The 57,386-nt window shown below is 61.2% G+C and carries 53 protein-coding genes; 33 read left to right on the forward strand and 20 right to left on the reverse strand.

The window, feature by feature from the left end:
* Positions 1–297 precede the first annotated feature (297 nt).
* From HT585_RS06380 to HT585_RS06490, 23 genes are all read left to right on the forward strand, one after another.
* Entirely contained in the window at positions 298–663 is a 366-nt protein-coding gene (locus HT585_RS06380) for an NADH-quinone oxidoreductase subunit A (protein WP_112809915.1), read from the forward strand.
* Positions 654–1,232, forward strand: a complete 579-nt coding sequence (locus HT585_RS06385; protein ID WP_077498495.1) for a NuoB/complex I 20 kDa subunit family protein — start codon at positions 654–656, stop codon at positions 1,230–1,232. The genes HT585_RS06380 and HT585_RS06385 overlap by 10 nt, the downstream gene beginning before the upstream one ends.
* Positions 1,233–1,250: 18 nt before the next feature.
* A complete protein-coding gene (locus tag HT585_RS06390; RefSeq protein WP_176352083.1) occupies positions 1,251–1,856 on the forward strand; it encodes an NADH-quinone oxidoreductase subunit C in 606 nt (201 codons plus the stop codon).
* Between the two features lie 57 nt (positions 1,857–1,913).
* On the forward strand, positions 1,914–3,104 hold the full coding sequence (locus tag HT585_RS06395; RefSeq protein ID WP_176352084.1) for an NADH-quinone oxidoreductase subunit D: 1,191 nt from the start codon (positions 1,914–1,916) through the stop codon (positions 3,102–3,104).
* Positions 3,104–3,358, forward strand: a complete 255-nt coding sequence (locus tag HT585_RS06400; protein ID WP_176352085.1) for a hypothetical protein — start codon at positions 3,104–3,106, stop codon at positions 3,356–3,358. Before HT585_RS06395 ends, HT585_RS06400 begins: the two co-directional genes overlap by 1 nt.
* Before the next feature lie 16 nt (positions 3,359–3,374).
* The gene (locus HT585_RS06405) at positions 3,375–4,502 is read left to right on the forward strand and encodes an NADH-quinone oxidoreductase subunit E (protein WP_176352086.1); all 1,128 of its coding nucleotides are present in this window, start codon (positions 3,375–3,377) and stop codon (positions 4,500–4,502) included.
* 11 nt (positions 4,503–4,513) lie between these two features.
* Positions 4,514–5,818, forward strand: coding sequence for an NADH-quinone oxidoreductase subunit NuoF (gene nuoF / locus HT585_RS06410; protein ID WP_176352087.1), 1,305 nt, complete (start codon positions 4,514–4,516; stop codon positions 5,816–5,818).
* 6 nt (positions 5,819–5,824) lie between these two features.
* On the forward strand, positions 5,825–6,499 hold the full coding sequence (locus tag HT585_RS06415) for an NADH:ubiquinone oxidoreductase (RefSeq protein ID WP_176352088.1): 675 nt from the start codon (positions 5,825–5,827) through the stop codon (positions 6,497–6,499).
* A 104-nt stretch (positions 6,500–6,603) separates the two neighbouring features.
* On the forward strand, positions 6,604–8,685 hold the full coding sequence (gene nuoG, locus HT585_RS06420; RefSeq protein WP_176352205.1) for an NADH-quinone oxidoreductase subunit NuoG: 2,082 nt from the start codon (positions 6,604–6,606) through the stop codon (positions 8,683–8,685).
* Between the two features lie 20 nt (positions 8,686–8,705).
* Positions 8,706–9,749, forward strand: a complete 1,044-nt coding sequence (gene nuoH, locus HT585_RS06425; RefSeq protein ID WP_077498487.1) for an NADH-quinone oxidoreductase subunit NuoH — start codon at positions 8,706–8,708, stop codon at positions 9,747–9,749.
* A 64-nt stretch (positions 9,750–9,813) separates the two neighbouring features.
* Positions 9,814–10,305 (forward strand): NADH-quinone oxidoreductase subunit NuoI, encoded by a 492-nt coding sequence (nuoI, locus tag HT585_RS06430; protein ID WP_112809906.1) that lies wholly within the window; start codon positions 9,814–9,816, stop codon positions 10,303–10,305.
* A 137-nt stretch (positions 10,306–10,442) separates the two neighbouring features.
* Entirely contained in the window at positions 10,443–11,057 is a 615-nt protein-coding gene (locus HT585_RS06435) for an NADH-quinone oxidoreductase subunit J (RefSeq protein WP_173419679.1), read from the forward strand.
* A 28-nt stretch (positions 11,058–11,085) separates the two neighbouring features.
* Positions 11,086–11,394, forward strand: a complete 309-nt coding sequence (gene nuoK / locus HT585_RS06440; RefSeq protein WP_025426592.1) for an NADH-quinone oxidoreductase subunit NuoK — start codon at positions 11,086–11,088, stop codon at positions 11,392–11,394.
* Positions 11,395–11,401: 7 nt separating this feature from the next.
* A complete protein-coding gene (nuoL, locus tag HT585_RS06445; protein WP_176352089.1) occupies positions 11,402–13,396 on the forward strand; it encodes an NADH-quinone oxidoreductase subunit L in 1,995 nt (664 codons plus the stop codon).
* On the forward strand, positions 13,396–14,907 hold the full coding sequence (locus HT585_RS06450; RefSeq protein ID WP_077498483.1) for an NADH-quinone oxidoreductase subunit M: 1,512 nt from the start codon (positions 13,396–13,398) through the stop codon (positions 14,905–14,907). The genes nuoL and HT585_RS06450 overlap by 1 nt, the downstream gene beginning before the upstream one ends.
* Positions 14,908–14,926: 19 nt before the next feature.
* On the forward strand, positions 14,927–16,372 hold the full coding sequence (gene nuoN, locus HT585_RS06455; RefSeq protein WP_173419682.1) for an NADH-quinone oxidoreductase subunit NuoN: 1,446 nt from the start codon (positions 14,927–14,929) through the stop codon (positions 16,370–16,372).
* Entirely contained in the window at positions 16,372–17,136 is a 765-nt protein-coding gene (locus HT585_RS06460; protein WP_176352206.1) for a biotin--[acetyl-CoA-carboxylase] ligase, read from the forward strand. Before nuoN ends, HT585_RS06460 begins: the two co-directional genes overlap by 1 nt.
* A 23-nt stretch (positions 17,137–17,159) precedes the next feature.
* Positions 17,160–18,827, forward strand: a complete 1,668-nt coding sequence (locus HT585_RS06465) for a ribonuclease J (protein ID WP_176352090.1) — start codon at positions 17,160–17,162, stop codon at positions 18,825–18,827.
* A gap of 66 nt (positions 18,828–18,893) precedes the next feature.
* Entirely contained in the window at positions 18,894–19,298 is a 405-nt protein-coding gene (gene mce, locus HT585_RS06470; RefSeq protein WP_176352091.1) for a methylmalonyl-CoA epimerase, read from the forward strand.
* Positions 19,299–19,426: 128 nt separating this feature from the next.
* Positions 19,427–19,696 carry a DUF1467 family protein gene (locus tag HT585_RS06475; protein WP_025426599.1) on the forward strand — a complete coding sequence of 90 codons (270 nt, stop codon included), beginning with the start codon at positions 19,427–19,429 and terminating at the stop codon, positions 19,694–19,696.
* A gap of 779 nt (positions 19,697–20,475) precedes the next feature.
* Positions 20,476–21,804, forward strand: coding sequence for a proline--tRNA ligase (gene proS / locus HT585_RS06480; protein ID WP_176352092.1), 1,329 nt, complete (start codon positions 20,476–20,478; stop codon positions 21,802–21,804).
* A 20-nt stretch (positions 21,805–21,824) separates the two neighbouring features.
* Positions 21,825–23,135, forward strand: coding sequence for a lipoprotein-releasing ABC transporter permease subunit (locus HT585_RS06485; RefSeq protein WP_173419686.1), 1,311 nt, complete (start codon positions 21,825–21,827; stop codon positions 23,133–23,135).
* A gap of 16 nt (positions 23,136–23,151) precedes the next feature.
* Complete coding sequence (locus HT585_RS06490; protein WP_077498476.1) at positions 23,152–23,838, forward strand: ABC transporter ATP-binding protein; 687 nt, start codon at positions 23,152–23,154, stop codon at positions 23,836–23,838.
* 265 nt (positions 23,839–24,103) lie between these two features.
* On the opposite strand, the gene HT585_RS06495 is transcribed toward HT585_RS06490, so the two are convergent.
* On the reverse strand, positions 24,104–24,571 hold the full coding sequence (locus HT585_RS06495) for a DUF5680 domain-containing protein (protein ID WP_176352093.1): 468 nt from the start codon (positions 24,569–24,571) through the stop codon (positions 24,104–24,106).
* Positions 24,572–24,651: 80 nt separating this feature from the next.
* Complete coding sequence (locus HT585_RS06500) at positions 24,652–25,224, reverse strand: hypothetical protein (protein ID WP_176352094.1); 573 nt, start codon at positions 25,222–25,224, stop codon at positions 24,652–24,654.
* A 447-nt stretch (positions 25,225–25,671) separates the two neighbouring features.
* Between HT585_RS06500 and dnaE the strand changes: the two genes are divergently transcribed.
* Entirely contained in the window at positions 25,672–29,169 is a 3,498-nt protein-coding gene (dnaE, locus tag HT585_RS06505) for a DNA polymerase III subunit alpha (RefSeq protein ID WP_176352095.1), read from the forward strand.
* A gap of 195 nt (positions 29,170–29,364) precedes the next feature.
* Here dnaE and HT585_RS06510 read toward each other — a convergent pair whose 3' ends face one another.
* The 4 genes from HT585_RS06510 to HT585_RS06525 form a co-directional block, all read right to left on the reverse strand.
* The gene (locus HT585_RS06510; protein WP_176352096.1) at positions 29,365–30,603 is read right to left on the reverse strand and encodes a L,D-transpeptidase family protein; all 1,239 of its coding nucleotides are present in this window, start codon (positions 30,601–30,603) and stop codon (positions 29,365–29,367) included.
* Between the two features lie 205 nt (positions 30,604–30,808).
* The gene (locus HT585_RS06515) at positions 30,809–32,101 is read right to left on the reverse strand and encodes a DNA polymerase IV (RefSeq protein WP_176352097.1); all 1,293 of its coding nucleotides are present in this window, start codon (positions 32,099–32,101) and stop codon (positions 30,809–30,811) included.
* 162 nt (positions 32,102–32,263) lie between these two features.
* Positions 32,264–32,905: a hypothetical protein gene (locus HT585_RS06520; protein WP_176352098.1), complete on the reverse strand. Its 642-nt coding sequence runs from the start codon at positions 32,903–32,905 to the stop codon at positions 32,264–32,266.
* Positions 32,906–32,907: 2 nt separating this feature from the next.
* Positions 32,908–33,180: a DUF3572 domain-containing protein gene (locus tag HT585_RS06525; RefSeq protein WP_176352099.1), complete on the reverse strand. Its 273-nt coding sequence runs from the start codon at positions 33,178–33,180 to the stop codon at positions 32,908–32,910.
* A 156-nt stretch (positions 33,181–33,336) separates the two neighbouring features.
* Here HT585_RS06525 and HT585_RS06530 point away from each other — a divergent pair, with 156 nt between their 5' ends.
* Both HT585_RS06530 and HT585_RS06535 read left to right on the forward strand, forming a co-directional pair.
* Entirely contained in the window at positions 33,337–33,708 is a 372-nt protein-coding gene (locus HT585_RS06530; RefSeq protein WP_025426610.1) for a response regulator, read from the forward strand.
* A 17-nt stretch (positions 33,709–33,725) separates the two neighbouring features.
* Positions 33,726–35,093 (forward strand): PleD family two-component system response regulator, encoded by a 1,368-nt coding sequence (locus HT585_RS06535; RefSeq protein WP_176352100.1) that lies wholly within the window; start codon positions 33,726–33,728, stop codon positions 35,091–35,093.
* A 548-nt stretch (positions 35,094–35,641) separates the two neighbouring features.
* Here HT585_RS06535 and rpmG read toward each other — a convergent pair.
* The 10 genes from rpmG to HT585_RS06585 form a co-directional block, all read right to left on the reverse strand.
* Positions 35,642–35,809: a 50S ribosomal protein L33 gene (gene rpmG, locus HT585_RS06540; protein WP_007626161.1), complete on the reverse strand. Its 168-nt coding sequence runs from the start codon at positions 35,807–35,809 to the stop codon at positions 35,642–35,644.
* A gap of 93 nt (positions 35,810–35,902) precedes the next feature.
* The gene (locus HT585_RS06545) at positions 35,903–37,087 is read right to left on the reverse strand and encodes an MFS transporter (RefSeq protein ID WP_173419695.1); all 1,185 of its coding nucleotides are present in this window, start codon (positions 37,085–37,087) and stop codon (positions 35,903–35,905) included.
* A 13-nt stretch (positions 37,088–37,100) separates the two neighbouring features.
* Positions 37,101–37,805, reverse strand: a complete 705-nt coding sequence (locus tag HT585_RS06550; protein WP_176352101.1) for an NUDIX hydrolase — start codon at positions 37,803–37,805, stop codon at positions 37,101–37,103.
* The gene (locus HT585_RS06555; protein ID WP_425513719.1) at positions 37,802–38,257 is read right to left on the reverse strand and encodes a DUF983 domain-containing protein; all 456 of its coding nucleotides are present in this window, start codon (positions 38,255–38,257) and stop codon (positions 37,802–37,804) included. Before HT585_RS06555 ends, HT585_RS06550 begins: the two co-directional genes overlap by 4 nt.
* Before the next feature lie 38 nt (positions 38,258–38,295).
* The gene (gene rnr, locus HT585_RS06560; protein ID WP_176352103.1) at positions 38,296–40,665 is read right to left on the reverse strand and encodes a ribonuclease R; all 2,370 of its coding nucleotides are present in this window, start codon (positions 40,663–40,665) and stop codon (positions 38,296–38,298) included.
* Positions 40,666–40,667: 2 nt separating this feature from the next.
* Complete coding sequence (gene topA, locus HT585_RS06565; RefSeq protein WP_176352104.1) at positions 40,668–43,334, reverse strand: type I DNA topoisomerase; 2,667 nt, start codon at positions 43,332–43,334, stop codon at positions 40,668–40,670.
* A 266-nt stretch (positions 43,335–43,600) separates the two neighbouring features.
* Positions 43,601–44,752: a DNA-processing protein DprA gene (dprA, locus tag HT585_RS06570; RefSeq protein ID WP_176352105.1), complete on the reverse strand. Its 1,152-nt coding sequence runs from the start codon at positions 44,750–44,752 to the stop codon at positions 43,601–43,603.
* Positions 44,752–45,363 carry a glycerol-3-phosphate 1-O-acyltransferase PlsY gene (plsY, locus tag HT585_RS06575; RefSeq protein ID WP_176352106.1) on the reverse strand — a complete coding sequence of 204 codons (612 nt, stop codon included), beginning with the start codon at positions 45,361–45,363 and terminating at the stop codon, positions 44,752–44,754. The genes dprA and plsY overlap by 1 nt, the downstream gene beginning before the upstream one ends.
* Positions 45,364–45,390: 27 nt before the next feature.
* Positions 45,391–46,680, reverse strand: a complete 1,290-nt coding sequence (locus HT585_RS06580) for a dihydroorotase (RefSeq protein ID WP_176352107.1) — start codon at positions 46,678–46,680, stop codon at positions 45,391–45,393.
* Positions 46,677–47,618 carry an aspartate carbamoyltransferase catalytic subunit gene (locus HT585_RS06585; RefSeq protein WP_065787107.1) on the reverse strand — a complete coding sequence of 314 codons (942 nt, stop codon included), beginning with the start codon at positions 47,616–47,618 and terminating at the stop codon, positions 46,677–46,679. Before HT585_RS06585 ends, HT585_RS06580 begins: the two co-directional genes overlap by 4 nt.
* 157 nt (positions 47,619–47,775) lie before the next feature.
* Between HT585_RS06585 and HT585_RS06590 the strand changes: the two genes are divergently transcribed.
* On the forward strand, positions 47,776–49,428 hold the full coding sequence (locus tag HT585_RS06590; RefSeq protein ID WP_173419704.1) for an acyl-CoA dehydrogenase family protein: 1,653 nt from the start codon (positions 47,776–47,778) through the stop codon (positions 49,426–49,428).
* Here the strand turns inward: HT585_RS06590 and HT585_RS06595 are convergent.
* A complete protein-coding gene (locus HT585_RS06595; RefSeq protein ID WP_176352108.1) occupies positions 49,410–50,345 on the reverse strand; it encodes an AEC family transporter in 936 nt (311 codons plus the stop codon). The two genes, HT585_RS06590 and HT585_RS06595, sit on opposite strands and share 19 nt — an antisense overlap.
* A 374-nt stretch (positions 50,346–50,719) precedes the next feature.
* Between HT585_RS06595 and HT585_RS06600 the strand changes: the two genes are divergently transcribed.
* Entirely contained in the window at positions 50,720–51,058 is a 339-nt protein-coding gene (locus HT585_RS06600; protein WP_176352109.1) for a DUF6105 family protein, read from the forward strand.
* On the opposite strand, the gene ruvX is transcribed toward HT585_RS06600, so the two are convergent.
* Entirely contained in the window at positions 51,001–51,489 is a 489-nt protein-coding gene (gene ruvX / locus HT585_RS06605; protein ID WP_176352110.1) for a Holliday junction resolvase RuvX, read from the reverse strand. The two genes, HT585_RS06600 and ruvX, sit on opposite strands and share 58 nt — an antisense overlap.
* 82 nt (positions 51,490–51,571) lie before the next feature.
* Between ruvX and HT585_RS06610 the strand changes: the two genes are divergently transcribed.
* From HT585_RS06610 to HT585_RS06630, 5 genes are all read left to right on the forward strand, one after another.
* The gene (locus HT585_RS06610; RefSeq protein ID WP_176352111.1) at positions 51,572–52,276 is read left to right on the forward strand and encodes a metal-dependent hydrolase; all 705 of its coding nucleotides are present in this window, start codon (positions 51,572–51,574) and stop codon (positions 52,274–52,276) included.
* Positions 52,277–52,385: 109 nt separating this feature from the next.
* Entirely contained in the window at positions 52,386–52,673 is a 288-nt protein-coding gene (gene gatC / locus HT585_RS06615; protein WP_176352112.1) for an Asp-tRNA(Asn)/Glu-tRNA(Gln) amidotransferase subunit GatC, read from the forward strand.
* 52 nt (positions 52,674–52,725) lie between these two features.
* Positions 52,726–54,207, forward strand: a complete 1,482-nt coding sequence (gene gatA, locus HT585_RS06620) for an Asp-tRNA(Asn)/Glu-tRNA(Gln) amidotransferase subunit GatA (RefSeq protein ID WP_176352113.1) — start codon at positions 52,726–52,728, stop codon at positions 54,205–54,207.
* A 102-nt stretch (positions 54,208–54,309) separates the two neighbouring features.
* Positions 54,310–54,813 carry a GNAT family N-acetyltransferase gene (locus HT585_RS06625; RefSeq protein ID WP_176352114.1) on the forward strand — a complete coding sequence of 168 codons (504 nt, stop codon included), beginning with the start codon at positions 54,310–54,312 and terminating at the stop codon, positions 54,811–54,813.
* 130 nt (positions 54,814–54,943) lie between these two features.
* Positions 54,944–56,407 carry a GGDEF domain-containing protein gene (locus HT585_RS06630; protein WP_176352115.1) on the forward strand — a complete coding sequence of 488 codons (1,464 nt, stop codon included), beginning with the start codon at positions 54,944–54,946 and terminating at the stop codon, positions 56,405–56,407.
* A gap of 93 nt (positions 56,408–56,500) precedes the next feature.
* Here HT585_RS06630 and HT585_RS06635 read toward each other — a convergent pair whose 3' ends face one another.
* On the reverse strand, positions 56,501–56,755 hold the full coding sequence (locus HT585_RS06635) for a YjhX family toxin (RefSeq protein ID WP_176352116.1): 255 nt from the start codon (positions 56,753–56,755) through the stop codon (positions 56,501–56,503).
* 174 nt (positions 56,756–56,929) lie between these two features.
* On the reverse strand, positions 56,930–57,241 hold the full coding sequence (locus HT585_RS06640) for a DUF1294 domain-containing protein (protein WP_176352117.1): 312 nt from the start codon (positions 57,239–57,241) through the stop codon (positions 56,930–56,932).
* Positions 57,242–57,386: the final 145 nt, after the last annotated feature.

The following is a 57,386-nucleotide window of genomic DNA, read 5'->3' on the forward strand; positions in this document are numbered from 1 at the left end:
GATTTACCCCTTGATCCCTCCGATATAACATGACTGCAAATAGCCTCTTTTGCAGTGCGGCAATCTGTCCTTCGAGCTTCGATTTTACCGTAAAGTCTGCCCATCCCTGCAAATCGGCGCTTTGTCGCGGCACGTCGTCCAATCCTGTGTCGCGAACCGGTTTAAATGCCCCTCGAAGGCTTGCGCGCAGGCGCGGGCTGCGCTAACCACTCTGGCGTTGCAACATATTTTTCGGCCTGCGAGATTTGTTGTTTGGCGCTCTCCCATGCGCCCTCCCGCAGGCAGGGACGGATAACAATGACTGAACTTCTCGGTTCCTATGTTCCGATCGCGATTTTCATTGGAATCGCACTTGTGATCGGTGTGGCACTTTTGATTGCCCCTTTCGCCGTGGCGTTCAAGGCGCCTGATTCGGAAAAGCTGTCGGCCTACGAATGCGGTTTCAATGCGTTCGACGACGCGCGCATGAAGTTCGACATTCGTTTCTATCTTGTGTCGATCCTCTTCATCATCTTCGACCTGGAAGTCGCCTTCCTCTTCCCGTGGGCCGTTTCGTTCCACCAGCTGGGCTGGTTCGGGTTCTGGTCCATGATGGTCTTCCTCGGTGTGCTGACGATCGGCTTTATTTATGAATGGAAGAAGGGAGCGCTGGAATGGAACTAGCATCCGGCACCACGCTCGTTGCGCCCAAGCCGAAGGGGATCATCGATCCCTCGACCGGCAAGCCGATCGGCAGCAATGATGCATTCTTCGGCGAGATCAACAATGAGCTCGCCGACAAGGGTTTTCTGGTCACCTCGACCGACGAGCTCATCACCTGGGCGCGCACCGGTTCGCTGATGTGGATGACGTTCGGCTTGGCTTGCTGCGCCGTCGAGATGATGCAGATGTCGATGCCGCGTTACGACGCCGAGCGCTTCGGCTTTGCGCCGCGCGCGTCGCCGCGCCAGTCCGACGTGATGATCGTCGCGGGCACGCTGACCAACAAGATGGCGCCTGCGCTGCGCAAGGTCTATGACCAGATGCCGGAGCCGCGTTACGTGATCTCGATGGGCTCGTGCGCCAATGGCGGCGGCTACTATCACTATTCCTATTCCGTCGTGCGTGGCTGCGACCGTGTCGTGCCCGTTGATATCTATGTGCCAGGCTGTCCTCCCACGGCAGAAGCGCTGCTTTACGGCGTGCTTCTGCTGCAGAAGAAGATCCGCCGGACCGGCACGATCGAACGCTAAGGGTAGGGGGTTCTGAACATGAGTGAAGCCCTGAACGAGCTTGCCTCCTATCTGCGCGAGACGCGCAGTCAGCTGATTTCGGACGCTGCAATCAATTACGGCGAACTGACGCTGACCACGACGGCTGCAAATCTGATCGAGCTGTTGACGTTCCTGCGTGATGACGTGCAGTGCGCCTTCATCAACTTTGTCGATGTTTGCGGCGTAGACTGGCCGCAGCGGCCGGATCGTTTCGACGTCGTCTACCATCTGCTGTCGCCGCGCCAGAATCTGCGTGTGCGTATCAAGGTTGCGACCGGTGAAGGTGAACCTGTGCCGTCGGCCACCAGCGTCTTTCCGGGCGCCGACTGGTTCGAGCGCGAAGCCTACGACATGTACGGCATCCTGTTCACCGGCCATCCGGATCTGCGTCGCATTCTGACCGACTACGGTTTCGAAGGGCATCCGCTGCGCAAGGACTTCCCGGTTACCGGGTTTGTCGAGGTTCGTTATGATGACGAAGCCAAGCGCGTCGTCTATGAGCCCGTCGAACTGAAGCAGGAATTCCGGAACTTCGACTTCCTCTCCCCGTGGGAAGGGACGGAATACGTCCTGCCCGGCGACGAGAAGGCGAAAGCACGGTGAGACTAAGGCGGCCCGCGGCGACCCCTTGAGGGTGCCGTCCGGCCTGGAGCAATCGGTATGACCGAACATAACGTCCGCAATTTCAACATCAACTTTGGTCCGCAGCATCCGGCGGCGCACGGCGTTCTGCGTCTGGTGCTCGAGCTTGATGGCGAAATCGTCGAACGAGTCGACCCGCATATCGGCCTGCTGCATCGCGGCACCGAAAAGCTGATCGAAACCAAGACCTATCTGCAGGCCATTCCCTATTTCGATCGGCTCGACTACGTCGCGCCGATGAACCAGGAACACGCTTTCGCGCTTGCCGTTGAAAAGCTGACCGGCACTGAAGTTCCGATCCGCGGCCAGCTGATCCGCGTTCTCTATTCGGAAATCGGCCGTATCCTGTCGCATCTTCTGAACGTGACGACGCAGGCCATGGACGTCGGCGCGTTGACGCCGCCGCTCTGGGGCTTCGAAGAGCGTGAAAAGCTGATGGTCTTCTACGAGCGAGCCTGCGGCGCGCGCATGCACTCGGCCTATTTCCGCCCCGGCGGCGTTCATCAGGATCTGCCACATGAGCTGGTCGAAGACATCGGCAAGTGGATCGACCCGTTCCTGAAGACCGTCGACGATATCGACGAGCTGCTGACCGGCAACCGCATCTTCAAGCAGCGCAACGTCGACATCGGCGTGGTCAAGCTGGACGACGCTTGGGCCTGGGGCTTCTCGGGTGTGATGGTTCGCGGGTCCGGCGCTGCCTGGGACCTGCGCCGTTCGCAGCCATACGAATGCTATTCGGATATGGAATTCGACATTCCCATCGGCAAGAACGGCGACTGCTTCGATCGTTACCTCATCCGCATGATCGAAATGCGCGAGTCGGCCAAGATTATGCGCCAGTGCGTCAATCGCCTTCTCGGCGATGCCAAGGTCGGCCCGGTCTCGTCGATGGACGGCAAGATCGTTCCGCCGAAGCGTGGCGAGATGAAGCGCTCGATGGAAGCGCTGATCCATCACTTCAAGCTCTACACCGAAGGCTACCACGTGCCGGCCGGAGAAGTTTACGCGGCCGTTGAAGCGCCCAAGGGCGAATTCGGCGTCTACCTCGTCTCCGATGGCAGCAACAAGCCCTATCGCTGCAAAATCCGTGCCCCGGGCTACGCGCATCTGCAGGCGATGGACTTCCTCTGTCGCGGACACCAGCTTGCCGACGTTTCGGCCGTGCTGGGCTCCCTCGATATCGTGTTCGGTGAGGTGGATCGCTGATGCGTTTCGCGCCCCTGGCAACGGCTGGACTTCTTTTGCTCGCACCGGCGGCATCCGCGCAGGATTCCGCCAACAGCGAGGCGTCTGCCGGAATGCGTGGGGGCTCGATGGCCGAGCTCGTGGCCAACGGCTACGAGATCAAGGCAGCCGTGGCCAATGGCACGCGCTACATCGTATTTTTACAAAAAGACCAGTCGGCCTATGCCTGCGAGTTCGTTTCGGTGACGAAGTCGCGGTGTGGATCGATTAACTGATAAGGTGTCGTGAAGAATGTCTGTTCGTCGACTAGCCGAAGACAATGTCCAGCCGGCCGCATTCGCGTTCAATCGCGAGAATGCCGCCTGGGCACAAAAGACAATCCAGAAGTATCCGAAAGGCCGCGAGCAGTCCGCGGTCATTCCGCTGTTGATGCGGGCGCAGGAGCAGGACGGCTGGGTAACGAAGGCCGCGATCGAATCGATCGCCGACATGCTCGGCATGGCCTATATCCGCGTGCTCGAAGTCGCGACCTTCTATACCCAGTTCCAGCTGAAGCCGGTCGGCACGCGCGCTCACGTTCAGGTCTGCGGCACGACGCCGTGCATGCTGCGTGGCGCTGAAGACCTCATCCGCGTCTGCAAGAGCAAGATCGCGCACGACCCCTTCACTCTCAACGAGAGCGGCACGCTGTCCTGGGAAGAAGTGGAATGTCAGGGCGCCTGCGTGAATGCGCCGATGGTCATGATCTTCAAGGACACCTATGAAGACCTGACGCCCGAGCAACTCGAGCAGATTATCGACCGCTTCGAAGCAGGCAAGGGCGCTGAAGTCGCCACCGGTCCGCAGATCGACCGCGTGTTCTCCGCGCCGGAAGGTGGCCCGACGACGCTGACGACGCCGGACGCACCGGTGAAGAGGGCTCCCGCGAGTGACAAGAAGGCCAGTGACGCGCCTGCTGTCAGTGTTCCGCCGGCGAATGCCGCGCGCGTCAAGACCGATGCCAGCGAAACCAACGCCGCCGTGAAGACGCCGGCGACGGCAAAGGCGGCAGCGGCCGAAAACGCCAAGGTCGAAGGCGACACCATCGACAAGTCGAAGCCCACCAAGGCGGCTGAGGTTTCCGGCAAGCCATCGCTCGAAGACAAGAACCGCCCGGCAGGCATCGCCAGGCCGGTTTCTGTCGACGATCTCAAGCTGATCTCCGGCGTTGGCCCGAAGATCGAGGGCACGCTGCACGAACTCGGCATTTACACTTTCGCGCAAGTCGCGTCGTGGAAGAAGGCCGAACGCGAGTGGGTCGACGGCTATCTGAATTTCAAGGGCCGGATCGAACGTGACGATTGGGTCAAGCAGGCCAAGGCGCTCGCCAAGGGTGGCGAAGCCGAATACATCAAAGTTTTCGGCAAGAAGCCGCGGTAAAGAGGTGAACCATGCTCAGAGATGAAGATCGCATCTTTACCAATATCTATGGCCTCAAGGACAAGTCTCTCAAGGGCGCGATGAGTCGCGGCCATTGGGACGGCACCAAGCAGATCCTTGAAAAGGGTCGTGACTGGATCGTCAACGAGATGAAGGCCTCGGGCCTTCGTGGACGTGGCGGCGCAGGCTTCCCGACCGGTCTCAAGTGGTCCTTCATGCCGAAGGAAAGCGACGGACGTCCGCACTACCTGGTCGTCAACGCCGACGAATCCGAGCCGGGCACCTGCAAGGACCGTGACATCATGCGTCACGATCCGCACACCCTGATCGAAGGCTGCGTCATCGCCAGCTTCGCCATGGGTGCGCACGCCGCCTACATCTACGTGCGCGGCGAATATATCCGCGAGCGCGAGGCGCTGCAGGCCGCGATCGACGAGTGCTATGATGCCGGCCTGCTCGGCAAGAACAACAAGCTCGGCTGGGACATGGACATTTACGTCCATCATGGTGCGGGTGCCTACATCTGCGGTGAAGAAACAGCACTTCTCGAAAGCCTTGAGGGCAAGAAGGGCCAGCCGCGCCTGAAGCCGCCGTTCCCGGCGAACATGGGCCTTTATGGCTGCCCGACGACCGTCAACAACGTCGAGTCGATCGCCGTTGCGCCGACGATCCTGCGCCGCGGCGCCGGCTGGTTCTCGGCGATCGGTCGCCCGAACAACGTTGGCACCAAGCTGTTCATGCTGTCTGGCCACGTCAACAAGCCGTGCACGGTCGAAGAGGCGATGGGCATCACCTTCCGTGAGCTCGTCGACAAGCATGCCGGCGGTATTCGCGGCGGCTGGGACAACCTGCTCGCCGTCATCCCCGGCGGCGCATCGTGCCCGGTGGTCAAGGCGGAAGACATCATTGATTGCCCGATGGATTTCGACGGGCTTCGCGAAGTCAAGTCGTCCTTCGGTACGGCTGCGGCCATCGTCATGGATCGCTCCACCGACATCATCAAGGCAATTGCCCGTATCTCGGCTTTCTTCAAGCACGAGAGCTGCGGCCAGTGCACGCCGTGCCGCGAAGGCACCGGCTGGATGTGGCGCGTGATGGAACGCATGGTCCAGGGTCGCGCCCAGAAGCGCGAGATCGACATGTTGTTCGACGTGACCAAGCAGATCGAAGGTCACACGATCTGTGCCCTGGGTGATGCGGCCGCCTGGCCGATCCAGGGCCTGATCCGCAATTTCCGTCCGGAGATCGAAAAGCGCATCGACGAATACACTCGCAACGCCACGTCGCATGGCGCGGTGCTGGAAGCGGCGGAGTAACGGGCCATGGCCGGCGCGCGCAAGGATGGACAGGTGAGGGGAGAAGCCGACAGCGGCATTTCTTCGGCTCGTCCGCTTGGCGGCGATCCGGCCGATCCGTTCGGCATGGCCGAATGGATGAAGGGCATGCCGCAGGTTCCGTTGCACCCGCTGATGGCACATCCGGCAGGGGCCATTGCTGCTGCAACCGCACTCGGCTTCGGTCTGTCGAGCCACATCGCAGGCGTCATGCTCGGCGCGATGCAGGGTGCTGTCGAGGTGTTGCAGAAGGGGTCGGCTGTGGCGGTCCAGCCGCATACGGGCGCTCCGGCTGATGCCATTTTGAGCAAAGTCGCTCCGGTTCGTGCAGAAGCAGAGCCGCAAGTGGCCGTGAAGCCAGTTGCGGCGAAGAAGAGCCCGGTATCCAAGCCTCAGGTTGAGAAGACATCGGCCGAGCCTGCAAAGGCGAAGGCCGCTTCCAAGCCCAAGACCCGTGCCAACGACGACCTCAAGCGGATCTCCGGCGTCGGGCCGAAGCTCGAGCAGGTCTTGAACGGCAAGGGTATTCGCCGGTTCGCCGATATTGCAGCGTGGAGCGAAGCCGATGTTGCCCGCTTCGACGACGAACTGGGCTTCGGCGGACGCATTCTGCGCGACGACTGGGTAAAGCAGGCAAAGGCGCTGAAAGGCGCGAAAGAATAAGAGGCGGTGACCTCAAGAGGTCACCACCGGCAAGCAGCGTGGCTGTGTTGGAATTGTCCGTCGCCTGGAAGGTGGACGGATGGAAGACAGGATTGAGTACGAAGATGGCAAAGCTGAAAGTCGACGGAAAAGAGATCGAGGTCCCGGATCATTTCACGCTGCTTCAGGCGTGCGAAGAGGCCGGCGCCGAGGTTCCGCGCTTCTGTTTCCATGAGCGGCTGTCGGTCGCCGGTAACTGCCGCATGTGTCTGATCGAGGTGAAGGGAGGGCCGCCTAAGCCTGCCGCCTCCTGCGCCATGGGCGTGCGCGACCTTCGCCCCGGCCCGAACGGCGAGACGCCGGAAGTCTTCACGACCACGCCGATGGTCAAGAAGGCGCGCGAAGGCGTCATGGAATTCCTGCTGATCAACCATCCGCTCGACTGCCCGATCTGCGACCAGGGCGGCGAATGCGACCTGCAGGACCAGGCGATGGCCTTTGGTATCGACAGTTCGCGCTACCAGGAAAACAAGCGCGCGGTCGAAGACAAGTATATCGGCCCGCTGGTCAAGACGGTGATGAACCGCTGCATCCATTGCACGCGCTGCGTCCGCTTCACCACGGAAGTCGCCGGCATTGCCGAGCTTGGCCTCATCGGCCGCGGCGAAGATGCCGAGATCACCACCTATCTCGAACAGGCGATGACCTCCGAGCTGCAGGGCAACGTCGTTGACCTCTGCCCGGTCGGCGCGCTGACCTCCAAGCCCTTCGCCTTCACGGCGCGTCCGTGGGAACTGAACAAGACCGAATCCATCGACGTGATGGACGCGCTCGGTTCTGCCATCCGCGTCGATACCCGTGGTCGCGAAGTGATGCGCATCATGCCGCGCGTCAACGAGGACATCAACGAAGAGTGGATCTCCGACAAGAGCCGCTTCATCTGGGACGGCCTGAAGACCCAGCGTCTCGACCGTCCTTACGTCAAGAAGGATGGCCGCCTGCAGGCAGCCAGCTGGAGTGAGGCGTTCGAAGCGATCAAGGCCGCCGTTGCCGCGAGCTCCGGCGACAAGATCGGCGCCATTGCCGGCGACCTTGCTTCCGTCGAAGAAATGTATGCGCTGAAAGAGCTGCTCACCTCGCTCGGTTCCGAAAACGTCGACTGCCGCCAGGATGGCGCCGCACTCGATCCGTCGCTCGGCCGCGCCAGCTACATCTTCAATCCGACGATCCAGGGCATCGAAAGCGCCGACGCGCTGTTGGTCATCGGGTCGAACCCGCGCTTCGAAGCATCCGTTCTCAACGCTCGCATCCGCAAGCGCTACCGGATGGGCAACTTCCCGATCGCCGTCATCGGCGAGCCGGGCGAACTGCGCTACGAATACGAATACCTCGGCGCAGGCACCGACACGTTGGCCGAACTCCTGTCCGGCAAGGGCAAGTTCGCAGCGACCCTGAAGGCGGCGCAGCGCCCGATGATCATCATCGGCCAGGGCGCAGTGGCAGGGGAGGGCGGTCAAGCCGTTCTCGCTGCAGCCGCCAAGCTCGCAGCCGCAGTTGGCGCAGTCACCGCGGACTGGAACGGCTTTGCCGTTCTGCACACCGCAGCGTCGCGCGTTGGTGGTCTCGACCTCGGTTTCGTACCCGGCAAGAATGGCAGGACGGCGGCCGAAATGGTGTCCGCCTCCGACGTTCTCTTCCTGCTCGGCGCAGATGAAATCGATCTGGCGAACCGCAAGGCCGGCTTCACCGTTTATATCGGTTCGCATGGCGACAACGGCGCCCATGCTGCCGACGTTATCCTGCCGGCTGCCACCTACACCGAAAAGTCCGGCACCTGGGTCAACACCGAGGGCCGTGTCCAGATCGGCAACCGTGCCGGCTTCGCCCCGGGCGACGCGCGTGAAGACTGGGCGATCATCCGTGCGCTTTCCGACGTTCTCGGCAAGAAGCTGCCCTTTGATTCGCTTGGCGAATTGCGCTCGAAGCTCTATGCCGCACACCCGCATTTCGCCGATGTCGACGCGATTGCCGTCGGCAGTGGCGACGAAATTGCCGCACTTGCTCAAAAAGCCGGTGAGATGGGCAAATCCGTGTTTGCGTCTCCGGTCAAAGACTTCTATTTGACGAACCCGATAGCGCGCGCATCCGCCGTCATGGCCGAATGCTCGGCATTGGCACGCAACAACTTCAAAGCTGCGGCGGAATGAGCGCGAGGGAATAGAGTATCATGGACGCTTTCATTTCGACCTATGTCTGGCCTGCGATCATCATGGTCGCCCAGTCGCTGCTGCTGCTGGTCGCGCTGCTGCTTTTCATCGCCTACATTCTGCTCGCTGATCGCAAGATCTGGGCGGCAGTACAGCTTCGTCGTGGACCGAATGTGGTGGGCCCCTGGGGTCTTTTCCAGTCCTTCGCCGATCTTTTGAAGTTCGTCTTCAAGGAACCGGTCATTCCGGCTGGCGCCAACAAGGCGATCTTCCTGCTGGCACCACTCGTCTCCGTGACGCTGGCGCTGGCCGCCTGGGCGGTTATCCCGCTCAATGCCGGCTGGGTGATTGCGAACATCAACGTCGGCATCCTCTTCGTGTTCGCCATATCTTCTCTTGAGGTTTATGGCATCATCATGGGCGGCTGGGCGTCGAATTCGAAATATCCCTTCCTCGGTGCACTTCGCTCCGCGGCACAGATGGTTTCCTACGAAGTCTCGATCGGCTTCGTCATCGTCACCGTTCTGCTGTGCGTCGGTTCGCTGAATCTGACGGATATCGTCAATGCACAGAGCAACGGTATCGGCACGAACCTGGGTCTGCCCGCATCGTTCCTCGACTGGCACTGGCTGGCGCTGTTCCCGATGTTCGTCGTGTTCTTCATTTCGGCGCTCGCTGAAACGAACCGTCCGCCCTTCGATCTGCCGGAAGCGGAATCCGAACTCGTCGCCGGCTTCATGGTCGAGTACGGCTCCACGCCCTACATGATGTTCATGCTCGGCGAATATGCCGCCATCTGCCTGATGTGCGCGCTGACGACCATTCTCTTCCTTGGCGGCTGGTTGCCCCCGGTTGACGTCTGGTTCCTGAATTGGGTCCCCGGGATCATCTGGTTCGTTCTCAAGGCATCCTTCGTGTTCTTCATGTTCGCGATGGTGAAGGCTTTCGTTCCGCGTTACCGCTACGACCAGCTGATGCGTCTCGGCTGGAAGGTCTTCCTGCCGATCTCGCTCGCAATGGTCGTGATCACTGCATTCGTTCTCAAGCTGACGGGAGCCGCATGATGCTGGCTTTCGCTTGGTTGCATACCGCTGGCCGCTCTGAGGCCAGCAAGTCTGGAGGTAAATGATGGCCGGTCTTTCGCACGCCGTCAGCTCGCTGTTCCTCAAGGAATTCGTCGGCGCGTTCTTTCTGTCGATGCGCTACTTCTTCAAGCCGAAGGCGACGTTGAACTATCCCTTTGAAAAGGGTCCGGTCAGCCCACGCTTCCGCGGCGAACACGCTCTGCGCCGTTATCCCAACGGCGAAGAGCGCTGCATCGCCTGCAAGCTCTGCGAGGCGATCTGTCCTGCCCAGGCGATCACCATCGAGGCCGGCCCGCGCCGCAACGACGGCACGCGCCGCACGGTGCGCTACGACATCGACATGGTGAAGTGCATCTATTGCGGTTTCTGCCAGGAAGCCTGTCCGGTAGACGCCATCGTCGAGGGTCCGAACTTCGAATTCGCCACCGAGACGCGTGAAGAGCTGTACTACGACAAGGACAAGCTCCTCGCCAATGGCGACCGTTGGGAACGGGAAATCGCACGCAACATCGCAATGGACTCGCCTTATCGCTGAGGCCGCTGCGTGGTGCCGCCCCTGAACGGCGGCACATGTGAAACAGTTTGGGGCAAAGGCCGGACACGCGTCCGGCTTTGCCAGTGGAGTGGGGTTGCAAGAGCCTCACGCCGTGCAAGACGAAGAAGGCACCGATCATGGGTCTGCAGGTTCTTTTTTTCTATCTCTTTGCCTTCATCGCGGTGGCATCGGCATTTATGGTCATTGCGGCCAGGAACCCCGTTTATTCGGTACTGTTCCTGATCCTGACCTTCTTCAATTCGGCGGGCCTGTTCCTGCTGGCCGGCGCCGAGTTCCTGGCGATGATCCTGCTCGTGGTCTATGTCGGCGCGGTTGCGGTTCTCTTCCTGTTCGTCGTCATGATGCTCGACATCGACTTCGCGGAGTTGCGCGCCGGTGTGCTTGAGTATGCCCCGGTCGGTGCGCTGATCGGTCTGATCCTCGCTGCCGAACTGATCATTGTCGTCGGCGGCGCGACCTTCTCTCCGGAGATCGCCAAGGGGATCTCGATGCCAATCCCGGCGATTGCCGATCGCACGAACACGGCCGCCCTCGGCGACGTGCTCTACACCCACTATGTCTACTTCTTCCAGATCGCGGGCCTCGTGCTGCTGGTCGCCATGATCGGCGCCATCGTTCTCACGCTGCGCCACCGCACGAACATCAAGCGCCAGAGCATTCCGCAGCAGGTTGCCCGCACGCCCGAGACCGCCGTTGAGGTGGTCACGGTCAAGCCCGGGCAGGGCATTTAATTCGGACGCGAGGTCGAGGAACTAAAAAATGGAAATCGGAATTTCCCACTATCTCACCGTCAGCGCCATCCTGTTCACGCTCGGTGTCTTCGGCATCTTCCTGAACCGGAAGAACGTCATCGTCATCCTGATGTCGGTCGAACTGATCCTGCTTGCGGTCAACATCAACATGGTCGCCTTCTCGTCGTTCCTGAACGACATCACCGGCCAGGTGTTTGCCCTGTTCATTCTGACCGTCGCGGCCGCGGAAGCTGCGATCGGGCTTGCAATTCTCGTCGTCTTCTATCGCAACCGCGGCTCGATCGCAGTTGAAGACGTCAACATGATGAAGGGCTGATTGGGCTATGGATACCATCATCAAGGCTATCGTCTTCCTGCCTTTGATCGGCTTTCTGATCGCCGGCCTTTTCGGTAATTCGATCGGCGCCAAGGCTTCCGAATTTGTCACTAGCGGATTGATGATCATCACCGCCGCATTGTCGTGGTTCGTCTTCTTCGACGTCGCGCTCGGCGAGCAGGAGCTGATCAAGGTTTCGGTGCTGCGCTGGATCCAGTCCGGCAGCTTCGACGTCGATTGGGCTTTCCGCGTTGACACGCTGACATCGGTCATGTTCGTGGTCGTCAATACGGTGTCGACGCTCGTGCATGTCTACTCGATCGGCTACATGCACCACGATCCGCATCGTCCGCGCTTCTTCGCCTACCTGTCGCTCTTCACCTTCGCGATGTTGATGCTGATCACGTCGGACAACCTCGTGCAGATGTTCTTCGGCTGGGAAGGCGTGGGTCTCGCATCCTACCTGCTGATCGGCTTCTGGTATAAGAAGCCGTCGGCGAACGCTGCCGCGATGAAGGCGTTCATCGTCAACCGCGTCGGCGACTTCGGGTTCGCACTCGGCATCTTCCTTGTCTTCGTGCTGTTCGGCTCGGTCAGTTTCGAGACGATCTTCGCTGCTGCCCAGACCTACTTGCCGGCCGAAGGTGCCGCAGCAGGGGAGGCGGTCATCACGCTGTTCGGCATGCACCTCGACAAGGCCGATGCGATCACCGCTGCCTGCCTGCTGCTCTTCATGGGCGCGATGGGCAAGTCGGCCCAGTTCCTGCTGCACACCTGGCTGCCGGACGCGATGGAAGGCCCGACCCCGGTTTCGGCGCTCATTCATGCGGCAACCATGGTCACTGCCGGCGTCTTCCTGGTCGCCCGCATGTCGCCGCTGTTCGAACTGTCTCCGGATGCGCTCACCGTCGTTACGCTGATCGGCGCGATCACGGCGTTCTTTGCCGCGACCGTCGGTCTGGTCCAGAACGACATCAAGCGCGTCATTGCCTATTCGACCTGCTCGCAGCTCGGCTACATGTTCGTGGCACTCGGCGTGGGCGCCTATGGCGCGGCCATCTTCCACCTGTTCACGCACGCTTTCTTCAAGGCGCTGCTGTTCTTGGGCGCAGGCTCGGTTATCCACGCAGTCGATGGCGAACAGGACATGCGTTACATGGGCGGCCTACGGAAGCATATTCCGGTCACCTATTGGATGATGTTCATCGGTACCATCGCGCTCACCGGCGTCGGCATTCCCGGTACCGTCATCGGTACGGCCGGCTTCTTCTCCAAGGACGCGATCATCGAATCGGCGTTCGCGGCTCATAGCGCGGTTTCCGGCTTCGCCTTCGCGATGCTGGTCATTGCGGCTCTCTTCACCAGCTTCTATTCTTGGCGTCTGACCTTCATGACCTTCCACGGCAAACCGCGCGCTTCCTCGGATGTCATGCACCACGTCCATGAATCGCCGCAGGTCATGCTGGTACCGCTCTACATCCTGGCCATCGGTGCCCTGGTGGCAGGCTTCCTGTTCCATGACTACTTCTTCGGTCACCACTATGCCGAGTTCTGGCAGGGTGCCTTGTTCACCTCGGCCGAGAACGAGATTCTCGAGGAATACCACCATGTTCCGACGTGGGTTAAGTGGAGCCCGTTCTGCGCCATGGCGCTCGGTCTGCTGACGGCCTGGTACATGTATATCCGCCGTCCTGACGTGCCGAAGTATCTGGCAGAGCAGCATCGCGGCCTCTACCAGTTCCTGCTCAACAAGTGGTACTTCGACGAGCTGTACGACTTCCTGTTCGTCCGTTCGGCCAAGCGCCTTGGCGTCTTCCTGTGGAAGGAAGGCGACGGCCGGGTCATCGACGGCCTCGGCCCGAACGGGATTGCGGCACGCGTGCTTGATGTCACCGATCGTGTTGTCCGGCTGCAGACCGGTTACCTCTATCACTACGCGTTCGCCATGCTCATCGGCATCGCTGCGCTCGTTACATGGATGATGCTCGGGAGTTCCTTCTGATGACCGATTGGCCCGTACTTTCCGCGGTCACCTTCATGCCGCTCGTCGGCGTCCTGCTTCTCTTGCTGACAAGAGAAGACAGCGCCTACGGCCGCCGCAACATCCTGAACGTATCGCTGCTGACGACGCTCTTCACCTTCGCCGTCTCGGTCTATATCTGGTACCAGTTCGACAGCTCGAACCCGGGCTTCCAGATGACGGAGAAGCACGGCTGGCTCGGTACCGGGATTTCCTATCATCTCGGCGTCGACGGCATCTCGGTGCTGTTCGTCGTCCTCTCCGCCTTCCTGATGCCATTCTGCGTGCTGGCCAGCTGGTTCTCGGTTGAAAAGCGCCTGAAGGAATACATGATCGCGTTCCTGATCCTGGAAACGTTCATGATCGGCGTGTTCGTGTCGCTCGACATCGTGCTGTTCTACGTGTTCTTCGAAGCGGGCCTCATTCCCATGTTCATCATCATCGGTGTGTGGGGCGGCAAGGATCGCGTTTACGCCAGCTACAAGTTCTTCCTCTACACGCTGCTCGGCTCGGTGCTGATGCTGCTCGCCATCATGGCGATGTACTGGCAGGCCGGCACGACCGACATCACCGAACTTCTCGCCTATAACTTCCCGCGCGAAATGCAGACGTGGTTATGGCTGGCCTTCTTCGCCTCCTTCGCGGTGAAGATGCCGATGTGGCCGGTACACACCTGGCTTCCCGACGCACACGTTCAGGCGCCGACGGCAGGCTCGGTCATCCTGGCCGGCATCCTTCTGAAGCTCGGTGGCTACGGCTTCCTGCGCTTCTCGCTGCCGATGTTCCCGCTGGCCTCAGACTACTTTGCGCCGTTCGTCTTCACGCTGTCGGTTATCGCCATCGTCTACACCTCGCTGGTGGCGCTGATGCAGACCGACATCAAGAAGCTGATCGCCTATTCGTCGGTCGCGCACATGGGCTATGTCACCATGGGCATCTTCGCGGCCAACACGCAGGGCGTTCAGGGCGCGATCTTCCAGATGCTGTCGCACGGTATCGTTTCGGGTGCGCTCTTCCTTTGCGTCGGCGTCGTCTATGACCGTCTGCACACCCGCGAGATCTCGGCCTATGGCGGCCTCGTCAACAACATGCCGAAGTATGCCGTCGCCTTCATGGTCTTCACCATGGCGAACGTCGGTCTTCCTGGTACGTCCGGATTCGTCGGTGAAGTTCTGACCCTCGTCGGTGCTTTCCGCGCCAACACCTGGGTCGCGTTCTTTGCTACAAGCGGCGTGATCCTGTCGGCGGCCTATGCGCTCTGGCTCTACCGCCGTGTCGTGTTCGGTGCCCTGGAAAAGGAAAGCCTGAAGGCTCTGCTCGATCTGTCGGGCCGCGAGAAGGCGATCCTTTATCCGCTGGTGATCCTGACGATATTCTTCGGTGTCTATCCGGCGCCGGTCTTCGATGCGACGGCAGCCTCCGTGGATCTGCTCGTCAACAACTACACCGCAGCCCTGCAGGCAGCGCAAAACGTTGCGCTTTCGGTGCAATGACCACAGGACGTGATTGGACATGACTGCTGAAACCCTCCTCGCTAGCCTGCAGCTCTCGATCCCCGAGTTGATCCTCGCGGTCGGCGCGATGGCGCTCTTGATGATCGGCGTGTTTGCCGGTGAAAAGTCGACCTCGACCGTCACCGGCCTTGCGGTTGCCCTTCTCATCATCGCCGGCCTTTGGCTCGTCCTGAAGACCGGCGAGGGCGAAGCTTACGGCGGCGCCTTCCTGTCCGATCCGTTCGCCAAGTTCATGAAGGTGCTGGCGCTGATCGGCTCCATTACCGCCATGGTGATGACGGTCGGCCATGCCCGTTCGTCGCAGATTGACCGTTTCGAGTTCCCGGTGCTCCTGGTGCTCGCCACCCTCGGCATGCTGCTGATGATCTCGGCCAACGACCTGATGTCGCTGTACCTGTCGCTGGAACTGCAGTCGCTGGCGCTCTATGTCGTCGCCGCCATCAACCGCGACAGCATCCGCTCGACGGAAGCCGGCCTGAAGTACTTCGTCCTCGGCGCGCTGTCCTCGGGCATGCTGCTCTACGGTATGTCGCTGGTCTACGGCTTCACCGGCCACACCGGCTTTGACGAGATTGCGGCCGCCCTGACGTCGACCGGCACGCCGTCGCTTGGCCTTATCTTCGGCCTGGTCTTCATCCTGGCGGGCCTCGCTTTCAAGATTTCGGCCGTGCCGTTCCACATGTGGACGCCGGACGTCTATGAAGGCGCACCGACGCCGGTGACCGCGTTCTTTGCCGCTGCTCCGAAGGTTGCCGCCATGGCCATCTTCGTTCGCATCGTCATCAACGCCTTCGAACCTGTCGTCGTGCAGTGGCAGCAGATTGTCGTCTTCATCTCGATCGCTTCGATGCTGCTCGGCGCCTTCGCGGCGATCGGCCAGAAGAACATCAAGCGCCTGATGGCGTATTCATCGATTGGCCACATGGGCTACGCGCTCGTCGGTCTTGCTGCCGGCTCAATGGCAGGTGTCCGCGGCGTTCTGCTCTACATGCTCATCTACATGGTCATGACGCTCGGCACCTTTGCCTGCATCCTCGCCATGCGCCGCAAGGACGGCGAGAATGTCGAAAGCGTCGACGATCTCGCGGGCCTGTCGCAGACCAATCCTTTCATGGCCACGGTGCTCACCGTCCTGATGTTCTCGCTCGCCGGCATTCCGCCGATGGCAGGCTTCTTCGGGAAGTACTTCGTGTTCATGGCAGCGATCGAAGCGCATCTCTACGCGCTCGCCATCATCGGCGTGCTCGCCTCTGTTGTCGGCGCCTACTACTACCTGCGCGTCATCAAGGTGATGTGGTTCGACGATGCCAAGGGCGAGTTTGCCCGCACGGCCGGCGAGCTTCGCCTGGTCTTCGGTCTCTCGGGCCTGTTCGTGCTCGGATACGTCCTCATCGGCGGTCCGCTCGGCGAAGCCGCTGAAGTCGCGGCTCGGACCTTCTTTTGATCGGCCTTGAAGGCGGCGGCCGGGGTTCGCTCGACGATTTCCGGCACGTCGCGCTCAATGAAGTCGGTTCCACCAACAGCGAATGCCTGGCGCGGGCGCGAGAGGGAGACAGGGGAAACCTCTGGATCACCGCCGCACGCCAGACAGGCGGACGTGGCCGACGCGGCCGGGCCTGGTTTTCAGAGCCCGGCAATCTCTATGCCTCGCTCCTCTTGATTGAACCGGCGCCCATCGAGCTGCTGCACTCGCTACCGCTGGCCGTGGCGGTGGCGGTTCACAGGGCTATCCGCAAGGTGATGCCGCTTGCCGGCGCGCCGGTCGAGATCAAATGGCCGAACGATATTCTCATCGACGGCAAGAAGACCTGCGGCATCCTGCTTGAAGGCGAGAGCCTGGCAGACGGCCGTCGCGCGCTGGTCATCGGCTGCGGCATCAATATTGCCGTCATGCCGGATGAAGCGCTCTACCCGGTGACGTCCCTTCGCAACGAGGGCGCGTCGGTATCGCCGGACGAATTGTTTGCCCACCTGTTCCTGACTATGGCCGAGACGCTTTCCGTTTGGGACCAGGGCCGGGGTGTGGCACACATCATAGACCAATGGCGGGCGGCAGCGCGCGGCATCGGCGAGACCATTAAGGTGAACCTGCCGGATCGGTCGCTTTCCGGCCGCTTTGCCGGTATTGATCAGGACGGCCGGTTGATGCTCGATACGGGCTCGGACACGATGCAGACGATCGCCGCCGGCGACGTATTTTTCGGATAATCAAAACAAGGGCGCATCAAAACATGGCGCAAGAAGAAGAACTGGTGTTCTTGCCGCTCGGCGGCGTCGGCGAAATCGGGATGAACCTTGGCCTTTACGGCTATGGCAAGCCCGGGAACCGGCAGTGGATAATGGTCGATTGCGGCGTCACTTTTCCGGGTCCTGAGCTTCCGGGCGTCGATCTGGTGCTGGCCGATATCAGCTTCCTGGCGGAAGAGCGCCGCAATCTCAAGGGCATCATCATCACCCACGCCCACGAGGATCACTATGGTGGCCTCAACGATCTCTGGCCGGGGCTGAACGTTCCGGTCTATGCCTCGCCGTTTACGGCCGGCATGCTGGAAGCCAAGCGCGACTTCGAAAGGAGCCGCGGTGAAATCCCGATCACGATCTTCAAGCAGGGCGACCGCATCAATGTCGGCCCGTTCGAGATCGAGGCCGTCGGCGTCAACCACTCGATCCCCGAGCCGATGTCGCTGATCATCCGCACGCCGCTCGGCGCCGTCGTGCACACCGGTGACTGGAAGATCGACCTTCAGCCGTCGCTCGGTCCGCTTACCGACGAGCAGCGCTTCCGCAAGATCGGCGACGAGGGCGTGCTGGCGCTGGTCTGCGATTCAACCAATGCGCTTCGCGACGGCGTCTCGCCGTCGGAACAGGAAGTTTCCGCCAGTCTGACCGAGATCATCTCGAAAGCCGAAGGGCGCGTGGCGATAACCACTTTCTCCTCGAATGTGGGACGTATCCGCTCGATCGCCGAAGCGGCGGAAGAGGCCGGTCGTGACGTGCTTCTTCTCGGCAGTTCGATGAAGCGTGTCGTCGCCGTCGCCCGAGATCTCGGCCTGATGGAAGGGATCAAGCCGTTCCTCGCCGAAGACGAGTTCGGCTACGTGCCGCGCGACAAGGTCGTCGTTATCCTGACGGGCAGCCAGGGCGAACCGCGTGCGGCGCTCGCCAAGATCGCTCGCGACGAGATGCGAAACGTCGCCTTCTCCGCTGGAGATACGGTTGTGTTTTCGTCGCGCACCATTCCCGGCAACGAGAAGGCGATCAACGATATCAAGAACGGCCTGATCGAGCAGGGCATCCACATCATTACCGACAGTGAAGCGCTGGTGCATGTGTCGGGTCACCCGCGCCGCAGCGAACTGCAGCAGATGTACCAGTGGGTCCGTCCGCAGATCCTCGTTCCGGTGCATGGGGAAGCGGCACATCTGACGGCGCACGGTGAACTTGGACGTCAGTCGGGTATCGCCAGCGTCCCGCGTCTTCGCAACGGCGAGATGCTGCGCCTGGCACCCGGCCCGGCTGAGGTCATCGACACCGTGCCGCATGGCCGGATCTACAAGGATGGCTCGCTGATCGGCGACTTCGAGGAAATGGGTATCGGCGAGCGGCGCAAGCTCTCCTTTGCCGGACATGTCTCCGTCAACGTTGTGCTCGACAATCGCTACGACTTTCTCGGCGATCCGGACCTTGTTGCCATCGGCCTGCCCGAGTTTGACGACGAGGGCGAGGACATGGAAGACACGCTCTATGACGCCGTTCTCGGCGCTGTAGAGAGCATCCCGCGTGCCAAGCGCAAGGATCTGGCCATGCTGCAGGAGGCGGTGCGCCGCGCCGTGCGCAGCACGACCAACCAGATCTGGGGCAAGAAGCCTGTGGTCACAGTGTTCGTCACCAAGGTCTGATTTTCTTCAAGCCCCCGGCGTTGTAGATCGGGGGCTTGAAACCGGCACGAAGGTGGGAGGATCGCAATGCTCGGACGGGTGAACCACGTGGCAATCGCCGTGCCGGATCTCGCATCCGCTACCACGAGCTATCGCACGACGCTCGGCGCGACGGTGACAGAGCCGCAGGCCTTGCCCGAGCACGGGGTTACCGTCGTCTTCGTGACACTACCGAACACCAAGGTCGAACTGCTGGAGCCGCTTGGCGATGCCTCGCCGATTGCAGCATTCCTGGCCAAAAACCCGTCCGGCGGCATGCACCATATCTGCTACGAGGTCGAGGACATCATTGCTGCCCGTGACACGCTGAAAGCGTCCGGCGCACGCGTTCTCGGTGACGGCGAGCCGAAGATCGGTGCCCATGGCAAGCCGGTGCTCTTTCTGCACCCCAAGGATTTTCAAGGCACCTTGATCGAACTTGAACAGGTGTGACAGTTGATCGCGCGATGCCGGTTTGTGTGATCGCATCCATGGCGTTATAAGCAGGCCAGAATGTCGAGAGGATTGTTCCGGAGAGAGCCAGTGTGCACTTCGGGCGAGGTCCTCACCAGGAGCCGGAAATGCCGCTTTTTTCCACCTTTGCCATCTACTTCATTATCTGGTGGCTGACTCTGTTTGCCGTGCTGCCGCTTGGCGTGCGCACCCAGGCGGAGGAAAACGAGGTGGTTCCCGGCACCGTCGAAAGTGCACCGGCGCGGTTCCGTGCCAAGCGCGTTATTCTGTTGACGACGGCGATCGCCGCGGTCATCCAGCTCGCCTGGTACATCGTATCGGTGCGGCTCGGCTACGGCATCGACAGCATTCCGCGCTTCTATCCGAAGTTCTACTGAGGCGATCACCGGGATGGGCGCGGACGCTTAACGTCTGTGTTTTTCGGTCGATACTGACCGCTTGCCAACAATCCCCAGTTAAGTGTTTTCATTTTTCGACTGCACGGGTCCAAGGAAGTCGCTCGGGCGGCCCGTGGCGTGAAACCCGGGCAATCCTACGATTGACTGCCCAGAAATTGACACAGTTCAAGAAAGTGTTGCTGCTTCGCGGCAGTCTCGCTTGGCGAAAGGCAAAAAAAAACAAGGCTGAAAGCCTTGTTTTTCAAGTATCGCGTGATCTTTAATCCGTTTCCGGCGGCAGCGACGAAGCGCGCCTAAGATCTTATCCTCCCAAGACTTGACCGCGAAAGTCGGCAAGAATTTAGACTTCATGCCTGTTTTGTGAGCCGAAATTAGCCCAAACATTGGGCGATGTCACCCTGTTTTTTTGCATTTTTGCTACAGTTGGATAAAATTTCTCCGTTGACAAGCATCGTCGCAATCCTGTTACTAGCGTGCTCTTTTGACGCAGCTTTTGGCCTGCGGTTTCTCCTTCAGATCTCTCCATCTGCTCTGTGCTATTCCCACAGCAAGCAGGGTTTTCATCCGGGCGCGAAGCGGCTATGAACGCAGGGCTCGGATAGGTTCCAGCCGATTTGTCGGTTAAGGAAATTTGAGAGCCGACCCCAAGAAGCAATGGTCGCCTTTGCCTGTTTTGCTGAGACCGGCGTGCCTGAGCTCAACGTCATTTCGCCCGAATCCGTCGATAGTGCGACGTTCATCAAGTTTTGGAACCCGTCATGCGCCTGTCCCGCTTTTTCATGCCCATCTTGAAGGAAAATCCGAAGGAAGCGGAAATCGTTTCCCACCGTCTTATGCTCCGGACGGGCATGATTCGGCAGCAGTCCTCGGGTATTTACACCTGGCTGCCACTCGGAAAGCGGGTTCTCGACAAGGTCAATGCGATCGTCCGCGAGGAGCAGAACCGCACCGGCGCGAACGAACTTTTGATGCCGACGCTGCAGTCCGCCGAGCTTTGGCAGGAAAGCGGCCGCTATGACGCCTACGGCAAGGAAATGCTGCGCATCAAGGATCGCCAGGACCGACCGATGCTCTATGGCCCGACCAACGAGGAAATGATCACGGACGTCTTCCGTTCCTACGTGAAGTCCTATCGCAGCCTGCCGCTCAATCTCTACCATATTCAGCTGAAATTCCGCGACGAGATCCGCCCACGTTTCGGCACCATGCGCTCGCGCGAATTCCTGATGAAGGATGCCTATTCCTTCGATCTCGACCGCGAAGGCGCCGAGCACGCCTATAACAAGATGTTTGCCGCCTACCTGCGCACCTTCTCGCGCATGGGGTTGCGCGCCATTCCGATGCGCGCCGACACCGGCCCGATCGGCGGCAATCTCAGCCACGAATTCATCATTCTCGCCGAAACCGGTGAGTCCGAAGTGTTCTGCCACAAGGACTTCCTCGGCTTCGACATTCCCGGTGAAGACACCAATTTCGACGATGTCGCCGGCCTGAAGACGATCTTCGACAAGTGGACGTCGCGTTACGCCGCCACCTCGGAGATGCATGACGAGGCTGCGTTCAACGAAGTCGCCGAAGGCGACCGCGTGTCGGCACGCGGCATCGAAGTCGGCCATATCTTCTACTTCGGCACAAAGTATTCCGAGGCGATGGGCGCCAAGGTTCTCGGTCCTGATGGCAAGGAGCACACGGTCCACATGGGCTCCTACGGCATCGGCCCGACACGGCTGGTCCCGGCGATCATCGAGGCGTCGCATGACGACAACGGCATCATCTGGCCGAAGTCGATCTCGCCGTTCGATGGCGTGATCATCAACATGAAAGCGGGCGATGCCGCTTGCGACGCAGCCTGCGAGACGCTCTACTCGAAGCTCGGCGCTGCCGGATTCGACGCGCTGCTCGACGATACGGATGACCGCGCCGGCGCCAAGTTCGCATCGGCCGATCTGATCGGCGTGCCGGTCCAGATCATCGTTGGGCCACGTTCGATCGCTAGCGGCGAAGTCGAGCTCAAGGATCGCAAGACCGGTGAGCGCGAGACCATGACTGTCGAGGCGGCCCTCAACAAGCTGATCGCGACGAAGTAAGTGAGGCAAGGGGAGGCAGGATGACCGCCGTGACGGAAGATCAGGTGCAGGCTGCTGGCCAGTCCGCAAAGTCCGCCAGCCGCCCCTTTTCCGCCTTTGAGCGCATGGTCGCCTGGCGCTATCTGCGCTCGCGGCGCAAGGAAGCCTTCATTTCGGTGATCGCCGGCTTCTCGTTCATTGGCATCATGCTCGGCGTTGCGACGCTGATCATCGTCATGGCAGTGATGAACGGCTTCCGCACCGAACTCATCTCGCGCATCCTCGGCATCAACGGCCATATGATCGTGCAGCCGATCGATGGTCCGCTCAACAACTATGCCGAGCTTGCCACACGCTTTTCCGGCGTGAAGGGCGTGACGATGGCGATCCCGCTCATCGAGGGGCAGGTCCTGGCGCAGGGCGTCAGCGACAGCTCCACTGGCGCTCTCGTGCGCGGCATCCGCGCCGATGACCTCGGCAAGATGAAGTCGGTCTCTGACCATATCCAGTCCGGCGATCTCGTCGGCTTTGCCGCCGGCACCGGCGTTGCGATCGGCTCGCGCATGGCCGATCAGCTCGGCATCCAGGTGGGCGGCACCATCACTTTGACATCGCCGAACGGCGACGTGACGCCCATGGGCATGAACCCGCGGGTCAAGGCCTACACGGTTTCGGCGATCTTCGAGATCGGCATGTCGGAATACGATTCGTCGATCATCTTCATGCCGCTGGAGGAATCGCAGCTCTTCTTCAACGCCGAGGGGCTGGCGCAGCAAATCGAAATCTTCGTCGAGCACCCCGATATGGTCGATGAACTGCGCAAGCCGGTCGAAGATGCCGCCGGGCGCCAGATCTTCATCACCGACTGGCGCGACCGCAACAAGACGTTCTTTTCCGCGCTCGAGGTCGAGCGCAACGTGATGTTCATGATCCTGACGCTGATCGTTCTGGTCGCGGCACTGAACATCATCTCCGGCCTGATCATGCTGGTGAAGGACAAGGGAAGCGACATCGCCATCCTTCGCACCATGGGTGCGACCTCCGGGTCAGTCATGCGCATCTTCTTCATGACCGGGGCGGCAATCGGGGCTGCTGGAACCGTCGCCGGCGTGCTGCTTGGCGTCGTCGTCTGCTTGAACATCGAGTCCATTCGCCAGTTCTTCTCCTGGATTTCAGGCACGACGCTGTTTAGCCCGGAACTCTATTTCCTGAGCCAGCTTCCGGCGGATATGAATGCCGATGAGACGATTCTCGTTATCGTCATGGCGCTCAGCCTGTCGTTCCTTGCCACGATCTTTCCGGCATGGCGCGCCTCGCGTCTCGATCCCGTGCAGGCCCTGCGGTATGAATGACAAGGACAACAACTGAATGAATGCGCGCGTGGCACTGCAGCTTTCGGGCATCGAGCGTACTTACGGGCAGGGGGACACCTTCCTGTCGATCCTCAAGGGTGCGGACTTCACGCTGAAAAGCGGCGAAACCGTTGCACTCGTGGCGCCGTCGGGCACCGGCAAGTCGACTCTGCTGCATGTCGCTGGCCTCTTGGAGCGCCCGGATGGCGGAAAGGTCGTCGTCAACGGCGTGACCTGCGACGGTCTCAACGATGACCGGCGGACGGCCATCCGCCGCAATGAAATCGGCTTCGTCTACCAGTTTCATCATCTGCTTCCGGAGTTTACCGCTCTCGAAAACATCATGATGCCGCAACTGATCGCCGGGCTCGGCAAGGCTGAGGCCGCCGAACGGGCAAGGGCGCTGCTCGACTATATGCGTATCGGTCATCGCGCCGATCATCGCCCGTCGGAGCTTTCGGGCGGTGAACAGCAGCGCGTGGCGATTGCCCGCGCCGTCGCCAACGCACCGCTGGTGTTGCTGGCCGATGAACCGACCGGAAACCTCGATCCGGAAACCGCAGGCTATGTTTTCGAGGCACTCGAGGCGTTGGCGCGTCAGTCGGGTCTGGCGGCTCTCATCGCCACGCACAATCACGAGCTGGCATCCCTGATGGATCGGCGGGTGACGATCGAAGACGGCAAGGTCGTCGAACTGAAGTGATGCGGAGGGCATTTGCGCCCCAGATGCGTTCGTGCAAACGCTCTATCGTCCTGCCTCAGCGCATGTCCTGGCGAAGCCTCGCTTCGCGCTTTTTCTAGGGCATGAAGCAGACAACGCCAGCGTTCGATGCGACGGTCGATCTCTAGCATCCGGCTTTCAAGTGGCTACATTGAAGGCGGATACGATGCTTTGGAAGCAAAGTGCTGGTGCGTCCTGATTGCGTGTTTCTGAGCGCGGCATTCTATGCCGCGCGCTGGCTCACTTTCTACGGCACGATGAGCCCGCCGCGATAGTCGAGTTCGTAAGCCTCTTCGCCATCGACAAAGATGACCTCCCGTCCGGAAAAGTGCTGCGTATCGCCACGGCTGGTGTCGATATAGGTGCCGTAGGCGTGCCGATATTGCATTCCGCCGAGGAAATGCCGCTTTTCGCGATACATGGTTCCGAGCGCGGTCTTGATGACGATGCCGGCGCGCTCCGCATCGATCAGATCCGGCCGGATAACGTGACCGAAGTAGTTCATGGCCCAGCGGGCATCTTCCCCGAACCAAACGGTTTCCTGGCCGGCAAAATCCGTTCCACCGAAATAGCTGTCGAGATACCGCCACCGGTCGCGTTGATAGCCGATATCGCGCGCCCCTGCGCGCGAAGGCGGCTGCGCGGTACCGCCGCCAACATACGCCTTCGATTTGGCTTCCACGATAAAGTCCCTGAGGTCTTCGATACTGGCCATGAGAACACCCTGTTTGTTCACATGCAGCATGCCGCGAGACATCGTCGATGTAAAGAACAAAGAGAGAACAAACGATTCGATTACTGGATGCCGCAGGCGTGCTGCCCTCGGTCGTCGCTCCAGTCTTTGAGGAGCACCAATTCGCCCTTGACGGTGACGGGCTTGTTGTTGGATTTGCCCTTGCCGGTCAGCACGTTCAGGTCACACTGCGACGTGTTGTTGGGATCAAGCGTGTCGTAGGAGGCGTAGGTGTAGCCGGCGACAACGAAGTCGAAATTGCGGTAGGCAATCGTCAGCTTCTGTTCCCAACGGTCGCGACCGATCGCATCGTTGTGCGTGGTAATCACCAGCGAGCCGTTCGGGAGCGCACTGATCGTCGGCGCCTGCCCGGCCATGTCGTACTGCCCCCAGATCTTGTTCGGGATGGCTGACTTGAGCGTCAGCGGGCCGTCTTCGCCAGCGAGATAGATGTAAATCGCGTTGTCCTCGTCGGTCTCCTTGCCAGGTTTCACCAGCAGCGCCAGATCGCTCGTACCGTCCTTGTCCCAGTCGCCGGTCGCAGCCGACACTATGCGCCCGGGGTCGATCGCCTCAGCGGCGAAGGCGAGGGACGGAAGCAGGAGGAAGAGGGGCAGGGTCAGGCGTGCAATCATGTCGCTGTTGCTCCGTGTTGTTGCCCTAGTCATAGGCGCGATGGGGGAAGTGCTCAAGCATTCGGTTAATCACTGCGAACGACGATTGCCGTCGCGATTAACCATGCGCGGTGGAAAGCGGGTGCTCCGCTCGACAGTGATTGACGTGAGAACAAAAATGGAACAAAGTAAAAACATAACGGAAAAGGAGCCATGTTATGACTGATTTTGTTCGTGACCTCGCCGCCTTCACATCGATGGGCCTGTTCGTCGCCAGCATTGCCTTCATCGCTCTCGGGCTTTGATCTGAGGCTATGTTTTCGAAGTGGCGTGACCCTGACGCGGGGTCGCGCGATGTCATACCGGGACTGCACCGTTGAAAAGAGCACCGGCCCATGATGCAAAAACTGGACATGGCGGATGAGAAGCGGGATATCCTGACGCCCTGACAGGAATCAGGGTGTTAAGATGGCGGATCAAGGCGGCGTAGAACGGAACGATCAGACGGCTGCGGATCCACAGTTCGTGCATCTTCGTGTCCACTCGGCTTTTTCGCTGCTTGAAGGTGCGCTGCCCATCAAGAAGGTGATCGGCAAGGCCGTGGCTGACGCTCAGCCGGCAATCGGTATCGCCGACACCAACAATCTTTTCGCAGCGCTTGAATTTTCCCAGAAGGCGGCCGAAGACGGCCTGCAGCCGTTGACCGGTTGTCAGCTGTCGATCGACATGGAAGACGAGGCCGACGGCGACCGCCGCGGCCACGCACAGCAACTGGCAAAGCTGCCCGCCATCGTGCTGATCGCTGCCACCGACGACGGCTACACGCGATTGGTCGACCTGGTCAGCCGCGCCTATCTTGGAGGCGAAGGCAGCCAGGCCACGAGAATAACGCGTTCGTGGCTGGTGGAGGCCGGCACGGACGGGCTGATCGCGCTTTCGGGCGCAAGCGGTGGGCCGATCGATATGGCGGTGAAATCAGGCTCTCACGCCTTGGCCGAGGCGCGTCTGGAAGCATTGCATGAGCTCTTCGGCGATCGGCTCTATATCGAGTTGCAGCGGCACGGCAATTTCGACCGCCGGCATGAAAGCCGGATGATCGACCTCGCCTACAAGTTCGATGTGCCCTTGGTCGCGACCAACGAGGCTTTCTTTCCATCGCCGTCCGATTACGACGCGCATGACGCGCTGATGGCGGTCGCGCATAACGCCATGGTCTCCGACGACAGCCGGTTCCGCCTGACGCCGGATCACTATCTCAAGAGCCGGAAGGAGATGGCAGCACTTTTCGCCGACCTGCCTGAAGCGCTCGAAAACACGATCGAGATCGCGCGGCGCTGCTCGTTCATGCTGAAGACGCGCGGGCCGATCCTGCCGCGCTTCACCGGTGCTTCCGACGACCCGGAGGAGGCCGAACGCGCCGAATCGGGAGAGTTGCGCCGGCAGGCGGAGGAGGGCCTCGACAACCGCTTGCGCAAACTTGGCATGGCGCCCGGCTATACTGAGGAAGAATACCGCGAGCGGCTTGCGTTCGAACTCAGCGTCATCGAGCGCATGAAATTCCCGGGCTACTTCCTGATCGTTGCGGACTTCATCAAATGGGCCAAGCAGCACGACATTCCCGTCGGCCCGGGCCGTGGTTCGGGCGCGGGCTCGCTGGTTGCCTATGCGCTGACCATCACCGACGTCGATCCCATGCGGTTCTCCCTGCTGTTCGAGCGCTTCCTCAATCCTGAACGCGTGTCGATGCCCGACTTCGACATCGACTTCTGCCAGGACCGGCGCGAAGAGGTCATCCGCTACGTCCAGGCGAAGTATGGCCGCGAGCAGGTCGCCCAGATCATTACCTTCGGTTCGCTACAGGCGCGCGCCGCCCTTCGTGACGTCGGTCGCGTGCTCGAGATGCCCTATGGCCAGGTCGACAAGATCTGCAAGCTCGTGCCCAACAACCCGGCCAACCCAACCCCGCTGTCAAAGGCGATCGAGGAAGAGCCGCGTCTGCAGGAGGAAGCGGAGAAGGAGCCGGTCGTCGCCCGTCTGCTCGACATCGCGCAGAAGATCGAGGGCCTCTATCGCCATGCCTCGACCCACGCCGCCGGCATTGTTATCGGCGACCGGCCGCTGTCGAAGCTGGTGCCGATGTACCGCGATCCGCGCTCCGACATGCCGGTGACCCAGTTCAACATGAAATGGGTCGAGCAGGCCGGCCTCGTAAAGTTCGACTTCCTCGGCCTGAAGACTCTGACGGTGCTGAAGGTCGCAGTTGACTTCGTCAAATTGCGCGGCATCGAGGTTGATCTCGCCAGTATTCCGCTCGACGACGAAAAAACCTACGAGATGCTGTCGCGCGGCGAAACGGTTGGCGTGTTCCAGGTGGAAAGTGCCGGCATGCGCAAGGCGCTGATCGGCATGCGGCCAGACTGCATCGAGGACATCATCGCGCTGGTGGCGTTGTATCGCCCAGGCCCGATGGAGAACATTCCGGTCTACAACGCTCGCAAGCACGGCGAAGAAGAGATCGAATCGATCCATCCGAAGATCGATTATCTGCTCAAGGAAACGCAGGGCGTTATCGTCTACCAGGAACAGGTGATGCAGATCGCCCAGGTCCTGTCGGGCTATTCGCTCGGCGAAGCCGACCTTCTGCGTCGCGCCATGGGTAAGAAGATCAAGGAGGAGATGGACAAGCAGCGCGCCCGTTTCGTCGACGGTGCGGTCAAGAACGAGGTGTCGAAACCGCAGGCCGATCTGATCTTCGATCTCCTCGCCAAGTTCGCCAATTACGGCTTCAACAAGTCGCACGCCGCCGCCTACGCCATCGTCTCCTACCAGACCGCCTATATGAAGGCGCATTACCCGGTCGAGTTCCTGGCGGCGTCGATGACGCTCGACATGGCCAACACCGAAAAGGTCAACGATTTCCGTCAGGATGCAGGGCGTCTCGGCATCCAGGTGATCGCGCCCTCGGTTCAGTCCTCCTTCCGGCATTTTCAAACGGGGGAGAAGCGCATCTATTACTCACTGGCTGCCATCAAGGGCGTCGGCGAATCGGCTGTCGAGCACATCGTTGCCGTTCGCGGCGACCGCGAATTTGCGAGCCTTGAAGATTTCTGCCTGCGGATTGACCCGAAGCTGCTCAACCGGCGTGTGTTCGAGAGCCTGATCGCGGCCGGTGCCTTCGATTGCTTCGGCTATGATCGCGCTGAGCTCGTTGGCGGACTTGATCGTATCCTCGGCTTTGCCCAGCGCGCGCAGGAAAACAAGACAAGCGGACAGGGCGACATCTTCGGGGCCGGTGCTGCAACCGGACCGGAACGGATCTCGCTTCCCGCCTACACGCCGTGGCTTGCCTCGGAAAAGTTGCACCGGGAATTCCAGGTGCTGGGCTTCTATCTCTCCGCCCATCCGCTCGACACCTACAATCCGCTGCTCGCCAAGATGCGCGTCCAGACGTTTGGCGATTTCGCTGGCGCCGTGAAGAAGGGCGCAACGGCTGGCCGTCTCGCCGGCACCGTCACCTCCAAGCAGGAGCGCAAGACCCGGACCGGCAACAAGATGGGCATCATCGCCTTCTCGGATTCATCCGGCCAGTTCGAGGCCGTGCTGTTTTCAGAGATGTTGCACCAGTATCGCGACCTGCTCGAGCCCGGTAAGTCGCTTGTCATGACCGTGCAGGCGGAGGAGCGGCCGGAAGGTATCGGTCTTCGCATCCAGACGCTACGCTCGCTCGAGGAAGAATCGCTGCAGATGCAGAAGGCGCTGCGCGTCTATGTGCGCGATTCCGGACCGCTGAAGTCCATCGCCGCCCACTTGAACGCGAGAGGCGAGGGCCTTGTTTCCTTCATCGTCATCAAGGACAACGGCCAGCGCGAGATCGAGGTCGAACTCAGCGAGAAATTCCGGATCTCACCGGAGATCGCAGCGGCGCTTCGCTCGGCCCCGGGAGTGGTCGACGTCGAACTCGTCTGATCCGCTCCGCGATGCGGCTGCTCGACGTTGGGATGACCAAAGGAATCTCGATCTCGAGGATTCGCCGGCAGCGCTTTAAGTTCTTGTTTTTGCGCGTCGTTATCGCAAAATAGCGGCTCACTTTTGCGCGACCTGCCTTAGGGAAAGGCGCGCCGATCAGACGTGGCGGTCGCACCCGATACTGCGTGCATTAGCTCAGCCTCGTGGCGAAGCCCGCGTGATGGTGATGAAATCGGTTCCGTCACCGGTTTCAAGTCCGCTTTCCATGTCCGAAATCGACAGCGACGACCCGTCGGCAAGCAGGCCGCCGATGCGCTTGCGCACGTCGTCGGAGACCGTAAGGCGACCAAGTGTGCGCTGGGTGGCGTTGAAGGCGGATGAGTCAGCGTCGGTGCTGATGCCGAGCCGCTTTTTCGTCGCTGACGGCAGATGGTTTTCGAGCGAAACGCCGTACCACTTGCCTTCGGTCTTTTCGCCGTCAACCTCATGAAATTGCAGGAAATGCGTGCCAAGCGCCTGCTCCGGCCCGTCGATTGTCACGTCGCCTTCGAAGATCGGCTTGAAGCCCTGCCGCACCAGGATCATGCCATTGGTAGGAGCGTCGCGTCCAACCTTCTTGAAGATGGCATCCGTCAATTCCGGCGTCAGCTTCCCATCGACGGCCAACCCCTCGGCAGTCTGAAACGCATTGATGGCGGCGGTCGTGTCCGGGCCGATGTGGCCGTCTGCTGCTCCGGCGACATAGCCGAGTTGGTTCAGCGCCGACTGGACGTCGCGCCGGATATCGCGATCGCCACGGCGGGTGATCAGCATCCGGATTGGCTCGCGGCTTTCCTCGACGGCGGTTGGCGGAGTGCTCGCTATCTCCGTCATCGCCACTTCGACCGGTCCGTTCTCGGCCTGGCTGATCGCCGGGCGAAGCGGTACGTCCGACAGCGGCGCGGGGGTGTCGCCCGGTGCCGGTTGACGCTGGAAGAGCATGGCACTCGACACTTCGGTGGGGCTGACCTGATGGTCTGTTATCAGGACATGCATGCCGCGCGACGTCATCTTGAAGAGGCTGGCGGCAAACTTGCTCGGCAGGCGTACACAGCCGTGGGAGGCGGGATAGGCGGGTACGTGATTGGAGCCGTGCAGCGCGATACCGGACCAGGTGAGCCGCTGCATGAACGGCATCGGCGCATTCGAATAGATGTTGGATTTGTGCTGCCGCCGTTTTTCGAGGATCGAAAAGATGCCCGTCGGTGTCGAATGGCCAGCCTTGCCCGTGGAGACCGCAGATGTTGCGATCACCGCGTCACCATCATAGACGACGAGCGATTGTTGGTTCTTCGAGACGATGATCTGCAGCGGTGCGCTGCTGCCGGCAAGACCGGCGGCAGGCGAAAACAAGACGACGACGACGCTGGCCGTGAGAGCGAAACGCGATACCATACACTCATCCCAACACGTAAACTGGCCGACGAACTTAGACCGCAATCTTTAAAGAATTCGTCCTGACAAGACGCGGAAACGGCAAACCGCCGCCGATGACGCACGAAAGCATGCCGCGCAAAAGTGTGCAGCGGTTTTGCGATAAGGACATTGCGTGAAACAAGAACGTAAAGCGCCAAGCGAATCCTAGAGATCGCGATGCGCTTCAGTGATCGCGCTTGCGGCTGCCGAAAGTGTAGCCGGTTTCGACGCTTGCCTTGCCGAACTTGTCACGCAGCTTGTTGATGGCGTCTTCGGCGGCAGCGCGGCGGGTCGCTGCGGGGTCGACGAGATCGGGTGGATCGGCGAGATCGGGGCTCGAAAGATCGCTGACGCCGATGCCGATCAGCCGGTACTTCGTGCCGTCGATCTCCTTTTCGAGAAGTTGCAGCCCTGTGCGAAAGATGCGGTCTGCGAGCCGGGTCGGGCTGTCGAGGCGGCGATTGCGGGTCCTGGTCTTGAAGTCCGCGGTCTTCAGCTTCAACACGACCGTCTGGCCGGCCAGTTCGGATTTGCGCAACCGATGCGCGACCTGTTCACTCAGCCGGCGCAGATGCGTGACGAGATCATCCTGCCGGGCGAGATCGTCGTTGAACGTCGTTTCGGACGATACGCTCTTAGCTTCACCGTCGATCTCGACGGTTCTCTCGTCGAGGCCGCGCGACAGACGGTAGAGCCTCTGGCCCATGGTCCCGTATCGGCGCATGAGGTCGGCCTCTTCCATCATTTGCAACTGGCCGATCGTGCGGATACCATCGCGCTCCAGCGTGGCGGCAAACGCCTTGCCGACGCCCCAGATCAAAGTCACTGGCCGTTCTCTCAGGAATTCGAGCGCTTCGGCCTGGCCGATCACCGAGAAGCCGCGCGGCTTCTGCAGGTCGGAGGCAACCTTGGCGAGGAACTTGCAGTAGGAAAGCCCGACGGAGACGGTAATGCCGATCTCCTGTTCGACCCGGCGGGCAAAGCGCGCGAGCGTTCGGGCAGGGGGATCGTGGTGCAGCCTCTGCGTGCCGCTCAGTTCCAGGAAGGCCTCGTCGATGGAGAGCGGCTGCACTAGCGGCGTCAGTTCCTGCATCAGCATGCGAACCTCGCGGCCGACGCGAACGTATTTTTCCATGTCGGGCTTAATGACCACCGCCTGCGGACAGGCTTCCAGCGCCTTGAACATCGGCATGGCCGAGCGCACGCCATGGATTCGGGCGATGTAGCAGGCGGTCGAGACGACACCGCGTTTGCCGCCGCCGATAATGACCGGCTTGTCGGCAAGTTCCGGATTGTCCCGCTTCTCGACGGAGGCATAAAACGCGTCGCAATCGATATGGGCGAGTGTCAGGTCGTAAAGCTCGGTATGACGCAGGATGCGGGGACTGCCGCAGGCAAGGCAGCGTCGCGCCGTTGCGGTCTGTTCCCTGAGGCAATCACGGCAGAAGCCTGGAGTTTGAGAACCACTGTCGAGCATATCTGGAACAAATGTTGAACATTGCGACTTTACGCTCTACGCTGGCGAGTCTCAAGGGAGGCCGCGTTGGAAATTGCCTTGCATGTCAGGTTACCGACGCCAATTGGCGGGTCGGGTTTCGAGCGCTGTTCTGGGGGCTTGGCCCTGTCAGGCTGGCTGTCGCTACCGTCGGAAATGCGCGCGAATGGCAATGGCGGCATCAGCCCAATCGGCAGCAATGTGAACGCACGTATCCGGCGCAGGCGCGAGCGCGCGAAACTCGGCATTCGCCATCAGGTTGATCAGCAGGCAGGACGGCGCGTGCTCTTGCACGGATTGCAGGTTGCGGGCGATGTCGTCGATGAAAACAACGGGAAGTTCCCTTCCGCCATGCAGTCGCTCGACGATCGGCCCCTTTGGGTCCTCGGAGGCGAGCAAAGGGTAAGGAAGATCAAGACGATCGAGCAGGGCGCGGCGCGCGGCAGCATGGCGCGGCGGCATGGCTGTCAGGAAGATGATGTCTGCCTCGGTCGACAGGTCGCGCAGGGTTTCGACGGCGCCGAGCGCAGCGGTCTGCCAGCGATCCTGCGTGGCGTAGAAGGTGTCGAGCATGTCTTTGACCGCGTCGGCGCTCGCCGCCTGCTCCGTTGTGCGATGGACGATATTGCCGGTCAGCCGAAAAGACCGCGGCACGAGGACATGATCGCGGCTCTCGAGGAAAGCCCTAAACGGGCTCAGGAATTCGAGCACGACTTCGTCGATGTCGCTGACGACAAGCGGACGGTCGCCGAGGCGGATTTCATCTTCGAAGGCGGTATTGCTCACGGTCAGCTGTCCTGCAGGTCGGCGGCACCGGAGAGCTTCTCATGCGCGCGCACGATGTCCTGGGGGGCGGTGCCCGTAGCCTCACAGAAGGCGATCAATGTCGGCTCATGGTCCATGAGAAAGGCGACTAGCCCACCCATGAAGCCCGGCTCGCCGATCGCATTGCGCAAGGAGGATGGATCGGTCCCCGTCAGCGCCAGAAAACGTGACAAAAGGTCCGGCTCGCCGGCAAGCCAGGAAAGAATGTCGATGGCGATTTCGTCGGCGCTCTTCAATGTCTTGGCCTCCTACTGTTTTTACGCCCGGAATTACCTATTTTTCAACCAAATAGGTTTATCGTTGAACTCGAGGAAATGGGTCGAGTCGTTGGCTCTGCAACTTAGATGTCTTGATAAGACTTGCAAGAAGACGACTGGCAGCAAGGGATCGACATGCCCAAACAGGTAATGATTGTTGAGGATAACGAGCTGAACATGAAGCTCTTCCGAGACCTGATTGAGGCTTCCGGCTACGCGACGATCCAGACGCGCAACGGGATGGAGGCGCTCGAGCTGGCAAGGAAGTACCGTCCCGATCTGATTTTGATGGACATTCAGCTGCCGGAGGTCTCCGGGCTCGAAGTCACGAAGTGGCTGAAGGAAGATGACGAACTGCACGTCATCCCGGTCATTGCCGTGACCGCCTTCGCCATGAAGGGCGACGAGGAGCGTATCCGCCAGGGCGGCTGCGAAGCCTATGTTTCAAAACCGATTTCTGTGCCAAAGTTCATTGAGACGATCAAGACCTACCTTGGCGATGCCTGAACGGCGGGAAAATTGATATGACTGCGCGCATTCTTGTTGTCGACGACGTGCCTGCCAACGTTAAGCTGCTGGAAGCGCGGTTGCTTGCAGAGTATTTCGATGTGCTCACCGCCGGCGATGGTCATACGGCGCTGTCGCTCTGCGAGACGACGCCGGTCGACCTGGTGCTTCTCGACATCATGATGCCCGGCATCGACGGTTTCGAAGTCTGCGAGCGTCTGAAGGCCAATCCGCGTACCGCCCATATTCCCGTCGTCATGGTGACGGCACTCGACCAGCCTTCCGACCGGGTTCGCGGATTGAAGGCCGGTGCCGACGATTTTCTCACAAAGCCGGTCAACGATCTGCAACTGATGTCGCGGGTAAAAAGTCTCGTCCGCCTGAAGAACGTCAGTGACGAACTGCGGCTGCGGGCCCAGACGGCGCAGACCATCGGCCTGCAGGAGCTGGCGCGCCAGGATCGCCCGGACGAGCCGGGCAACATCCTCCTGGTCGATGGCCGCGGATCCTCTCAGGAGCGGCTGCAGCGTGCGCTAAAGCCGATTGCGGAGGTCTCCGTTATCTCCGATCCGCAGGCGGCGTTGTTCGAAGCCGCCGAGAACAATTTCGACCTCGTCATCGTCAATGCCAACTTCGATGACTACGACCCTCTGCGGTTGTGCTCGCAGTTGCGGTCTCTGGAACGTACGCGCTTCATCCCGATCCTTTTGATCACAGAGCAGGGCAATGACGAAATGATTGTGCGGGCGCTCGATCTGGGCATTACCGACTACATCATCCGGCCCGTCGATCCCAATGAACTCGTTGCCCGCTCGCTGACACAGATCAGGCGCAAGCATTGCAACGACATGCTGAGAAAGAGCGTACAGCAGACGATCGAGCTGGCGGTCACCGATGGCCTCACCGGTCTGCACAATCGCCGCTACCTCGACAATCATCTGAAGCTGCTGCTCGATCGTGCTGCAGCGCGTGGGCGCCCCCTGTCGATCTGCATGACCGACATCGACCGGTTCAAGCAGGTCAACGACACCTACGGTCATGATGTCGGTGACGAGGTGCTGCGCGAGTTTGCCGGCCGCATCCGCGCAACGGTGCGCGGCGCTGATCTCGCCTGCCGTTTCGGCGGCGAAGAGTTCGTTGTCGTGATGCCTGACACATCGCCGGAGATGGCCGCGGCAGTTGCCGAACGGCTACGGCATATCATCGAGAGCCAGCCGTTCTCGATACCGCATGCGGACGGCGCGCTGGTGATCACCGCTTCCATGGGCATTTCCGGTCTGAAGCCTGAAGGTGACACGACGGAAGCCCTCTTGAAGCGCGCAGATACGGCCCTCTATCAAGCGAAGAACGCAGGCCGCAACCGTGTGGTGGCAGCTGCTGCCTGACGGCCGGAAACGGCCGGCGGCATCACCCGCTGGCGGTATGACGAAATTCCGCATCCCTCTTGCGATATGCCTTTAAAGTTGTATTCTTCGCCGCGCCGATGCTACCAAGGCGGTTGGTGGCGGCGGCGGCCATGCATTTACATGTACCAGGACGATACGTAATTAACCATGCGCCGAGCAACACCGCTCCGCGCATTAAGAATTCGTTGATTTTTTTCTATTTTCAGGTGATGCTGATAAACGAGGGGGCATCGCTTCCATCAGTTTCGGTTACCCCATGATGCTCAGGTCCGCCGCATCTCCTGGGTCGTGGGGTCGGTCGGTTGGCTTTCGACACCTGCGGAATCCTCGTGCCGCGGTTGGAAGCCAGCCGACCCCCATTCAAAGCGCCGTTCCGTAAGGGGCGGCGCTTTTCGATTCGTGCTGGCTCGTTCCTGCCATTCGGGGGAGACGAAGGGGGAGGCCAGACGGCCACTTCAGGGTGCACCAACGGAAAGGGGCGCCAAACCGTGCGGTTGGCGCCCCTTGATCCTAAGAAACGTCAGATCTTACTTGATCTTGGTTTCCTTGAATTCGACGTGCTTCCGTGCGACCGGGTCATACTTGGTCTTGGTCATCTTGTCCGTCATCGTACGGCTGTTCTTGGTCGTGACGTAGAAGAAACCCGTGTCGGCTGTCGACAGCAGCTTGATCTTGATGGTGGTGGCTTTTGCCATGGTCGTCCTGCCTTTATGAAAATGAACGCCGTGGAAAACCGGGTGCGGGCCACGGGCAAGGTTGGCGCGAAACTACAAATCGCGGCTGAAAAGTCAAGGCCGTTTTGGATTCAAAACGATCCTTACAACCGAAAGCGCGACGTAAAGACCGAAAAACCCGGCAATCGCCCAGGCAAATCCGTTGTTGCCAGCCACATCCATCGACGCTCCAATGACCTGCGGCCCGGCAACGGTGCCGACCGCATAGGAGAAGACGAACGCTGCGTTGGCGGCGGCAAGGTCGGAGCCTTGCAGGCGCGAGCCGAGATGGCTGAGGCCGACCGTATAGAGGCCGGAGACGCAGCCACCCCAGAACAGTAGCACAACTGCCATCAGGAACCAGCTTTCCACCAGCATCGGCAGGCAGAGGGCGCCGATGAGACCGATGACGGTCATGGCGGACAGCAATGTACGCTTGTCCTTGATCTGGTCTGACAGCATGCCTAGCGGAATCTGGAAGATGAAATTGCCGACGCCCATTACGGTCAGCAGCAACGCTGCCTGCGATTCGGTAAACCCCGATCGTGTCCCGTAGACCGTAAAGAGCGACAACCCACCCGATTCGACCGCGCCGAAGATGAAGACGGCGGCCGTGGCCGTCGGCACCAGGAAGATGTAGCGCATGAAGTGACGGTCGGGCTTTTCGTCGATCACCGGGCTCTCGTCCCGTGCGATGAAGATCGGCACGGCGGCGAGCAGAATGACGCCGGCACCGACCACGAAAGGCAAGACACCCTCACTGCCGAGGATCGAGAAGAGCAGCGGCCCGCTCAGGAAGCCGAGCGATAGAACCGTGCCGTAGATGCCGAGCACGAAGCCCCGTTTCGCTGGTGGCGCGGTGGCGTTGATCCAGAACTCGGAGAGGATGAAGAGCACAGTAATGGCGCCATGGAAGACGACACGCAGCGGAAACCAGAGCCAGAAGTTCGTGATGTAGTAGAAGCCAAAAGCGCTGATTGCGGCGAGCAGGACGGCCCAGAGCATCGTCGGCGCCACACCGTGGCGATGCGCGAACTTGGTCGTGAAGGAAGCCGCAACCATGGAGGCCACGCCCGCCATCGCCGAATTGAGACCTATCAGCGTCGACGAGATGCCGCGCTTCTCCATGATGCTCGAAAGCAACGGCAGGCCGAGGCCGATTGCAATCCCGACCGCGCTGATGGCGGAGACTGCGGCGATCAGCGACGGCCAGTGAATTTCGTCAACCGGTGCTGGGCACCCGGGCGTCGGCTGTGACATGCGACTGTGGTCCTTAGAGAAGCGTGCGGATGAACCGCCCACGGCGCGTGAAATAGAAAGGCACGGAGCGCCCATAGGGGAGCGATGGGTCCGCTTCAAGGCCGCTGCGCAGATCCGAAAGGATGATGGCGGTTATATCCGGTATCCGGAGCGAGGGCAGGTCGTTGACATCGATCCACTGCAAATCCTGAAGCTCCCGGCTTTCCAGAACCCGCGATGGATCGACCTTGGCTTCGTCCGCGAAAATCGCGAAGAAGCGCGTATCGAACCGCCGCGAGTGTCCCGGAGGAGTAATGGCCCGAGCCATATAGCGCAAGTTTGCGAGATCTGGAAGAAAGGGTAGCGGCGCTTCCGCCTCGGCAAGGGGCGTGCCCAGGGGAACGCCCGCCTCCTCGTAGAGTTCACGCAGTGCCGCCAGGGCCAACGCCCTGGCGCGTGCATCGCTGACCGACTGGCCCTCGACGCATTTCAGCGCCTGCAGAACGGCGGGGTGGAGGTCGGTGGAGAAGGCAAGACGATGGTCCGTCGGGTCTCTGCGCCCGCCGGGAAAGACGTAGAGGTCTGGCATGAAGACATGCGCACTGCTGCGCCGGCCCATCAGCACGCGCACGCCGCCGCCGTCGCGGTCAAGCAGCATTATCGATGCCGCGTCACGCGGCCTTACGCGCCGCTCAGGGCTGGCGGGAGCCAAGGCGACGCTTTCGCGCCCTGACGTCATGCGGAGGGATCTCGCGCCGGCAGCACGTCTTCGGGCGCATCCTCCTGTCCGCCGAAGCCATGCATCCGCAGCGCCCATTGCAGGCCGATGACGGCGCCCTTGATCGGTTGCAGCAGTGCCAGCGAACTGATCAGCGTAATCGGTGTCCAGATGGCAAGGTGCTGCCACGAGTTCAGTGGCAGGATCATGTCGGTCATCATGTAGCCGGCGAGCACCAGATGGCCGACGATCGTGACGACGATATAGGGTGGAAAGTCGTCGGCGCGCTGGTGATCCATGCGCTCGCCGCAGGCGGCGCAGGCGTCGACGGCCTTGACGTAGCTGCGGAAGAGCTTGCCGCTGCCGCAGGCCGGGCAGGTGCCCAGAAAACCACGGCGCATGGAGCGGCCGACGGGACGTTCCTCAGTGGCATGACCTCCGAGGTGAAGCGTTTCCTTGTCCATTGCCGTCATCTGCATTCTCTCCTTGTCGAAGCCGCTTGCCGCGTGGCCTAGCGCTTTCCGCGCGGCGGCCGTGTTCCCGGCGTCTTGCGCGGGCCCGAGCGGTCACGGCGCCCCGACTTGTGGAAAGAGCGCGTGGCGGTCGGCATCTTACGCCCTTCGCTGATCATCTCGAAACGAAGCGCGCCGGCCAGCGGCACGGCTTCGACCAATTTGACCTGCACCTGATCGCCGAGACGGAAGCCGAGGCCGGTCTTTTCGCCGGAAAGGGCCTGATGGGCCTCATCATAGATGAAGTAGTCTCGTCCGAGCGTAGATATAGGCACGAACCCGTTGGCGCCATAGGCAGGCAGGGTGACAAAAAGTCCCGCCTTGGTGACACCGGCCACCCGGCCTTCGAATTCCTCGCCGATGCGTCCGTGCAGGTGATGGGCGATCAGGCGGTCGACGGTGTCTCGCTCGGCGGCCATGGCGCGGCGCTCGAAGGTGGAGATTTCCGCGGCGATATCGTCGAGAACGGCTTCTTCCTGCGGCGTCAGCCCACCTTCGCCAAGGCCGAGTGAGGCGACCAGCGCCCGATGCACGATCAGATCGGCGTAGCGCCGGATCGGTGAAGTGAAGTGTGCATATTTCAAGAGGTTCAGGCCGAAATGGCCGATATTCTCGGGGCTGTAGATCGCCTGGCTCTGGGAGCGCAGCACCATCTCGTTGACCATGGTTTCGAATGGCTTGCCTTCGGCCTTGGACAGGATGCCGTTGAAGTGGTTCGAGCGCATGTTGCCGCCCTTGACCAGCGCGATATCGAGCGTGGCGAGGAATTCGCGCAGGCTCTCCTGCTTGGCGAGCGACGGCTGGTCGTGCACCCGGTAGATCAGCACCTGGCGCTTCTGCTCAAGCGTCTCGGCGGCGGCCACGTTCGCCTGGATCATCATTTCTTCGATCAGCTTGTGCGCGTCGAGGCGTTCCGGCACGAAGACGCGATCGACGGTGCCGTCGGGCTTCAGGATGATCTTGCGCTCAGGCATGTTCAGCTCGAGCGGCTGGCGGCGGTCGCGACCGCGTGTCAGAATGCGGTATCCCTCCCAGAGCGGCTTCAGGATCGTCTCAAGGATCGGGCCGGTCTTGTCATCGGGGTTGCCGTCGATGGCGGCCTGTGCCTGCTGGTAGGAGAGCTTGGCAGCACTTCTCATCATGATGCGATGGAAGGTGTGGCCGGCCTTGCGGCCTTCCTTGGAAAAGCGCATGCGCACGGCAAGCGCCGGCCGGTCGACGCCTTCCTTGAGCGAGCAGAGGTCGTTGGAAATCCGCTCGGGCAGCATCGGCACCACACGATCGGGGAAGTAGACGGAGTTGCCACGCTTCAGCGCTTCGAGATCGAGCGCCGACTTTGGCCGGACATACCAGGAAACATCGGCAATCGCGACAGTCACGATCACGCCACCCGGATTGTCTTCCGACGGGTCAGGCTCGGCATACACAGCGTCGTCGTGGTCCTTCGCATCGGCCGGATCGATGGTGATCAGGGGCAGCGAGCGCCAGTCTTCGCGGTGCGCCATGGTGGCGGGGCCGGCGTCTGCTGCTTCCTGCAGGACACGCTCCGGAAAAACATGCGGTATGCCGTGGGCATAGATGGCAATCATCGAGATCGCCTTTTCCGAGGCGACCGAACCGACGACATTTTGAACCTGGGCGCGCGGCAGGCCGTAGCGGCCAAGGCGCGTCAGCTGGACCTCAATCAGATCGCCATCCTTGGCGTCGCCGACGAATTCAGGATCGACCAGGATTTCTTCGCCGCGCTTTTCGATAGGCATCAGCCGCCCACCGCCACCCGGCGTAGCCCGGAAGACCCCAAGGACGGCGTCCTTGCGCTTGTCGAGTACCTTGATGATACGTGCGGTATAGGCAGGGCCGCCGCGGTCCTTGGCCGGGAAGATCTTGGCGAGGACCCGGTCGCCTAGGCCGCCGACCGGCGTCTTGCCCTTGTCCTTGCCGACAGACGACTGCTTGATCAGCACCGCCGGTGCGACGCCATCATCATCAAGCCATTCGGCCGGGCGGCCGATGAGTTCGCCATCGACGTCGCGCATGGTGATATCGAGCACGGTTACCGGGGGAAGGGCGCCAGGGCGCACGAGCGACTTGCGCTTCTTTTCGACCAGTCCGTCTGCTTCGAGCGAACGCAGCAAGGCCTTGAGTTCGACGCGCGTGTCGCCCTTGAGGCCGAAGGCCTTGGCGATTTCACGCTTGGAGGCGCGGTCCGGGTTTTCGGCGATGAAGCGCATCAGCACGTCGCGTGGAGGAACCGCGCCGTGGATGATGGAGGTTTTCTCCGGTGCCGGCGCGGCCTTTGCCGCGCGGCCCTCTTTCCTGCCGGAGCCTTTTCCGGGTCTTTGGGTCGGGTCGCGCGGTATTCTGGTCAAGGTCAGTCCTTCTTGGCCTTCGCGGCCGTCTTTGGTTTTGTCTTGGCAGGCGCCTTGGCCTTGGTCGTCTTCTTGGCTGCGCCGTCAGTCGCCGCCTTGGAGGACTTCGTCGTCTTTGCCTTCGTCGCCTTGCCCTTGCCGGTACCGCTCTTGGCGGCGCGCTCGGTGATAAGTGCGAGAGCTTCCTCGACGGTCACCGACTGCGGATCCTTGCCCTGTGGCAAGGTCGCGTTGATCTTGCCCCAGTTGACATAGGGTCCATAGCGGCCGTCACGAACGGTGATGGCACCACCTTCTGCGTGCTCGCCAAGCTCTTTGAGAGCGACCGCGGCGGCGCGGCCTCGACCGCCTGTCTTGGATTGCTTGTCGGCAATCACCGAGACGGCGCGGTTCAGACCGATCGAAAACACGTCTTCGATCGATTCGACGTTTGCGTAGGTGCCGTCATGCAGCACGAAGGGTCCGTAGCGGCCAAGGCCGGACGAGATCATCTTGCCGGTCTCGGGGTGCGGGCCGATATCGCGCGGGAGCGAAAGCAGCGCGACGGCCTTCTCGTGGTCGATGGTGGAGGGCGTCCAGCCCTTGGGCAGGCTCGAGCGCTTGGCTTCCTTGCCGTCGCCGCGCTGGACATAGGGGCCAAACCGGCCGCTGCGCAGAGTGATTTCCTCGCCGGTGTGCGGATCCTTGCCGAGTGCCTGCGGTTCGTTCGACACCGAAGCCTCGGCGTCGCTGTTGCCGTCGGAGGAAAGCTGGCGGGTGAAGTTGCACTCTGGATAGTTCGAGCAGCCGACGAAGGCGCCGTACTTGCCGAGCTTCAGCGACAGTTTGCCTGTGCCGCAAACCTGGCAGATGCGCGGGTCGCTGCCGTCTTCGCGCTTGGGGAAGACAAGCGGTGCCAGTTCCTCGTTCAGCGCGTCGAGCACGTTGGTAACGCGCAGTTCCTTGGTTTCCTCGATCTGGGCGAAGAAATCCTTCCAGAAGTCGCGAAGAACGTCCTTCCAGTTGACCTCGCCGGCCGAAACCTGGTCGAGCTTCTCTTCGAGAGACGCGGTGAAGTCGTAGCCGACATAGCGAGTGAAGAAGCTTTCCAGAAACGCTGTGACGAGCCGTCCCTTGGCCTGGGGCACGAGCTTGCGCTTGTCATTGGTGATGTAGTCGCGATCGAGAAGCGTCGTCACCGTCGCCGCATAGGTGGACGGACGGCCGATGCCGAGTTCTTCCATCTTCTTGATCAGCGTTGCTTCCGAGTAGCGTGGCGGCGGCTCGGTGAAATGCTGCGAGGCATTGATCTTCTGCTTTGCCAGGCTTTCGCGGGCATTGATCTCCGGGAGGCGGCCGTCTTCGTCGCCGTCGTCGGTCTGTTCGCCGTCTTCCTTGGCATCGGTATAGGCTGCAATGAAGCCGTCGAAACGGATGACAGAGCCGGTTGCACGCAGGCCGGCCTTGTTGCCGGCGTTGTCAGCAGTGATCTCGGCGGTGGTGCGTTCGATCTCGGCGGATGCCATCTGGCTGGCGATGCCGCGCTTCCAGACCAGGTCATAAAGCTTCAGCATGTCGCCGTCGAGGAAGCGGCGAACCTGGTCCGGCGTCCGGTTGAAGTCGGTCGGGCGAATGGCCTCGTGCGCTTCCTGGGCGTTTTTCGCCTTGGTGGAATAGAAGCGGGGCTTTTCCGGCAGGTAGCGGTTGCCGAACTGGCTTCCGATCGCCTCACGGGCGGCTTCGATCGATTCCGGCGCCATCTGCACGCCGTCGGTACGCATATAGGTAATGAGACCGACAGTCTCGCCGCCGATATCAACGCCTTCATAGAGCTTCTGTGCCACCTGCATTGTGCGCGAGGCGGAGAAGCCGAGCTTCGAAGAGGCGGCCTGCTGCAGGGTCGATGTGGTGAACGGCGGCGAGGGGTTCCGCTTGACCGGCTTTGCCTCGATGCTGTCGACGACATAGGTCGCGCCGTCGAGCAGGGTCTTCAGCCGGTTGGCTTCTTCGCCGTTGCCGACCGCGCGCGGTGCCAGACGCTTTCCGTCTGCCGAAACGAGGCGTGCCTCGAACTCATCGCCGCGCGGCGTCTTCAGAAGCGCCGAGAGATTCCAGTATTCTTCGGAGATGAACCGTTCGATTTCCGATTCGCGATCGCAGACGAGTCGCAGCGTCACCGACTGGACGCGGCCCGCAGACCGCGCGCCGGGCAGCTTGCGCCACAGCACCGGTGACAGGTTGAAGCCGACGAGATAGTCGAGAGCGCGGCGTGCCAGATAGGCATCGACGAGCGGGATGTCGAGTTCGCGCGGATGGGCAATTGCGTCGAGCACGGCCTTCTTGGTAATGGCGTTGAAAGCCACCCGCTTGACCGGCTTGTCGCCGAGCACCTTCTTCTTGCGCAGAAGATCGAGCACATGCCAGGAAATCGCTTCACCTTCGCGATCCGGGTCGGTCGCAAGAATGAGGCCGTCCGATTCCTTCACGGCATCGGCAATATCCTTCATGCGTTTGGCTGACGCGGCGTCAACCTCCCAGGACATCTCAAAATCTTCGTCAGGACGGACCGAGCCGTCCTTGGCAGGCAGGTCCCGCACATGGCCGAACGATGCAAGAACCTTGTAGCCGGGGCCGAGGTACTTGTTGATCGTCTTTGCCTTCGAAGGCGATTCCACCACTACAACATTCATAGTCATTTTTCTGAGACAACCGGGTTTGGTCCTGCGTCAGCACTGTTCGCACCGAGCGTCGCCGAATATCGATGCCCCGAAATGGACAGGGATTCGAGCGCGGTCAAGGGGTTTCATTCAAAATAGCGCCCGGGCGGCGATATGCATCCACAGCGAGAGTGTGCAACTTCATCTCTCCTTGGTTGAGCCCGTCGCGTTTTCTTCGTATCTGCGAATGTACTTTCGTGTCGCCGGTCACCGACAGAATCGTGCGCAATCGAGAAGTTTTATTGCTCGATGCTGAGCGACACGAGCCCCGATGGATGGCGGTTGAGGCGTCCGGCGAGGTCAAGCTCGATCAGAGCGAGGTAGACTTCGGCCGCGGGCAGCCCGGTGTGGCGGATGACGTCGTCGATTTCGACAGGTGTCGGGCCCAGCGCATCGGTAATGGTCGCGCGGTCGCCGTCGCCGAGCCGCGGCGGCTGGACCGAAGGCATCTCATGCGCCGGCTCTCCGGCCCCTGCCGGGAAGGGCAGGGTGTGCTGGCTGAGAGGTGCAAGGCCATCGAGAACATCATCCGATGTGGTCGTGACGATCGCACCCTGTTTGAGAAGGTCGTTGGTGCCGTGGCAGCGCGGGTCGAGCGGCGATCCAGGAACGGCAAACACCAGGCGGCCGAAGTCGGCGGCATAGCGCGCGGTGATCAGCGAGCCCGAGCGGTTGGCGGCCTCGACGATCGCAACCCCAAGACTGATGCCGGCGATCAAGCGGTTGCGCCGCGGGAAGTCGCGGGCCCGCGGCTCCCAGCCGAACGGCATCTCGCTGACCGCCAGGCCCGAGCCCGCCATGATGTCGTGGAGCAGCCCGACATTCTCTGGCGGATACGGCCGGTCGATACCGCCGGCAAGCACGGCGATCGTTCCACTCTCAAGGCTCGCCCTATGCGCAGAGGTGTCGATGCCGCGTGCCAGCCCTGATGTGATCACGTAGCCGGCGCATCCGGCGTCACGCGCGATCATCGCTGCGAACTTGGCGCCGCTGGCCGAGGCGTTACGCGAGCCGACGACGCCGAGGGAAGGGCGCATCGCGGCGTTGAGGTCGCCTTTGACGGCGATAAGAGGTGGGGCGCCATCGATCTGGCGGAGGGCAAAGGGGTAGTTCGGTTCGCCTATGCCAATGAAGGTTGCGTTGAGCCGGTGGGCGATTTCGAGTTCGCGCTCTGCTTCGGCTGTTGTTGCGACACGGAATGTCCGCGCTCCGGCGCCGCGCCGCGAGAGTTCGGGCAGGGCATCAAGTGCCGCCTCGGCAGTGCCGAAATGATTGATGAGATCGCGGAAGGTTACGGGGCCGACATTGTCGCTGCGGATCAGCCGCAGCCAGGAAATTTTCTGTCGTTCGGTCAGTGCAACTCCAGTTCGCTTTGCACTGACGTCCAACATTATCCCTTGTCTCCGATCCTGCTCTCGGTGCCTGCAAGCAGCCGCTTGATGTTGGCGCGATGTTTTACCCAGGTGATCAGGGTCATGACCGCAAACAGCAGAGCGACTTTCTCGTGTCCTGTCAGATAGAGTACAACCGGAATGACCGCGGTTGCAACCAGGGCAGAGAGCGAGGAGTAGCGACTGATCTTGGCCATCGCCAGCCAGATCGCCGCAAACACGAGAACCACCCAAGGCACAAGGCCGAGCAGTACGCCGATATAGGTGGCGACGCCCTTGCCGCCCTTGAAGCCGAGCCAGACCGGGTAGAGGTGGCCTAGGAAGGCAGCAAGGCCTGCAGCGATGCCGGCTTCCACGCCCCAAAGCGACGCGATCGCGGCGGCGGCCGTGCCTTTCAAGGCGTCAAGTAGCAGGGTTGCAGCGGCAAGCTTCTTGTTGCCGGTGCGCAGAACGTTGGTCGCGCCGATGTTACCCGAGCCGATCTTGCGAACGTCACCAAGGCCGGCCATGCGCGTCAGGATCAGCCCGAAGGGGATCGAGCCGAGCAGGTAGCCGAAGGCGAGGCTCAGGGCTGTTGAGGGCAGCCCGAGCTGCCAGGAGAAAAGATCCACCGAAACCTCCCGCGCGACCGCTGTCGCCTATGCCGAATGCACAAGCTTGCCGGCAACATAGGTTTGCACAACCCGGCCGGTAAAGCGTGCATTTTCGAATGGCGTGTTCTTCGATCGCGAAACAATTGCTTCCTTGTAGAGGACCCACGGCTCTTCGAGATCAATGACCGTGATGTCGGCCTTGGCGCCCGGCTTCAGCGTGCCGGCATCCAACCCGAAGATCTTGGCTGGACGTGTCGACATCGCATCGATGAGCCGCATCAGCGAAACCTGGCCGCTGTTGTGCAGGCGCAGTGCTGCAGCCAGCATGGTCTCAAGGCCGATCGCGCCGTTTTCCGCATCGGAGAACGGCAGGCGCTTGGTGTCGACGTCCTGCGGATCATGCGAGGAAACGATGATGTCGATGGTACCGTTGGCAAGGGCGTCCACCATTGCGACGCGATCGTCCTCGCGGCGCAGGGGCGGCGAGAGCTTGAAGAACGTCCGGTACTCGCCGATGTCGTTCTCGTTGAGCGTCAGATGGTTGATCGAGATGCCGCAGCTGACGTTGGCGCCGCGGTTGCGGGCGGTCAGGACGGCTTCGGCCGATTCGGGAACCGAGATCTTGGCGGCGTGGTAGGCAGCCTTGGTGAGGCCGGCGATCCGCAGGTCGCGCTCGAGCGGGATGATTTCCGCCTCGCGCGGCACGCCGGCAAGGCCGAGCCAGCTTGCAAGCAGACCTTCGTTCATCACGCCGTTGCCGAGATACTTGTCGCGCGTTTCGAGCGCGATGACAGCGCCGAATTCGCGGGCATAGGTCATTGCCCGGCGCAGCATCAGCGTGTCGTGGATCGCACGGCGTCCGTTGGTGAAGCAGACCGCCCCTACCTCGCGCAGGAGGCCGAACTCCGTCATCTCTTCGCCGGCAAGGCCCTTGGTCATCGCTGCAGCCGGATAGACATTGACGATCGCCTTGTCGCGTGCCGTCTTCTGCATGAACTCGACCAGCGCGATGTCGTCGATCACAGGATCGGTATCGGGCATCGAGATGAAGGACGTGACGCCACCGACAGCCGCCGCACGCGAGGCCGATTCGATCGTTTCGCGGTGTTCGGCGCCTGGTTCGCCGACGAAGACGCGCGCGTCGACGAGGCCGGGGACGGCCGTCAGTCCATCGCAGTCCTTGACGAAGGCGCCATCAGGCGTGCCCTGGTTGTGGGCATCCTTGCCGGCGGCGAGGATGCGGCCGTCGTCGCCGACGATGATCGTGCCGGTTTCATCAAGGTTGCGGGACGGATCGACGATGCGAAGGTTTCTAAGAACGAGCGGTCTGGTCATACGCGCGGCCCCTGGTTCTGCGAAAGAAGAAGCGTTTCCATCACCGCCATGCGCACGGCGACACCCATTTCGACCTGCTGCTCGATGACGCTCTGCGGCCCGTCGGCGATTTCCGACGCGATTTCGACGCCCCGGTTCATGGGGCCAGGATGCATAACGAGCGCATCGTCCTTGGCGGCTTTCAGCTTTTCGGCATCGAGGCCGTAATAGTGGAAGTATTCGCGCACCGACGGCACGAAGGAGCCGGCCATGCGCTCGCGCTGCAGGCGCAGCATCATCACCACGTCGGCATCCTTCAGCCCTTCGGCCATCGAGTGGTAGACCTCGACGCCCATGTCGGCGATGCCCGACGGCAGCAGGGTCGCCGGGGCAACGACGCGCACCCGTGCGCCCATCTGGTTGAGAAGAAGGATGTTGGAACGGGCGACGCGCGAATGCAGCACGTCGCCGCAGATCGCCACGATGATGCGCGAGAGTTTGCCCTTGATGCGGCGGATCGTCAGTGCATCGAGCAGCGCCTGGGTCGGGTGTTCGTGCTGGCCGTCGCCGGCATTGACCACCGAGCAGGACACCTTCTGCGCCAGAAGGGCAGCGGCACCCGCAGACGAGTGGCGCACGACCAACACGTCGGGGTGCATGGCATTCAGCGTCATCGCCGTATCGATCAGCGTTTCGCCCTTCTTCACCGAGGAGTTGCCGACCGACATGTTCATCACGTCGGCGCCAAGCCGTTTGCCGGCAAGTTCGAAGGAGGATTGCGTCCTGGTCGAGGCTTCGAAGAAGAGATTGATCTGCGTCAGTCCACGAAGGGTGGACGTCTTCTTCTCTCTCTGACGGGAGATCTTGACGGCTTCATCGGCGCGATCGAGCAGGTAGGTGATATCCTGCTCCGTAAGACCTTTGATGCCGAGCAGGTGGCGATGCGGGAAAGTGGTCATGGGCCGCCCTTGCGCTCTGGAATATGGCTCGCTCTATAAGACGTGACCCCCGGCACGGCAAGCGGTGCGCAAGCCCTTCCGCAGAAAACTTGGGTGCGGCATCCTATCTTTCCCTGGCCCCGTTTCGTGGTCGGCAAACTTGCGCTAGAACCGGCCCATGAATCAGATGAACCGGACCGAACAGAAACTCGCCGAGCTGAACCAGCCCAAGCCCTGGTCCGGCATCAATGCCTATCGTTCCGATCCGCTGGTCGTGGACATCACCTCGGGCATGACGAAAGCGCTGCGCGACGAGTTCGATACGCTTGGGCGTTACGTGACGTCGCCTGAGGCGCAGGAACTGGCGCGCATGGCCAATGAAGGCGCGCCGAAGCTGAAGACGCACGGACCGCGCGGCGAGCGCCTCGACGTCGTCGAGTTCCATCCGGCCTGGCATGCCCTGATGCGGCGATCCATGACATCGGGCCTGCACGCATCAGCCTGGGAAAACCTGCCCGACGAGCGCAACCAGTCGCACAAGACCAGGGCGATCCGCTTCTACCTGACGGCGCAGTTGGAATGCGGCCATCTCTGCCCGCTGACGATGACGAGCGCATCGCTTGCCGCGATCACTGCGTCGCCGGCAGTCCAGAAGGAGTGGGCGCCTAAAATCCTGTCGCGCAAATACGATTCGTCGAACAAACCGTGGATGCAGAAATCCGCCGTCACCGTCGGCATGGGCATGACGGAAAAGCAGGGCGGCACCGACGTGCGCGCCAACACCTCGACCGCCGAGCGCGTGGGCGAGGGCATCTATCGCCTCAACGGCCACAAGTGGTTCATGTCGGCGCCGATGAGCGATGCCTTCGTCATGCTGGCCCAGACCCGTGACGGCCTCGGCTGCTTCCTCGTGCCGCGGCTGCTTGAAGACGGTGCCGCCAACGGCCTGCGCTTCCAGCGTCTGAAGGACAAGCTCGGCAACCGCTCCAACGCATCCGCCGAAGTCGAGTTTTCCGATACGTTCGGCTTCGTGCTCGGCGCGCCCGATGCGGGCATTCGCACCATTCTCGACATGGTGACGTTGACGCGTCTCGACTGCGCCCTGGCCTCCGCCGGCATCATGCGGGCCTCGCTCGCCGAAGCCGTCCACCATACGCGTGGCCGCAAGGTCTTCGGCAAGCCGCTCGTCAGCCAGCCGATGATGACCCGGGTTCTCGCCGACATGGCGCTCGACGTTGCTGCTGCCAGTGCCCTTTCGTTCCGCCTTGCGGATGCCTTCGACAAGGCTCACGCCAGTGCCGAAGAGGCGGCCTACGCCCGCATCATGACTCCGGTTGCGAAATACTGGTGCTGCAAGATCGCTCCCGCACTGATCTACGAGGCAATGGAATGCCTCGGCGGCAATGGCTACGTCGAAGAGCGGGCGCTGGCGCGGCATTATCGCGAGGCGCCCGTCAATGCTATTTGGGAAGGTTCCGGCAACGTCATGGCGCTGGATGTCCTGCGCGTGCTGCTGAAGCGCAAGGATCTCTTCGAACAACTGTTTGCGGTGCTGAGCCGCGACCTCGGGCCCGCCGGCCGCAAGACCATCGACGTGCTGCGTGCGGCGATGTCGCTCTGCGAGCGCGACGAAGGGGCAGCCCGCATGCTGGTCGAACAACTGGCTCTGGCTGCTGCAGCGGCAGAACTCTATCGCCTCGGTGCCGGCCGCATCGCCGATGCCTTCCTCGAATCGCGCCTTGCCGCCGGCTGGCGGTCGACCTACGGCATGCTCGATTCGCGCTTCGATTCGGCCTACATCCTCGACCTGCTTTACCCGGCTGCCACGTAAGCCGTCACGGAAAGCACCAGCGGTATCGTGAAGAAGGAGACGACGGTCTGGACCGTCGCCACCGCCGCATAGAGCTCGGCGTCGCCACCCATTTGCTTTGCCAGAAGATAGCCGTTCATCGCGGTCGGTACAGCCGCGCCGAGCGCAATGACGCAAAGCGCATCGCCGCGAATCCCGAGCAGGAAGCTGGCGCCGACCATGAACACCGGCATGACAATCAGCTTCAGGACGACGGCGAGCAACGCCGACCCGCTCGGCTTTAGAGCATCGGATACGCGCAATCCGGCGCCGACCATCACCAGCCCGAGGCTGAGCGAGGCGCTCGCGAGCATGTCGATGGTTGTCATCACCGGCCCATAAACCTTTATGCCGGCTAGGTTGAACAGTATCCCGAATACCGATGCGACGATTAACGGATTGGTGACGATCTTGGCAAAGAAACGCCGGAAATCCCGGTTGCCGCCCCCGAACCAAACCAGCACGCCGACGTTGTAAAGATTGATCGGGATGATCACGAGCGTCATCACCAGTGCCGTCAGCGTCAGCCCGATCGGCCCATAGAGTTTTTGTGCAATCGCCAGTGCCATGAAGCCGTTCCAGCGTGTGGCCGTCTGGAAGACCGAGGTGAAGGAGGCGCCCGAAACCTCTCTGTTGCGAAACAGCGGCCAGAGGAGAAGCACGAAGACCGACATCAGGCTGACACTGCCGATCGTGGCGATGGCCGTAGCGTCTGCCTTCAAGCCGGAAAAATCGGCCTGGGCCAGCGTGGAAAACAACAGAGAGGGGAAGAGAATGTAGTAGCCGAACTGTTCGAGGCCCAGCCAGAGGTTCTGGTCGACCAGCGTCGTGCGCTTCAGCCATGCGCCGAGCAGCACCAGAAGGAAGATGGGAAGGATGCTTTCAAAGACGATGAACATGACAGGCCCGTGCGGGAGAGGGCCCACCGTTACTGCATAAACCTTCGAACCGGAATCGATTTCGGATGAAATCGGTGCAGCACCTTCTCGGCCTTGCCGCCTGGGGCGTCTCCAGGGCGAGCCTGTGAAAATTAACCTTAACAAATGGTTTACGTTGCGCGATCGGGGCCGAGCGTGGACAGTGGCTGGGTAACGCAATGAAATCCGGAATGGAGCGGTTCGGTGCGAACTGGTCTTTTGATCATCATGATGATGTTTTTCGCCGGACTGGCGCTCGATATCGTGGTCCCTGCGGCGGTTCTGCTCGTCTTTGTATTGGCAGATCGCGCACTCTATCCATTGCTGTATCGGCGCCTATCGGAAAGGGGGGCCGCATGAAGTGGTTTCTGATCCTGTGGGCATGCCCTGTCATGCTTTTGGCCGGCTGGTACGGCCTTTCCTATTATGACATGAGCTTCGGCTTCTTCATGCTGACGCGCCAGACCCATGACCTGGTCTTCCAGATCTATGGCAACGTGCTTGGCATTCCCCCCGAAAGCATTCCGCCGCTCGTTGCGCGCGCCATCATTGTCGACAGCTTCATCGTTCTCGGCATCATTGCCTACCGCAAGCGCCGCGAGCTTGCAGCCTGGTACCGCCGCCGCTTCGGTGCCGCTCAGTCGGCCGAGGCGCCATCCCTTGCAAGCGACGCCAGCCTGTCCAGCGCGCCCTGAAGGATGAAGGATGCGGCAGCCGAGTCGATGCGCTCGGCCCGCTTCTTGCGGGATACGTCCATCTCGATCAGTACCCGCTCGGCCGCAACCGTCGACAGTCGCTCATCCCAGTAGACGAAGGGTAGGGGCGTCTTCTCGACCATGTTGCGCACAAAAGCGCGGGTCGCCTGGCACCTGGGGCCTTCGCTGCCGTCCATGTTGACCGGCAGGCCGATCACGAAGGCCGAAATCCGTTCCTTCTCGGCCACCGCCAGAAGCGTCACCGCATCGATGCCGAACTTCACCCGCTTGATCACCTCGCGCGGCGTCGCGATCCGGCGCCCAAGATCGGACACCGAGATGCCGATCGTCTTTGTGCCGAGATCGAGGCCGGCGATCGCCTGGTTGGGCTGAAGCTGGCTCGCCAGCTCTTCGATGGTCAGAATTGTCATTTGGTTTGCCGATTCGATCTTTGCAGGGGTTCGCTTCGTTCCATATAGCTGGATCAACACACAAATCATCTGGGAGAATGTCATGAAGATCAAATGGCTCGGCCACTCCGCCTTTCATATCGAAACGGCAACGTCGAAGATCCTGATCGATCCCTTCTTTACCGGCAATCCGGCATTCCTCGACAGCGAGCGCAAGGACGTGACCTCGGGGCTGACGCACATTTTGCTGACGCATGGTCACGGCGACCATGTCGGCGACACCGTCGCCATCGCCAAGGAAACGGGAGCGGTGGTCGTCGCCAATTTCGATCTCTGCATGTGGCTCGCTCGCCAGGGTGTCTCAGTGATGGAACCCGGAAACACCGGCGGCACGATCCATCTCGCCGGTTTTTCCGCGACTTTTGTCAATGCGCTGCATTCCTCGGCGCAGATTACCGAGGATGGCGTTTCCCATTCGCTCGGCAGTGCCAACGGCCTCGTCCTGCATTTCGAGGATGAGCCGACGCTCTATCATATGGGCGACACCGACATCTTCTCGGACATGGCGCTGATCGAGGAGCTGCACCAGCCCGAGATCGGCCTCGTTCCGATCGGCGACCGTTTCACCATGGGCGGTGCCGTCGCGGCGCTCGCCTGCCAGCGATATTTCAAGTTCTCGACGGCCATTCCCTGCCACTACGGATCCTTCCCGATCATCGATCAGACCCCGGAAAACTTCGTCGTCGGCATGGACAGCGCCTCGACCAAGGTCGCGACGCCGGCCGTCGGTGGCATCGTGACGGTCTGACGGCGAAGGCGCCAGCACTGCCACAGGCGCGCGATAGGGCGATTCCCCCGTTGCGCGCCTCGCCGCGCACCATTATAGCGGGGGAAAGTTCCAGAGACCGGAGACGACCATGTCCGTAGACCTTGCCACCGTGAAGCGCGTCGCGCGCCTCGCCCGCATCGCCGTCAGTGAAGATGAAGCCACGCGGATGGTGGGCGAAATCAATGGCATCCTTGGTTTCGTCGAGCAACTCTCGGAAGTGAATGTCGATGGCGTCGAGCCGATGACGTCGGTGACGCCGATGGAGATGAAGAAGCGGATGGACGTCGTGTCCGATGGCAGCAAGGCCGACGATATCGTCGCCAATGCTCCCAATACCGATCGCAACTTCTTCCTCGTGCCGAAGGTCGTCGAATAATCCGACCGTCCGCCGCCCCGACGTACCCGATTTGCGAAAGCCCGATTTCACCATGACCGAACTCACCAGCCTGACGATCGCCGAAGCCCGCACCAAGCTTGCCGGCAAGGAAATCACCGCCGTTGAACTGACCGACGCCTATATCGCGGCGATCGATAGCGCCAACGAAGCGATCAACGCCTATATCGCCGTCACGCCGGACAAGGCGCGCGAAATGGCCAAGGCTTCGGATGCGCGCATTGCCGCCGGCAAGGCTGGCGCGCTCGAAGGCATTCCGCTCGGGATCAAGGATCTCTTCGGTACCGAAGGTGTGCACACGCAGGCCTGCAGCCATATTCTCGATGGTTTCGCCCCGCGCTACGAATCGACCGTCACCCAGAACCTCTGGAACGATGGTGCCGTGATGCTCGGCAAGCTCAACATGGACGAGTTCGCCATGGGCTCCTCCAACGAGACCTCCTACTACGGTGCCGTGAAGAACCCCTGGCGCGCCAAGGGCTCCAACCTCGACCTGGTCCCGGGTGGCTCGTCCGGCGGTTCGGCCGCGGCCGTGGCGGCGCATCTGTGCGCCGGTGCCACGGCAACCGACACCGGTGGCTCCATCCGCCAGCCGGCTGCCTTTACCGGCACCGTCGGCATAAAGCCGACCTACGGCCGCTGCTCGCGTTGGGGCGTCGTCGCCTTCGCGTCGTCGCTGGACCAGGCCGGGCCGATCGCCCGCGACGTGCGCGACGCCGCGATCCTTCTGGAGTCGATGGCAAGCGTCGACGCCAAGGACACCACTTCCGTCGATCTGCCGGTGCCGAACTACGAAGCCTCGATCGGCCAGTCGATCAAGGGTATGAAGATCGGCATTCCCCGCGAATACCGCGTCGAGGGCATGCCGGAAGAGATCGAGTCGCTCTGGCAGCAGGGCATCGCCTGGCTGAAGGACGCCGGTGCCGAGATCGTCGACATCACGCTGCCGCACACCAAATACGCGCTGCCGGCCTATTACATCGTCGCCCCGGCCGAAGCATCATCGAACCTTGCCCGCTACGACGGCGTCCGCTACGGCCTGCGCGTCGACGGCAAGGATATCGTCGACATGTACGAAAAGACCCGTGCCGCCGGCTTCGGCCAGGAGGTCAAGCGCCGCATCATGATCGGCACCTACGTGCTTTCCGCCGGCTACTATGACGCCTACTACCTGCGCGCCCAGAAGGTTCGCACGCTGATCAAGCGCGACTTCGAACTGGCCTTCCATGCGGGCGTCGACGCGATCCTGACGCCTGCCACCCCGTCTTCGGCCTTTGGTATCGCCGACGAGGATCTTGCATCCGATCCGGTCAAGATGTACCTCAACGACATCTTCACGGTTACGGTCAACATGGCCGGCCTGCCGGGGATCGCCGTTCCCGGCGGCGTCGACCACAAGGGTCTGCCTCTTGGTCTGCAGCTGATCGGCAAGCCGTTCGAGGAAGAGACCCTCTTCAAGACCGCCCATGTCATCGAACAGGCGGCCGGTCGTTTCACGCCGACCAAATGGTGGTAACGCGCTGAGGACGCAGCACGGCAAGCGTGCTGCGTCGCAATCGCCGGGACTGGTCTCTCAGTCAGCGGCGTGGTTAAGTGACGCGGAGAAGGGAGCCGCGCCATGCCTTTGATCCGTCATGCACGTCAGGATGAGGTCGATGCCCTGACCGCGATTGGCCTGCGCGCCTGGGAAGGGGCGGTCAACGGCCTTGTCGATATCGCTTCGATGAGGCGTCTGGCGGAAAACGCCTTTGCGGACTTTCTCACCAAGAACTGGCTCTCCGTGTCGTTGATCGAGGTCGATGGCAGACCACGTGGCTGGGCTGCCCGTGAGAACTTCGACGAGATTATCTCCGACCTCTGGATCGATCCGGATGTCCAGGCGCAGGGCCTCGGCGGTCGTTTGCTCGCCGACATCGAGCTTCGCATTTCGAACGACGGCTTCGAGACGGCGAAAGCCAAGACACATGCCCAGAACGCTGGGGCCATCGGCTTTTTCCGAAAACACGGCTATGGGGTCAGCTGGCTGTCGACCGCCTATGCGCCGAAGCTCGACCGTGATGTCGAGTTCATTGGGCTGAGCAAGCAGTTTGTCGTTGCAGATCCCGTCCTCTACGGTCGCTAGCCGACAAAGCATGATATTTCGGAGCGGTTCCCTATTGCCGACAACTTGTCCGTGGACATTCACGTCTCGTTCATTCGACCCATGAAATATTAGGGGTATTGAAATTACGTGGCGGCGCAGGGGACGTTCGTTGCAGACATTCGAAAATGCCATCGAGCAATCGGCGTTTCCCAGATCATCGTTTCAACTGCTGTGGATAGTCGGACTTGGCCTGACGGTCTTTGCCGCCTGCATGCTCGGGATTTTCAGTCGCCCCTTCGGTATGCTCGCTTCGGTATGGCCAGCCAATGCGATCCTGCTTGGTCTGTTGGTCCGTCATCCATCGCTGGCTTCGCCGGCGGGCTGGTTGTCCGCGGCCATGGCCTATGTCCTTGCAGACCTGTTGACGGGCTCGAGCTTCGGTGCGGCAATTGCCCTGAATGCCGCCAACCTCCTCGGCGTCGTCGTCGGCTATATCCTGTTCATGCGTCTGCCCAAAGAGCATCGCCATCTACGCAGGCCCCTTGCCGTGCTCTACATGTTCTCGATCTCTGTCTTGGCGGGCGTTGGTGCATCGAGCCTCGGTTCGATCGCGGTGACGTACTATTTTGGCGAGCCAATCTCGCGCGCATTTGTCGGGTGGTTGACGACGGAACTGGTCAACTACGTGGTGATACTGCCGGTTTTCCTGGCGATGCCTCTGCCTGGCGATAGAGTTCAGGCGGCGCCGGTTGCGAAAGCGACGGCGGCTGCAGGCGTCAATCCATGGCCGATCATCTCGCTGGTCTTGTCCTGTGTCGCGGCTCTGCTCATTGGCGGGCCGGGCGCAGTGGCGTTTCCGGTGCCGTCCTTGCTCTGGTGCGCGCTGGACTACCGTCTGTTTGCGGTGGCCGTGCTGATGGCAATCGTCGGCATGCTGGCCCAGGTCGCTGTTGCCTCGGGCATTCTGCATCTTGGGGTCGATCGTCTTGCCGACGCAACGCTGACTTCGACGCGGCTCGGCATCACGCTTCTGGCGCTTGGACCTTTGACGGTGGCAAGCATCGATGCGGCGCGCCGAAACCTGATCGCCAGGCTCTCCCACGCGGTCGACTATGACTTCCTGACACAGTGTCTGGCCCGTGCAACGTTTATGGCGCGCTCATCGGCCCTGATCGAGGCAGAGCAGCGTAAAGGCCCGATTTTTGCGATGATGCTGGATATCGACCGTTTCAAGGCCATCAACGATACGCACGGCCATGCGGCAGGCGACCGTGTGTTGCAGGCCGTCGCATTGACGATGCGGCTCGCGCTCCGTTCCGACGATCTCATCGGCAGGCTTGGCGGCGAAGAGTTTGCTATCCTTCTCGTCCGGCAGACGCCAGCCGACGCTGCCCGCGTCGCAGAGCGGATCTTGACTTCAGTCCGTGCACTCAGCATCGATCTTGAAAACGGCGAGAAGCTCTTGGCAACGGCCAGCATCGGTATTGCTCAACTGTCGCCGGCAGGCTCTGGCCTCGAGGCGCTGCTGTCGCAGGCGGACAAGGCGCTCTATGCAGCCAAGTCGGACGGGCGCGACCGTATCCGCGCCTTCCCGAATGGCATCCCCGCAACGGGCGGGACGACAGGTCGCTAAGGCAGACGTTCATGATCGGCGACCTCTTTTCAAAGTCGCCGAAACTGCGAACGAGGATGCCGGGTGTGTCCGGCATCCTCGCGGTTTTCCCGATCAGCGATTGTTGAGTTCGGATCGCACCAGGCGCAGGCCCTGCTCGGTGATGCGATAAGGTTTGCCGGCCGATGACGAGATCGCCTTCTTGCGCTTCAGTTTGCGGAAGAGTTCGAGGTCGAAGCCCGGATAAACCCATCCGTCGCGCGTGAAGCATCTGATATCGATGATCGTCTTGTCGTCGCGGGTAATTTCGATACGACCGCCCTGGGCCAAATGATGGAGAATGCGCTGCTCAGCGCGTGAGATATCCATTTCTGAATGTTCCGGAATAGCGTTCGTTAGAACGCGAAAAAACGTTCCGCAAATCCTGGGAAAAGCGGGGCTACGTTTCCGGCCCGTGCGCGCAATCTTTGGGAGAAAGCGGGCAGGGGCCCTTACCGGGACTCAGACGATGAGAACATCAAAACTCCATTCGAACGATCGCTACTAAAAGAGACCGGCGGAGGCGTCAAGATATCCGCTCGCAAAGATTGCGCAGGCGGCCGCCGCAATCATCTGAAAAATGACGATCAGAATGAGTTGTGTTCGAAACGGCTCCTTGCGCGTCTTGTGCCTGAAGACATGGCGACCGGCCATTGCGCCGATACTGCCGCCAAAAAAAGCCGTTTCCAGCAATGTCCGCTCGCGGATGCGGCGCCAGCCTGATCGTGCTGCCTGCTTGTCATACCAGAACTGGCAGAAGCTCGTGACGTTGATCACCACAAGGAAACACAGGAGGCTGGTAGCGGCGAGCGGCATATCCGCCTTATGCCACACGGAGCGCTAAGCCTCGGTTAAACCGTGCGCCACGCCATCGCGGAGCGGCTGATCGCGCCTAACAACTTGCGCCATTGCAGCAATTGCTCTACCGAGAAACCAAGAATTCAGGCTTCAAAGAAGAGCA

Source organism: Ensifer oleiphilus (assembly GCF_013371465.1).
Lineage (GTDB): Bacteria > Pseudomonadota > Alphaproteobacteria > Rhizobiales > Rhizobiaceae > Ensifer > Ensifer oleiphilus.

Coding starts and splice junctions, on each gene's coding strand:
- HT585_RS06380 (WP_112809915.1), top strand. CDS start 298: ATGACTGAACTTCTCGGTTCCTATGTTCCGATCGCGATTTTCATTGGA.
- HT585_RS06385 (WP_077498495.1), top strand. CDS start 654: ATGGAACTAGCATCCGGCACCACGCTCGTTGCGCCCAAGCCGAAGGGG.
- HT585_RS06390 (WP_176352083.1), top strand. CDS start 1,251: ATGAGTGAAGCCCTGAACGAGCTTGCCTCCTATCTGCGCGAGACGCGC.
- HT585_RS06395 (WP_176352084.1), top strand. CDS start 1,914: ATGACCGAACATAACGTCCGCAATTTCAACATCAACTTTGGTCCGCAG.
- HT585_RS06400 (WP_176352085.1), top strand. CDS start 3,104: ATGCGTTTCGCGCCCCTGGCAACGGCTGGACTTCTTTTGCTCGCACCG.
- HT585_RS06405 (WP_176352086.1), top strand. CDS start 3,375: ATGTCTGTTCGTCGACTAGCCGAAGACAATGTCCAGCCGGCCGCATTC.
- nuoF (WP_176352087.1), top strand. CDS start 4,514: ATGCTCAGAGATGAAGATCGCATCTTTACCAATATCTATGGCCTCAAG.
- HT585_RS06415 (WP_176352088.1), top strand. CDS start 5,825: ATGGCCGGCGCGCGCAAGGATGGACAGGTGAGGGGAGAAGCCGACAGC.
- nuoG (WP_176352205.1), top strand. CDS start 6,604: ATGGCAAAGCTGAAAGTCGACGGAAAAGAGATCGAGGTCCCGGATCAT.
- nuoH (WP_077498487.1), top strand. CDS start 8,706: ATGGACGCTTTCATTTCGACCTATGTCTGGCCTGCGATCATCATGGTC.
- nuoI (WP_112809906.1), top strand. CDS start 9,814: ATGGCCGGTCTTTCGCACGCCGTCAGCTCGCTGTTCCTCAAGGAATTC.
- HT585_RS06435 (WP_173419679.1), top strand. CDS start 10,443: ATGGGTCTGCAGGTTCTTTTTTTCTATCTCTTTGCCTTCATCGCGGTG.
- nuoK (WP_025426592.1), top strand. CDS start 11,086: ATGGAAATCGGAATTTCCCACTATCTCACCGTCAGCGCCATCCTGTTC.
- nuoL (WP_176352089.1), top strand. CDS start 11,402: ATGGATACCATCATCAAGGCTATCGTCTTCCTGCCTTTGATCGGCTTT.
- HT585_RS06450 (WP_077498483.1), top strand. CDS start 13,396: ATGACCGATTGGCCCGTACTTTCCGCGGTCACCTTCATGCCGCTCGTC.
- nuoN (WP_173419682.1), top strand. CDS start 14,927: ATGACTGCTGAAACCCTCCTCGCTAGCCTGCAGCTCTCGATCCCCGAG.
- HT585_RS06465 (WP_176352090.1), top strand. CDS start 17,160: ATGGCGCAAGAAGAAGAACTGGTGTTCTTGCCGCTCGGCGGCGTCGGC.
- mce (WP_176352091.1), top strand. CDS start 18,894: ATGCTCGGACGGGTGAACCACGTGGCAATCGCCGTGCCGGATCTCGCA.
- HT585_RS06475 (WP_025426599.1), top strand. CDS start 19,427: ATGCCGCTTTTTTCCACCTTTGCCATCTACTTCATTATCTGGTGGCTG.
- proS (WP_176352092.1), top strand. CDS start 20,476: ATGCGCCTGTCCCGCTTTTTCATGCCCATCTTGAAGGAAAATCCGAAG.
- HT585_RS06485 (WP_173419686.1), top strand. CDS start 21,825: ATGACCGCCGTGACGGAAGATCAGGTGCAGGCTGCTGGCCAGTCCGCA.
- HT585_RS06490 (WP_077498476.1), top strand. CDS start 23,152: ATGAATGCGCGCGTGGCACTGCAGCTTTCGGGCATCGAGCGTACTTAC.
- HT585_RS06495 (WP_176352093.1), bottom strand. CDS start 24,571: ATGGCCAGTATCGAAGACCTCAGGGACTTTATCGTGGAAGCCAAATCG.
- HT585_RS06500 (WP_176352094.1), bottom strand. CDS start 25,224: ATGATTGCACGCCTGACCCTGCCCCTCTTCCTCCTGCTTCCGTCCCTC.
- dnaE (WP_176352095.1), top strand. CDS start 25,672: ATGGCGGATCAAGGCGGCGTAGAACGGAACGATCAGACGGCTGCGGAT.
- HT585_RS06510 (WP_176352096.1), bottom strand. CDS start 30,603: ATGGTATCGCGTTTCGCTCTCACGGCCAGCGTCGTCGTCGTCTTGTTT.
- HT585_RS06515 (WP_176352097.1), bottom strand. CDS start 32,101: ATGCTCGACAGTGGTTCTCAAACTCCAGGCTTCTGCCGTGATTGCCTC.
- HT585_RS06530 (WP_025426610.1), top strand. CDS start 33,337: ATGCCCAAACAGGTAATGATTGTTGAGGATAACGAGCTGAACATGAAG.
- HT585_RS06535 (WP_176352100.1), top strand. CDS start 33,726: ATGACTGCGCGCATTCTTGTTGTCGACGACGTGCCTGCCAACGTTAAG.
- rpmG (WP_007626161.1), bottom strand. CDS start 35,809: ATGGCAAAAGCCACCACCATCAAGATCAAGCTGCTGTCGACAGCCGAC.
- HT585_RS06545 (WP_173419695.1), bottom strand. CDS start 37,087: ATGTCACAGCCGACGCCCGGGTGCCCAGCACCGGTTGACGAAATTCAC.
- HT585_RS06550 (WP_176352101.1), bottom strand. CDS start 37,805: ATGACGTCAGGGCGCGAAAGCGTCGCCTTGGCTCCCGCCAGCCCTGAG.
- HT585_RS06555 (WP_425513719.1), bottom strand. CDS start 38,257: ATGACGGCAATGGACAAGGAAACGCTTCACCTCGGAGGTCATGCCACT.
- topA (WP_176352104.1), bottom strand. CDS start 43,334: ATGAATGTTGTAGTGGTGGAATCGCCTTCGAAGGCAAAGACGATCAAC.
- dprA (WP_176352105.1), bottom strand. CDS start 44,752: ATGTTGGACGTCAGTGCAAAGCGAACTGGAGTTGCACTGACCGAACGA.
- HT585_RS06580 (WP_176352107.1), bottom strand. CDS start 46,680: ATGACCAGACCGCTCGTTCTTAGAAACCTTCGCATCGTCGATCCGTCC.
- HT585_RS06585 (WP_065787107.1), bottom strand. CDS start 47,618: ATGACCACTTTCCCGCATCGCCACCTGCTCGGCATCAAAGGTCTTACG.
- HT585_RS06590 (WP_173419704.1), top strand. CDS start 47,776: ATGAATCAGATGAACCGGACCGAACAGAAACTCGCCGAGCTGAACCAG.
- HT585_RS06595 (WP_176352108.1), bottom strand. CDS start 50,345: ATGTTCATCGTCTTTGAAAGCATCCTTCCCATCTTCCTTCTGGTGCTG.
- HT585_RS06600 (WP_176352109.1), top strand. CDS start 50,720: ATGAAGTGGTTTCTGATCCTGTGGGCATGCCCTGTCATGCTTTTGGCC.
- ruvX (WP_176352110.1), bottom strand. CDS start 51,489: ATGACAATTCTGACCATCGAAGAGCTGGCGAGCCAGCTTCAGCCCAAC.
- HT585_RS06610 (WP_176352111.1), top strand. CDS start 51,572: ATGAAGATCAAATGGCTCGGCCACTCCGCCTTTCATATCGAAACGGCA.
- gatC (WP_176352112.1), top strand. CDS start 52,386: ATGTCCGTAGACCTTGCCACCGTGAAGCGCGTCGCGCGCCTCGCCCGC.
- gatA (WP_176352113.1), top strand. CDS start 52,726: ATGACCGAACTCACCAGCCTGACGATCGCCGAAGCCCGCACCAAGCTT.
- HT585_RS06625 (WP_176352114.1), top strand. CDS start 54,310: ATGCCTTTGATCCGTCATGCACGTCAGGATGAGGTCGATGCCCTGACC.
- HT585_RS06635 (WP_176352116.1), bottom strand. CDS start 56,755: ATGGATATCTCACGCGCTGAGCAGCGCATTCTCCATCATTTGGCCCAG.
- HT585_RS06640 (WP_176352117.1), bottom strand. CDS start 57,241: ATGCCGCTCGCCGCTACCAGCCTCCTGTGTTTCCTTGTGGTGATCAAC.